Annotated in this window: 49 protein-coding genes and 1 pseudogene (1 of these 50 running past the window's edge); 18 read left to right on the forward strand and 32 right to left on the reverse strand. The window is 64.5% G+C overall.

The annotated features are described in order from the left end of the window. Positions 1–143: pseudogene (locus P3C50_RS22625) on the forward strand (C4-dicarboxylate ABC transporter permease); the annotation flags it as partial. A 206-nt stretch (positions 144–349) separates the two neighbouring features. After that, positions 350–1021, forward strand: coding sequence for a DUF502 domain-containing protein (locus tag P3C50_RS22630; protein WP_275547684.1), 672 nt, complete (start codon positions 350–352; stop codon positions 1019–1021). On the opposite strand, the gene P3C50_RS22635 is transcribed toward P3C50_RS22630, so the two are convergent. Then, positions 1018–1485 carry an Lrp/AsnC family transcriptional regulator gene (locus tag P3C50_RS22635; RefSeq protein WP_197858659.1) on the reverse strand — a complete coding sequence of 156 codons (468 nt, stop codon included), beginning with the start codon at positions 1483–1485 and terminating at the stop codon, positions 1018–1020. The two genes, P3C50_RS22630 and P3C50_RS22635, sit on opposite strands and share 4 nt — an antisense overlap. Positions 1486–1612: 127 nt before the next feature. On the opposite strand from P3C50_RS22635, the gene P3C50_RS22640 reads away from it, so the two are divergent. The 4 genes from P3C50_RS22640 (at position 1613) to P3C50_RS22655 (ending at position 4763) form a co-directional block, all read left to right on the forward strand. Continuing rightward, a complete protein-coding gene (locus tag P3C50_RS22640) occupies positions 1613–1939 on the forward strand; it encodes a hypothetical protein (RefSeq protein WP_275547685.1) in 327 nt (108 codons plus the stop codon). A gap of 123 nt (positions 1940–2062) precedes the next feature. Continuing rightward, entirely contained in the window at positions 2063–3847 is a 1785-nt protein-coding gene (locus P3C50_RS22645; protein ID WP_275547686.1) for a GspE/PulE family protein, read from the forward strand. 234 nt (positions 3848–4081) lie between these two features. After that, positions 4082–4336, forward strand: coding sequence for an NfeD family protein (locus P3C50_RS22650; protein ID WP_275547687.1), 255 nt, complete (start codon positions 4082–4084; stop codon positions 4334–4336). Positions 4337–4424: 88 nt separating this feature from the next. Continuing rightward, entirely contained in the window at positions 4425–4763 is a 339-nt protein-coding gene (locus P3C50_RS22655; RefSeq protein ID WP_275547688.1) for a DUF2388 domain-containing protein, read from the forward strand. A gap of 71 nt (positions 4764–4834) precedes the next feature. Here the strand turns inward: P3C50_RS22655 and P3C50_RS22660 are convergent, their stop codons facing one another. From P3C50_RS22660 to desA, 3 genes are all read right to left on the reverse strand, one after another. Further along, a complete protein-coding gene (locus P3C50_RS22660; RefSeq protein ID WP_275547689.1) occupies positions 4835–6145 on the reverse strand; it encodes an OprD family porin in 1311 nt (436 codons plus the stop codon). Between the two features lie 420 nt (positions 6146–6565). Further along, a complete protein-coding gene (locus P3C50_RS22665) occupies positions 6566–7537 on the reverse strand; it encodes a sensor domain-containing diguanylate cyclase (protein WP_197858654.1) in 972 nt (323 codons plus the stop codon). A gap of 109 nt (positions 7538–7646) precedes the next feature. After that, a complete protein-coding gene (gene desA / locus P3C50_RS22670) occupies positions 7647–8837 on the reverse strand; it encodes a delta-9 fatty acid desaturase DesA (RefSeq protein WP_275547690.1) in 1191 nt (396 codons plus the stop codon). 167 nt (positions 8838–9004) lie between these two features. On the opposite strand from desA, the gene dibA reads away from it, so the two are divergent. From dibA to P3C50_RS22705, 7 genes are read left to right on the forward strand one after another with little or no spacing between them, the layout of a single operon-like run. Continuing rightward, positions 9005–11305, forward strand: coding sequence for a phosphodiesterase DibA (dibA, locus tag P3C50_RS22675; RefSeq protein ID WP_275547691.1), 2301 nt, complete (start codon positions 9005–9007; stop codon positions 11303–11305). 2 nt (positions 11306–11307) lie between these two features. Beyond that, complete coding sequence (locus tag P3C50_RS22680) at positions 11308–12429, forward strand: HDOD domain-containing protein (protein ID WP_275547692.1); 1122 nt, start codon at positions 11308–11310, stop codon at positions 12427–12429. Between the two features lie 10 nt (positions 12430–12439). Next, positions 12440–16357 (forward strand): PAS domain S-box protein, encoded by a 3918-nt coding sequence (locus tag P3C50_RS22685; RefSeq protein ID WP_275547693.1) that lies wholly within the window; start codon positions 12440–12442, stop codon positions 16355–16357. Next, complete coding sequence (locus P3C50_RS22690; protein WP_275547694.1) at positions 16332–18254, forward strand: ATP-binding protein; 1923 nt, start codon at positions 16332–16334, stop codon at positions 18252–18254. Before P3C50_RS22685 ends, P3C50_RS22690 begins: the two co-directional genes overlap by 26 nt. Beyond that, complete coding sequence (locus tag P3C50_RS22695; RefSeq protein WP_275547695.1) at positions 18251–21139, forward strand: CHASE domain-containing protein; 2889 nt, start codon at positions 18251–18253, stop codon at positions 21137–21139. Before P3C50_RS22690 ends, P3C50_RS22695 begins: the two co-directional genes overlap by 4 nt. After that, a complete protein-coding gene (locus P3C50_RS22700; RefSeq protein WP_197858647.1) occupies positions 21132–21518 on the forward strand; it encodes a response regulator in 387 nt (128 codons plus the stop codon). Before P3C50_RS22695 ends, P3C50_RS22700 begins: the two co-directional genes overlap by 8 nt. Next, positions 21511–23187, forward strand: a complete 1677-nt coding sequence (locus tag P3C50_RS22705) for a diguanylate cyclase (protein ID WP_275547696.1) — start codon at positions 21511–21513, stop codon at positions 23185–23187. The genes P3C50_RS22700 and P3C50_RS22705 overlap by 8 nt, the downstream gene beginning before the upstream one ends. 105 nt (positions 23188–23292) lie before the next feature. Here P3C50_RS22705 and cysW read toward each other — a convergent pair whose 3' ends face one another. The 10 genes from cysW to P3C50_RS22755 form a co-directional block, all read right to left on the reverse strand. Further along, positions 23293–24120 (reverse strand): sulfate ABC transporter permease subunit CysW, encoded by an 828-nt coding sequence (cysW, locus tag P3C50_RS22710; protein WP_197858645.1) that lies wholly within the window; start codon positions 24118–24120, stop codon positions 23293–23295. Beyond that, positions 24117–24956 carry a sulfate ABC transporter permease subunit CysT gene (gene cysT, locus P3C50_RS22715; protein WP_275547697.1) on the reverse strand — a complete coding sequence of 280 codons (840 nt, stop codon included), beginning with the start codon at positions 24954–24956 and terminating at the stop codon, positions 24117–24119. The genes cysW and cysT overlap by 4 nt, the downstream gene beginning before the upstream one ends. Before the next feature lie 115 nt (positions 24957–25071). After that, positions 25072–26088 (reverse strand): thiosulfate ABC transporter substrate-binding protein CysP, encoded by a 1017-nt coding sequence (gene cysP / locus P3C50_RS22720; protein WP_275547698.1) that lies wholly within the window; start codon positions 26086–26088, stop codon positions 25072–25074. A 379-nt stretch (positions 26089–26467) separates the two neighbouring features. After that, positions 26468–26683: a TOBE domain-containing protein gene (locus P3C50_RS22725; RefSeq protein ID WP_197858642.1), complete on the reverse strand. Its 216-nt coding sequence runs from the start codon at positions 26681–26683 to the stop codon at positions 26468–26470. A 108-nt stretch (positions 26684–26791) separates the two neighbouring features. Next, complete coding sequence (gene ssuB / locus P3C50_RS22730) at positions 26792–27607, reverse strand: aliphatic sulfonates ABC transporter ATP-binding protein (protein WP_275547699.1); 816 nt, start codon at positions 27605–27607, stop codon at positions 26792–26794. Continuing rightward, complete coding sequence (ssuC, locus tag P3C50_RS22735) at positions 27604–28398, reverse strand: aliphatic sulfonate ABC transporter permease SsuC (RefSeq protein ID WP_275547700.1); 795 nt, start codon at positions 28396–28398, stop codon at positions 27604–27606. The genes ssuB and ssuC overlap by 4 nt, the downstream gene beginning before the upstream one ends. A 431-nt stretch (positions 28399–28829) precedes the next feature. Next, a complete protein-coding gene (ssuD, locus tag P3C50_RS22740; protein WP_275547701.1) occupies positions 28830–29978 on the reverse strand; it encodes an FMNH2-dependent alkanesulfonate monooxygenase in 1149 nt (382 codons plus the stop codon). 179 nt (positions 29979–30157) lie between these two features. After that, on the reverse strand, positions 30158–31123 hold the full coding sequence (locus P3C50_RS22745) for a sulfonate ABC transporter substrate-binding protein (protein ID WP_275547702.1): 966 nt from the start codon (positions 31121–31123) through the stop codon (positions 30158–30160). Positions 31124–31284: 161 nt separating this feature from the next. Further along, positions 31285–31878: an NADPH-dependent FMN reductase gene (gene ssuE, locus P3C50_RS22750; RefSeq protein ID WP_275547703.1), complete on the reverse strand. Its 594-nt coding sequence runs from the start codon at positions 31876–31878 to the stop codon at positions 31285–31287. A gap of 9 nt (positions 31879–31887) precedes the next feature. After that, positions 31888–32526: a peroxiredoxin gene (locus tag P3C50_RS22755; RefSeq protein ID WP_275547704.1), complete on the reverse strand. Its 639-nt coding sequence runs from the start codon at positions 32524–32526 to the stop codon at positions 31888–31890. Positions 32527–32642: 116 nt separating this feature from the next. On the opposite strand from P3C50_RS22755, the gene P3C50_RS22760 reads away from it, so the two are divergent. Then, positions 32643–33098 carry a GNAT family N-acetyltransferase gene (locus tag P3C50_RS22760; RefSeq protein WP_275547705.1) on the forward strand — a complete coding sequence of 152 codons (456 nt, stop codon included), beginning with the start codon at positions 32643–32645 and terminating at the stop codon, positions 33096–33098. Here P3C50_RS22760 and P3C50_RS22765 read toward each other — a convergent pair. The 12 genes from P3C50_RS22765 to P3C50_RS22820 form a co-directional block, all read right to left on the reverse strand. Then, positions 33095–33787: a response regulator gene (locus P3C50_RS22765; protein WP_275547706.1), complete on the reverse strand. Its 693-nt coding sequence runs from the start codon at positions 33785–33787 to the stop codon at positions 33095–33097. The genes P3C50_RS22760 and P3C50_RS22765 overlap by 4 nt on opposite strands. After that, positions 33787–36435 carry a sensor histidine kinase gene (locus P3C50_RS22770; RefSeq protein ID WP_275547707.1) on the reverse strand — a complete coding sequence of 883 codons (2649 nt, stop codon included), beginning with the start codon at positions 36433–36435 and terminating at the stop codon, positions 33787–33789. The genes P3C50_RS22765 and P3C50_RS22770 overlap by 1 nt, the downstream gene beginning before the upstream one ends. 10 nt (positions 36436–36445) lie before the next feature. Continuing rightward, positions 36446–37003, reverse strand: coding sequence for a potassium-transporting ATPase subunit KdpC (gene kdpC, locus P3C50_RS22775; RefSeq protein WP_197858633.1), 558 nt, complete (start codon positions 37001–37003; stop codon positions 36446–36448). A gap of 149 nt (positions 37004–37152) precedes the next feature. Beyond that, positions 37153–39210, reverse strand: a complete 2058-nt coding sequence (gene kdpB / locus P3C50_RS22780) for a potassium-transporting ATPase subunit KdpB (protein ID WP_275547708.1) — start codon at positions 39208–39210, stop codon at positions 37153–37155. A 13-nt stretch (positions 39211–39223) separates the two neighbouring features. After that, positions 39224–40912 carry a potassium-transporting ATPase subunit KdpA gene (kdpA, locus tag P3C50_RS22785; RefSeq protein WP_275547709.1) on the reverse strand — a complete coding sequence of 563 codons (1689 nt, stop codon included), beginning with the start codon at positions 40910–40912 and terminating at the stop codon, positions 39224–39226. Between the two features lie 10 nt (positions 40913–40922). After that, on the reverse strand, positions 40923–41012 hold the full coding sequence (locus tag P3C50_RS22790) for a K(+)-transporting ATPase subunit F (protein ID WP_275547710.1): 90 nt from the start codon (positions 41010–41012) through the stop codon (positions 40923–40925). A 149-nt stretch (positions 41013–41161) separates the two neighbouring features. Further along, the gene (locus tag P3C50_RS22795; RefSeq protein WP_275547711.1) at positions 41162–42112 is read right to left on the reverse strand and encodes a bile acid:sodium symporter; all 951 of its coding nucleotides are present in this window, start codon (positions 42110–42112) and stop codon (positions 41162–41164) included. A gap of 18 nt (positions 42113–42130) precedes the next feature. Next, positions 42131–43465 carry a chromate efflux transporter gene (chrA, locus tag P3C50_RS22800; protein ID WP_275547712.1) on the reverse strand — a complete coding sequence of 445 codons (1335 nt, stop codon included), beginning with the start codon at positions 43463–43465 and terminating at the stop codon, positions 42131–42133. A 643-nt stretch (positions 43466–44108) separates the two neighbouring features. Next, positions 44109–44840 carry an ABC transporter ATP-binding protein gene (locus P3C50_RS22805; RefSeq protein ID WP_275547713.1) on the reverse strand — a complete coding sequence of 244 codons (732 nt, stop codon included), beginning with the start codon at positions 44838–44840 and terminating at the stop codon, positions 44109–44111. After that, complete coding sequence (locus tag P3C50_RS22810) at positions 44840–45661, reverse strand: ABC transporter permease (protein WP_275547714.1); 822 nt, start codon at positions 45659–45661, stop codon at positions 44840–44842. Before P3C50_RS22810 ends, P3C50_RS22805 begins: the two co-directional genes overlap by 1 nt. Further along, positions 45648–46631: an aliphatic sulfonate ABC transporter substrate-binding protein gene (locus P3C50_RS22815; protein WP_275547715.1), complete on the reverse strand. Its 984-nt coding sequence runs from the start codon at positions 46629–46631 to the stop codon at positions 45648–45650. The genes P3C50_RS22810 and P3C50_RS22815 overlap by 14 nt, the downstream gene beginning before the upstream one ends. Before the next feature lie 168 nt (positions 46632–46799). Next, positions 46800–48119, reverse strand: a complete 1320-nt coding sequence (locus P3C50_RS22820; RefSeq protein WP_275547716.1) for an OprD family porin — start codon at positions 48117–48119, stop codon at positions 46800–46802. 524 nt (positions 48120–48643) lie between these two features. Here P3C50_RS22820 and P3C50_RS22825 point away from each other — a divergent pair. Then, a complete protein-coding gene (locus tag P3C50_RS22825) occupies positions 48644–49603 on the forward strand; it encodes an aliphatic sulfonate ABC transporter substrate-binding protein (protein WP_275547717.1) in 960 nt (319 codons plus the stop codon). Continuing rightward, a complete protein-coding gene (locus tag P3C50_RS22830) occupies positions 49600–50829 on the forward strand; it encodes an acyl-CoA dehydrogenase family protein (protein WP_275547718.1) in 1230 nt (409 codons plus the stop codon). The genes P3C50_RS22825 and P3C50_RS22830 overlap by 4 nt, the downstream gene beginning before the upstream one ends. A gap of 64 nt (positions 50830–50893) precedes the next feature. Here P3C50_RS22830 and P3C50_RS22835 read toward each other — a convergent pair whose 3' ends face one another. Next, positions 50894–52138: an MFS transporter gene (locus tag P3C50_RS22835; protein ID WP_275547719.1), complete on the reverse strand. Its 1245-nt coding sequence runs from the start codon at positions 52136–52138 to the stop codon at positions 50894–50896. A gap of 279 nt (positions 52139–52417) precedes the next feature. Beyond that, positions 52418–52702 (reverse strand): hypothetical protein, encoded by a 285-nt coding sequence (locus P3C50_RS22840; RefSeq protein WP_197858621.1) that lies wholly within the window; start codon positions 52700–52702, stop codon positions 52418–52420. Positions 52703–52877: 175 nt separating this feature from the next. On the opposite strand from P3C50_RS22840, the gene P3C50_RS22845 reads away from it, so the two are divergent. Continuing rightward, on the forward strand, positions 52878–53507 hold the full coding sequence (locus P3C50_RS22845) for a class I SAM-dependent methyltransferase (protein ID WP_275547720.1): 630 nt from the start codon (positions 52878–52880) through the stop codon (positions 53505–53507). A 30-nt stretch (positions 53508–53537) separates the two neighbouring features. Here P3C50_RS22845 and P3C50_RS22850 read toward each other — a convergent pair whose 3' ends face one another. From P3C50_RS22850 to P3C50_RS22860, 3 genes are all read right to left on the reverse strand, one after another. Beyond that, positions 53538–53843 (reverse strand): NIPSNAP family protein, encoded by a 306-nt coding sequence (locus P3C50_RS22850; protein ID WP_275547721.1) that lies wholly within the window; start codon positions 53841–53843, stop codon positions 53538–53540. Positions 53844–53972: 129 nt separating this feature from the next. Next, the gene (locus P3C50_RS22855) at positions 53973–54620 is read right to left on the reverse strand and encodes a DUF998 domain-containing protein (protein WP_275547722.1); all 648 of its coding nucleotides are present in this window, start codon (positions 54618–54620) and stop codon (positions 53973–53975) included. A 29-nt stretch (positions 54621–54649) separates the two neighbouring features. Further along, positions 54650–55867, reverse strand: a complete 1218-nt coding sequence (locus tag P3C50_RS22860) for an MFS transporter (protein ID WP_197858617.1) — start codon at positions 55865–55867, stop codon at positions 54650–54652. A gap of 104 nt (positions 55868–55971) precedes the next feature. Here P3C50_RS22860 and P3C50_RS22865 point away from each other — a divergent pair, with 104 nt between their 5' ends. Then, positions 55972–56745, forward strand: coding sequence for an AraC family transcriptional regulator (locus tag P3C50_RS22865; protein ID WP_275547723.1), 774 nt, complete (start codon positions 55972–55974; stop codon positions 56743–56745). Positions 56746–57031: 286 nt separating this feature from the next. Here the strand turns inward: P3C50_RS22865 and P3C50_RS22870 are convergent, their stop codons facing one another. Beyond that, positions 57032–57425, reverse strand: partial view of a LysR family transcriptional regulator gene (locus P3C50_RS22870; protein ID WP_275547724.1) — the 3' portion only. 518 nt of this gene lie beyond the right edge of the window; the window shows 394 of its 912 coding nt (coding positions 519–912); the start codon falls outside the window, past its right edge; its stop codon occupies positions 57032–57034.

The raw sequence follows: 57425 nt of genomic DNA on the forward strand, positions 1-57425 counted from the left end.
TCACCTCGGCGGTGACCGGCATGCCGCTGACCTCGGTGATCAAAGCCGCCTTGCCGTGGCTGATGATGCTGATCAGCTTCCTGATGGTGATCACCTACATCCCGGCCGTGTCCATGGCCCTGCCGAATATGCTCGGCCTGTAGCCGTTCAGACCAACGCTGCTAATTCGGTACCCTGTGTACCCACTCCGCCCGGCCTCTGTGCCGGGCTTTTTTTTGCACGCCAGCAAAGCGAAACGGTCGTAGGAAAGATGTTGTCGCCATTTCCCGGCTCGCGGGACAGACATGACTGCACGGTGCAGGACATCCTGGCGTAAAGTCGCCGGCATCTTCATCAAGGAAACCGAGGCATGATCAGACGCAGCCTGAAATCCGTCGTCGCTACCTGGCTGACGGGCCTGCTGGCGCTACTCCCGTTGGTGCTGACTCTGGCACTGCTCGCCTGGATATTCAGCCTGTTCAATCGCCTGGTAGGCCCGTCGACGCTGATCGGTCAGTTGTTCGCCGCCCTCGGCCAGCCCTTTTCCAGCAACGGCTACATGGCCTATCTACTCGGCAGCCTGGTGCTGCTGGCCAGCCTCTACCCGCTGGGCCTGGCCGTGCAACTGGGCCTGCGCCGCCCGTTGTCCTGGCTGCTCGACCGCACGCTACGGCGCACCCCACTGATCGGTAACTTCTACAACCTGGCCGACCGCTTCGTGGGCCTGCTGGACAAGAGCAAGAATCCGGACATCACCACCATGGCGCCAGTGTGGTGCTTCTTCGGCGGTGATGGTGCCGCCGTGCTCGCCCTGCGCCCGAGTTCGGAAAGCGTGGAGCTGGACGGCCGCGCCTACTGCGCCATTCTCATTCCCACCGCGCCGATCCCCGTCGGCGGTGGCCTGCTCTACGTACCGGAGCAATGGGTGCGGCCCGCCGACATGGGCGTGGATCAGTTGACCAGCATCTACGTGTCCATGGGGCTTACACCTCCTGGCAAGCGCAACGCCGAGCAGTCGCCTCCGGTGGTGATCAAGTCTTAAGCCAGCGGCAAACTGGTGGTGGACTTGATCTCCGACAGCGCGACGATGGAGTTCACCTCCTGGATACCAGGCACCAGTGACAGCTTCTCGAAGAAGAAGCGCTCATAAGCCTCGATATCGCGGGTGACGATGCGCAGCATGAAGTCCACCGCGCCCATCAGCACATGGCATTCGAGCACCTCGGGAAACTCGCGCATGGCTTCGGCGAACTCGGTCAGGTTGGAGCGGCCATGGGCGTTGAGTTTGACCTGGGCAAAGACCTGCGTGTGCAAGCCGATGCGCTTGCGATCGAGCAGCGTCACCTGCTTGCGGATCACCCCCTCCTCCTTGAGCCGCTGAATGCGGCGCCAGCAGGGCGATTGCGACAGGCCGATGCGCTCGGCGATCTCGGCGGTGGCCAGGCCGGCGTCCTCCTGCAACAGGGCAAGAATGCGTTGATCATAGGCATCCAGCGCGATGGACATAAAAATTCCTCCTAATCAGAACAATAAGGCAATTCTATCCAGTAAAACCGCATTAACACAGAGAACCAGGCAGAACTTTTGCCGGAAGAAGGCGGACACTTAGGCAAAACCTGCCCGAGCTTCCGCCATGCCTGATACCACTCCGTTTCCGCCTACCTACAACCGTCGCGATCCCTGGCAGGATCGCCCCAATGCCTGTGTCGAATACCAATTGCGCACCGACGCCGAAGCCGACGTGATGTGCCGCCTGCTGGGCCTGTTCGCGCAATTGCAGCTGTTACCCGAAGCCTTGCACATGGAGCGCCTGCAGGATGATCTGCACATCAGCCTGCGCCTGCCCGGTATCTCGCTGCATCGCGCCGGCGTGCTGGCGCAGAAGCTGCGCGGCCTGGTGTGCGTGTGGGAGGTGAGCTGGCAGCATCTGGATCACAGCCTGGTGACGGAGGTGGCCTGAAGCGGGCATTCGGTCACGCCAGACACTTCGCCCTCACGCAGCTTTTCGGGCATCCTAGCTCGGCTGAAAGGTCGTTGAAGAACGACCTGCTACCCTTGTTCAGGCCGACCACGAGGAGCCCGCATGTCCGCCTTCACCGCTACCGCACCTGATCGTGTACTGGATCTTGGTGACCTGCTGCGCGAGCTGGTGGCTCAGGGCCGGGTCGATCAGGACGTGGCCGAGCAGTGCCTGGCGATTCGCCGCAGTTCGCTGAACCACACCCAGCACCCGCTGGAGTTCCTCGCGGCGCAACAGGTCGATGACCTGACGCGACCGGGCAAGAAGCTAGACCTGGAAAGCCTGACCGTCTGGCTGGCCAACTTCGCCGGCCAGCCCTACCTGCGCATCGACCCGCTGAAGATCGACGTACCGGCGATCACCCCGCTGATGTCCTACGCCTTCGCCCAGCGCCATAAGATTCTCGCCGTGGCAGTGGACAGCGAGTGCGTCACCATTGCCAGCAGCCAGCCGCTGGTGCACAGCTGGGAAGCCAACCTGGTTCATGTGCTCAAGCGCCCGATCAAGCGCGTAGTGGCCAACCCCGCCGACATCCAGCGCTTCACCACCGAGTTCTATCGCCTGGCGCGCTCGGTCAGTGGCGCAAGCGCCACCGATCAGAAGGTCAGCGGCGTCGGCAACTTCGAGCAACTGCTGAGCCTGGGCGCCCAGGATCAGGAGCCGGATGCCAACGACGCGCATATCGTCAATATCGTCGACTGGCTGTTCCAGTACGCCTTCCAGCAGCGCGCCAGCGATATCCATATCGAGCCACGCCGTGAGCAGGGCTCCGTACGCTTTCGCATCGATGGCGTATTGCACACCGTCTATCAGTTCCCCGCCCAGGTCACCATGGCGGTGGTCAGCCGCCTGAAGAACCTCGGTCGCATGAACATCGCCGAAAAACGCAAACCGCAGGACGGCCGGGTCAAGACCAAGACCCCGGATGGCGGCGAGGTGGAGCTGCGCCTGTCGACCCTGCCCACCGCCTTCGGCGAGAAGATGGTGATGCGCATCTTCGACCCCGAAGTGCTGCTGAAAAGCCCGGACCAGCTTGGTTTCTCCCCCGAAGATCTGCGCCGCTGGGCCAGCATGACCAGCCAACCCAACGGCATCATTCTGGTCACCGGCCCCACCGGCTCGGGCAAGACCACTACGCTGTACACCACGCTCAAGCAACTGGCTACGCCGGAAGTGAACGTGTGTACCATCGAAGACCCCATCGAGATGATCGAGGGCGCCTTCAACCAGATGCAGGTGCAGCACAACATCGATCTGAACTTCGCCAGCGGCGTGCGTGCGCTGATGCGCCAGGACCCGGACATCATCATGGTCGGCGAGATTCGCGACCTGGAAACCGCGGAAATGGCGATCCAGGCGGCGCTCACCGGTCACCTGGTGCTCTCCACCCTGCACACCAACGACGCCCCCAGCGCCATCACCCGTCTGCTCGAACTGGGCGTGCCGCATTACCTGCTCAAGGCGACCATCCTCGGCGTCATGGCCCAGCGCCTGGTGCGTACCCTGTGCCCGCACTGCAAGGCGCCGGTGCAACTGGACGAGGACACCTGGAACGGCCTGACCCGGCCTTGGAGCTCGCCGCTGCCGACTCAGGCGCACCACGCCGTCGGCTGCCTGGAATGCCGCGAAACCGGCTACCGCGGCCGTGCCGGGGTCTACGAGATCATGCTGCTCAACGACGCGATCAAGCCGCTGATCAATGCCGACACCGACCTTACCGCCCTGCGCCGCGCCGCCTTCAAGGACGGCATGCGCAGCCTGCGTCTGTCCGGCGCACAGAAGGTAGCGGCCGGGCTGACCACCATCGAGGAAGTGCTGCGCGTCACGCCGCAGAGCGAGCAGCGCTGACAATCCGCAGCGGCGGGCCAGCGATCATCGCTCAGTTGCGAATTAGCCGTCGACCTCCAGCGCGATTGGCAACCAGTTCTCATGGATCACCAGGCACGCGCCCACCTTGCGAAGGGGTCGGCGGCAGAGCACGGATGGCTATGCTTAGATGGAAGAATCTGGCAATGGAGTCCAAACGATGCACACCGAAAGGCGACCGGCGAACCCTCTGGCTACAGGTAGCCGCGTCTTCTCATGATCACCTACCTGCAACAACTGTCGTTCTGGGACTGGCTGGCTCTGGCTACCCTGCTGTTGATTCTCGAGGTGTTCGGCGCCGGTGGCTATCTGCTGTGGATAGGTCTGGTGGCTGTCGGCATCGGCGCGCTGTCCTATCTTTTCCCGGATCTGCCCTGGGCCTGGCAGTTTCTATTGTTCGGTGCGCTGGCAGTCGTTTCGGCACTACTCTGGTGGCATCATCAACATCGCGCGCACAGGCTGCGGAACTGACCGGCGTGGCAACCGGCCATCGCCTGCGAGGAACCACAAGCGGCCAAAAAGACTCCTAGGAGAGGAACCACCCTACAGGAGCTTCATCATGCGTGTAACGAGCCGTGCCGCGCTGGCGTTCAGCGCCTGCCTGATCGCCCAGACCACAGCTGCCGATGGCCTGCTGCGCGATATTCTGTCCTCGGGCGCCACCACCGCCTCGACCTACCTCACATTCAAGGATCGCAAGCTGGTCGCGGCGACTGAAGAAGACGCCAGCAGCTTCGTCGCCAGCAACGGCGAAATCCGCGGCCCGCATCTGGAAGCTGCAATGCAGCAGTTGCGCAGCGCCAACCCGCAATTGCAGGACGCCGACGATATGGCCCTGGCCAGTGCCATTCTCGCTGCATCGGCAAATGCGAGCGAGAACGTAGCGAACGCAAAATGAAAAAGCCCGCATCTTTCGATGCGGGCTTTTCGTTAGAGCGCAGGCAGAGACAGCGCCCTGCCAATAACGCCTTAGAGCAGCGGCAGGGTGTAGCTGACGATCAGACGGTTCTGGTCGGCATCAGTAGCGGCGTTGCCACGCAGCATACCGTTACGCCAGCCCAGGCCCAGACCTTTCAGAGCACCGTCCTGGAAGACGTAATCCAGAGCGATATCGCGTTCCCATTCTTTGGCATCGCTGCCAGTGGTCTTGATATTGGTGCCCTTCAGATAGGCTACCGAAGCCTTCAGGCCCGGCACGCCGACGCTGGCGAAGTCATAGCTGTACTGACCGAAGGTGGTGCGCTCACCGGCGCGGGTGAAGCTGTTAACCAGACGGTCAGTCAGCAAATACACGCTGGCGCCCGCGGAACCTTCGATGCCGCCCTGGTTCAGCTGGACGAAGTTGCTGTCTTCGGAAACACGCTGATGGCCGAGCATTACGGCATGGCTACCCAGGCTGTAAGTGAAGGCAGCGCTCCAGGTGTTGTTGTCGATCTCGCCGTCACCGTTGCGGGTGTAACCACCGACGGAGTAACCCGCTTCCTTGCCGTTCTTACCGTCGGAAGTGGTATGGAAATAACGCAGGTCGGTCTTCAGGCTGCCTTCGCCCAGGGCCAGATTGTGGCCCAGACCAGCGAAATGCTGCTTGTAATAGTCTTCCAGATTCGCGTAGTAGTACTGCGCAGTCAGGTCGCTATTGACCTTCCAGTCACCGCCAGCGAAGTAGAACTTGTTGGAGGCTTCGCTACCGCCAGCGACCGACAAGCCGGTGCTGTTGCTCGAAGCACGGCTGGTGGCGCGCTCGATCTGACCTGCTGTCAGGGTCAGGTTGTCGATTTCGTTGGAGGTGATCATGCCACCTTCGAACATCTGCGGCAGCAGGCGGCCGTCGTTGGAAACCAGGATCGGCAGCTTCGGCATCAGAGTGCCGATACGGCCTTCGGTCTTGGAGATGCGAACCTTGGCAGTCGCGCCAGCCTTGCTGAAGTCATCCACAGCGCTGCCATCGCTTTCCAGCGGGAACAGCTGGCCCGGAGTACGGTCACGATCGGCTTTAGTAGCACGACCACCGCCATCCAGACGCACGCCCAGCATGCCCACGGCATCAACACCGAAACCCACGGTACCCTCGGTGAAACCGGACTGGTAGTTGAGGATGAAACCCTGACCCCACTCGCTGGCCTCACCATTATTGTTAGTGGTGTTCTTGGTGTTCTGGTCGAAGTAGAAGTTGCGCATGGTCAAGCTGGCCTTGCTGTCACCGATGAAATCGGCGAAGGCGACTTGGCTCAGGCCCAGGGTGCTGGCGGCTACGGCCAGTGCCAGGGAGGTCTTTCTCATTATGTTTCTCTCCAGTGTGTTTAAGGTGACGCATCGTCCGGCGCAGGCTTCGGCACGAAGAGGCAGGCCGGAACGAATGGGGCATACGCACCCGCGAGCCAGGACACGGCTAAAGCCGGGCTCGAATGGGCGCGTGAAAACTCAGGAAGAACGCAACAACGGCGAACGCAACGAAGCGACCGGAATGAGGGCAGAGTGGTGCATGAGGAGAACTCTCTCGTCGTTGTTATTTTACGCCGACATCCTGCCGGCATCTGGCGGGGCTATGCAGATAGCGCGCCAGCTCCTGCCAGCGTGAGTGTAAGGCTTCCAGAACAACAGGTTACAGTTTTTCTGCAGACGAATGACCAGTCAATGACAATTCAGTGTCGGCAATTTTCCGCCCATGAGAACCAGCTCTCAGGCGGAAAATCGCCAGCCTCATCCCAGCACGATCTGGTTCTTGCCTTGCCGCTTGGCCAGATACATCGCTGCATCGGCGCGTGCGTAAAGCGCATCGAGGCTGACATCGGTCGCCAGCAGACTGGTCAGACCCTGGCTGACGGTAATGCTGAAGCTGGTGCCTTCATGCTGAAAGCTGAGGCGTTGCACCTCACGCTGCAGTCGTTCAGCCACCTGCAAGGCCACATCCTGCTCGCAGCCGGGGAACAGCGCCGCGAACTCCTCGCCGCCGATACGCCCGAACAGATCGCCGCGTCGCAGGGCATTGCTGCCGCAATGAGCCAGGCGCCGCAACACCTCGTCACCGATCTGATGACCGTACTGGTCGTTGATCTTCTTGAAGTCATCGAGATCGAGCAGCAGGAAGGCCAATGGGCTACCAAACTTGCGCGCATGTTCGAACTCGCGGCGGGCACACTCGAAGAAGTGTCTGCGATTGCTGCTCTGGGTCAGCACGTCGGTGGTGGCCAGGCGATGCAGCTCCCCCTCCAGACGCTTTTTCTCGGTGATGTCTTCGGCGATGCCGACGATGACATTGCCTTGTACCGAGCCCAGCCTCGGGCTGACGAAACACTTGTCGCTGAGCCAGCGCAGTTGGCCATCGGCGCGAATGATGCGGTACTCGCGCGACTCCACAGCGCCGGTTTCCAGCACTTTGGCCAGGCTTTCGGCGGCGTAATCGAGGTCATCCGGGTAAATGCTGTTGCGCCATTCGCCGTAGTCAGCCAACAGTAACGCGGCAGAGCGGCCAAAAATGCGCTCATAGGCAGGGCTTACATAAATCATCCGCTGCTCGTTCCAGTCGAAGGCCCAGAGCACCGCGTTGACGCTGCCAAGCAGACTGCTGAACAGCTGCTCGCGTTCACCCAGACGTTCCACTTCGGCCCGGCTGTGCAGCAGAGCCAGGGTGAGTTCTTCCAACTCGGAAACAGCGTTGCCTTGATCGTCCATTACAGCGGCCATCCCGCCTTGCCTCGCATAGAATTGAGCATAGTGCGAGCTGTTGGACAAACACAAAGGCCCGCCAGTTCGGCGGGCCTTCGCTTGTAACGAATGACGATCAGGCAGTGGCGCCGGAAGGTCGCAGCGAATAGGTCTTGAGCTGCTCGGCGAACTCTCGCAGCGACTGGATGCCACTGGCCTCGGCCTCATGCACCCACTGCTTCATGGCCTCGAGCATGTCATGGCCGTTGCTGCTGGTCTTGACCCAGATCTGCTGCAGCGCCAGGCGCTTCTCGTAGATCACCTTGAGCGCCTGGCTTTGCGCCAGCATGTCGGCGATGCGCGCATGGTGCTGCTCTTCCAGCAGGCTCGGTTCGCGCGACAGCAACCGCTTGGCACGACGGAAGAGGTGACGAACGGACTCGTCGGCCTTGGCCACTTCCTGCTTGACCAGCGGCGCGATCACCAGCTTGCGGTACTGCGCCATGATCTGGAAACGGTTGTTGAGAATGGCCATGGCAGTGTCCATGTCCAGATGCCCCTTGCCTTCCACGCGATGGGCGATGGGCGCGACGCGCTGCACCTTGGCCAGGCCGAGGAAGCTGAACAGCTTGATCCAGGCCCAGCCCATGTCGAATTCCCATTTCTTCACCGACAACTTGGCGCTGTTGGGGTAGGTATGGTGGTTGTTGTGCAGCTCTTCGCCACCGATGATGATGCCCCATGGCACCAGGTTGGTAGCAGCGTCGCGGCATTCGAAGTTGCGATAGCCGATCGCGTGGCCCAGGCCGTTGATTACGCCGGCGGCCCAGAACGGAATCCACATCATCTGGATCGCCCAGACGGTCATGCCGAGCACGCCGAACAGAGCCAGGTCGATGATCGCCATCAAGACCACGCCGCCAATCGGATAGCGGCTGTAGACATTGCGCTCGATCCAGTCATCCGGGCAGTTCTTGCCATAGATGCGCAGGGTTTCCTGATTCTTCGCCTCTTCCTGATAGAGTTCGGCACCTTTGCGCAGCACAGTGCTCAGGCCCTTGATGACCGGACTGTGCGGATCATCGACGGTTTCGCACTTGGCGTGATGCTTACGGTGAATCGCGGTCCACTCGCGGGTGTTCTGGCCGGTGGTCAGCCACAGCCAAAAACGGAAGAAATGCTTGAGCGCCGGGTGCAGTTCCAATGCCCGATGCGCAGAGTAGCGGTGCAGATAGATGGTGACGCTGACGATGGTCACATGCGTCATCAGCAAGGTCGCAGCCACCAGCTGCCAGACCGACAGGTCGAGTAAACCGTTGTACCACATGGGCGCTGTTGCCTCTTGATAGGGAAACGCGGTTGTCCTACAAGGACGAACCAGATCACATTATCCCTGACCCATGCCAGAAAACCAGTTGGTCTTTTAGATAAGAATGTTTCAGAGCCACCGCCTCTATACTGCCCAACATTTCCAGGGAGCGTAGCCGCCCACCCATGCGTATCGACACCGCCGCCTTGCGTCTGACCCTGGGCTACCTGCTCCTGGCCGGTCTATGGATTCTTCTCAGTGATCAGCTACTCGCGGCTCTGGGGCTTTCCGTGGCGCAGCAGGATCGCCTGCAATCGCTCAAGGGCCTGTTCTTCGTCGTACTCACCAGTTCGCTGCTTTACCTCGTGCTGCAGCGTCATGCCCGGCAACATCGCAGCGCACGCCTGCAACTGACGGGCAACGAGGAACGCCTGCGCCTGGCGCTGGACGCCACACGCGACGGCCTGTGGGATTGGGACGTATCCAGCCGCCGCGTATTCTTTTCCGAAGGCTATGCCAGGCTGCTCGGGCTGACCCCGCAGACGCTCGGCGACACCCGCGAAGACTGGGCTGCACGCCTGCATCCGGATGATCGGGAGCGCGCGCTGCATGCGCTCAATGCCGAATTGAGCGAACAACCCTACGAGAATATCTACCGCCTGCGTCATGCCGATGGCAGCTACCGCTGGATTCACTCCCGCGGTCGTCTGCTGCGCGACGAAAACGGTCAGCCACAACGCTTCATCGGTATCGCCAGCGACATCACCCGGCAACGTGCCATCGACGATAGTCTGCGCCAGGCCGCAGCCGTGTTCGATGCCACCCAGGAAGGCGTACTGGTCACCGATGCCGAGCAATGCATCGTTCACGTCAATCCGGCCTTCAGCCGCATCACCGGCTACAGCAGCGAGGAAATTCTCGGCCAGCACCCCACGCTGCTCAAATCCGGCCGCCACGACGCCGCCTTCTACCAAAGCCTTTGGCACGCTCTGGAGAATCGCGGCGCCTGGAGTGGCGAAGTGTGGAACCGGCGCAAGAGCGGCGAAATCTACCCGCAGTGGCAATGCATACGCGCGATCTACGACGAGCAGGGGCGCGTCAGCCATTACGTGGCGGTGTTCTCCGATATCACCGCGCTCAAGCGCTCGCAACGTGAGCTGGATTACCTGGCCCACCACGACCCGCTGAGCAACCTGCCCAACCGCCTGCTGTTCACCGAGCGCGTCGCCCATGCGCTGGAACGCAGCAGGATCGAGGAATTGCGCGGCGCAGTGCTGCTGATCGATCTGGATCACTTCAAGCACATCAATGAGAGCCTTGGCCACAACGTCGGCGACCTGCTGCTCAAGAGCGTCGGTGAGCGCCTACAGCAAGACCTGCCCAACGGCGTCACCCTGGCCCGACTGGGCGGTGACGAGTTCGGCCTGCTCAGTGAGAATTGCAGCGAAGCTGCGCAGGCAGCCGAGCTGGCGCAGCTCCTGTTGCAAAGCCTGGAAACGCCTTTTCGCCTCGACGGTCACGAGCTTTACATCGGCGCCAGCATTGGCATCAGCCTGTTTCCCGAGGATGCCGACAGCGTCGAGCAGATCCTGCGCAATGCCGACTCGGCGCTGTTCAAAGCCAAGAGCAGCGGCCGCGAAGGCTATGCCTTCTATGTGCAGGAACTGACCGACTACGCCCGCCAGCGCGTGGAGCTGGCCAGCAGCCTGCGCCACGCCCTGGATAACCAGGAGCTGCGCGTCTACTACCAACCGCTGCACGATCTACGCGATGGTCGCCAGGTGGGCATGGAGGCGCTGGTGCGCTGGCAGCATCCGCAACGCGGGCTGATCCCACCCGGCGAATTCATCCCGATTGCCGAAGACAACGGCATGATCGGCGTCATCGACGCCTGGGTGCTGGAACAGGCCTGCCGCCAGATGGTGCGCTGGAATACCGAAGAGCACGCGTTGAGCTTCGTCGCGGTGAACGTCTCCAGCCGTCTGTTCAGCCGCGGCGAGCTCGACCAGAAGGTCGCCAGCGTGCTCGCCGAAACCGGCCTGCCTCCCGCGCAACTGGAGCTGGAAGTGACCGAAAGCGCGATCATGGAAGACCCCGACGCCGCTCTGAAACTGCTGACCAGCCTGCGCGCGCTGGGCGTGCGCCTGGCGATCGACGACTTCGGCACCGGCTACAGTTCGCTGGCGCGCCTCAAGCGCCTGCCGGTGGACAAGCTCAAGCTCGACCAGAGCTTCGTCCGCGGCTTGCCCGACGACCCCGAGGATGCCGCCATCGCCCGTGCGGTGATCGCGCTGGGCAAGAGCCTGGGCCTCAAGGTCCTTGCAGAGGGCATCGAGCAACCGGACCAGGCCGATTTCCTGCGTGAGCTAGGCTGCAACTATGGCCAGGGTTATCACTTCGGCCCCCCACAACCGGTAGCGGCCGAGACCATCGACACCACGTCACGCAACGACGCGAAAAGTAGCCAGTCCAGCACCAGGAGCTGAACATGCGCGTGCTGATTCTCGAAGACGATCCCTGGATCGCCGATCTGCTCAAACAGATCGTACTGAGCCTGCGCCCTGGCGCTCGGGTCGATTGCCAGACGCGCGTGGCCGAGGCCATCGCCGCCTGGCACCGCGAACCGGCGCAGTTGGTGATCGCTGACTGGAACCTGCCGGACGGCAGCGGCACCTTGCTGCTGCAGGCCGTGCGCCGCCAGGATCGCGAGGTCGCCCTGGTGATGATCACGGCCCGCGCAGACCGCAACAGCGTGCTCGAGGTACGCCCCCTGGGCATCAATGCCTTTATCAGCAAGCCGTTCCAGGTACCCAAGGTTCTGGAATGCCTGCAGCGACTGCTGCCCGAGGCAGCCTCGCCGACCGCTACGCCCGCTGGCGAAGAGGACTTCCTTCAGCACCTCGCGACGTTGCCTGACGACGAGCTCGACCTGCCCCTGCGCGATGATCTTCGCCAGCAGCTGCTCGCCATCACCGAAGCATCCGCCAGTCTGCAGCAGCTTGGCGATCTCTGGCAGCAGGACCCGGCCGTGCAGGCGCGACTGGTCGCTGCGGCCAACAATCCGCTCTACAACAGCGCAGGCCAGCCATGCAGCAGCCTGGCCGACGCCGTACGCCGCCTGGGTGCGGCCACTGCGCTGAATCTTGTCCAGGGCCTGGCGCTGCGCCCGGTAGCCAGCCTGCAGGACACTGACCTGAAGACCCAGGGCGAAAGCCTGCTGCAAGCGCAGTTGAACCTGCGCCAGAGGGTCGCGGAGCTGGCCAGGGCCTGCCAACTGGACCCGGCGCCGCTGCAATGCGCGGCCATGCTGCAGCGCATGGGCGAGTTGGCCGTGCTGCAGCAGGCGCAGATCTGGCGCAAGCGCGGCCTGGAGCTGCACGAAGCGCAGCTGCAACAAGCCCTGCGCCAGCACAGCAGCGAGCTGGCCAACCGACTCAAGGCTTACTGGCGCCTGCCCATCGGCTTGCGAGAGCTGATCGGCGCCTGTTATGCCCTGGCGCCGGGCAACGCACGCCGCGAGCCCATCGTCATGCGCCTGGCCAGTGCCGAAATGCACAGTGCCGAAAGCCAGGAAGTACAACGCCTGCGCCGCCTGGCCGGGCTGACCTGAGGCACGACTGATGAACAGGCCGAAGCCGGGTAAGCGCTGGTTCGATCGCTGGAGCGCCAGCCAAAGGGATGCCGGCCACCGGGATGCCGGCCACCGGGATGCCGGCCACCGAATAGTCATAGGTGGGAGTTTGTGCCTCGCGCTGCTTTTCGCCTTTCTCGGCAGCCGGGCGCTAAGCGAGCGCGAAGCCCTCTGGCAGTTGCAGATCGGCAAACAGGCAGACATCCAGCGCATGGCCCTGAACAGCACTCAGCACGGGCTGCAGGAGCGCACACAACTGCTGGCCGAAACCATCGCCGCTGATGCCTGGGTAACGGAGCTGGTGCGCCAGGCCCATGCGCTGCCGGCAGGCGACCTGGAAAGCCTGGCCAGCATTCGCAACCAGCTCTACACCCGCCTGGCGCCGCGCTGGCGCAACCTGCAAGCGCATCAACCGTTTCGCCTGTACGTGCATCTTGCGCCGGATGTCAGGGTATTGCTGCGTGTGCACGATCCCGCGCGCTTCGGCGATCTGCAGATCGGCTGGCGCCCCATGGTGCTGGAGGCGCTGCGCAGCGCCAGAAGCCAGGCCGGCCTGGGCCTGACCCGGGGCAGCATCGGCATGCGTGCGATCGCTCCGCTGTTGGCTGACGGGGCGGACGGCCCCATACAGGTCGGCGCTATCGAAGTGGCCATGGGCGTGCTCGAAGACCTTGCCCAACTGGATCGGGAATTCGACAGCGGCGTCGCCCTGCTGCTGCGCGAGGATCTGCTGCGGAGTTCCGACGGTGACGAGGCGCCCCGCAGTCCGACCGATGGCTCCCAGCACTGGCAGATGATGGGCCATTCGCGGCCACAGATACTGACCTGGCGACGACAACGCAGCCTGCCTGCGCCGGCAGAGGGCGATAGCGTGCGCCTGCTGGACGACGGCGAGCGCCATTACCTGGTCAACCAGGTCGCGCTGAGCAGCTACCAGCAAAACCACCGGCCCAGCCAGGGGCCACTGGCGGTCGCGCTGATCTGGCATGACATCAGCGATCAGTACACTGTGCATCGACGCGACAAACGCTGGCTGGTGATCAAGTGGCTGCTCGCCTGGTGCGGAGCCGAAGCTCTCTTGCTGGGCCTGCTGCGCAGCACCCGGCGCAGTACCCAGCGCCTGATGCAGCGCCAGCAGGCGGCGCTGCGCGCGCTCAACGAAATCGCCGCGCTGCCCAGCCTGAGTCGCACCGAACAATTGCGTCAGGCGCTGCGCCTGGGCGCCGATCACTTTCGCATGCCGCTGGGCATCATCAGTCGCATCGAAGACGAGCACTACCAGGTGCTGGTGCAAGTGTCACCCGAGGGCGAATTGCGCGATGGCCAGCAATTCGAGCTGGGCGACACTTACTGCAGCCTGGCACTGCAGCAGGACGAGGCGCTGGCCATCACCCACATGGCTGATTCGCCGCATCGGCACCATCCTTGCTACGGCCAATTCGCCCTGGAAAGCTACATCGGTATCGTGGTGCGTGTCGGCGGAAAGCCCTTCGGTACGCTGGCATTCGCCAATCCCGAACGCCGCGAGCGGCCGTTCGATGCCGCCGACCGCGACTTCCTCGGCCTGTTCGCCCGTTGGGTCGGCGCCATGCTGGAACGTCAGCAGCAGGAGCACGCCGTACGTTCGGCCCGCGCTTATCTGCAGACGTTGCTGGACTCGGCCACCGGGGTATCGATCATCGCCTCCGACAGCGCCGGCACCATCACCCTGTTCAACTCCGGCGCCGAACGCCTGCTGGGCTACAGCGCCGAAGAGATGGTCGGACTTCAGACCCCGGCCGTGTTTCACCTCGCGGAAGAAGTCCAGGCCAGAGCCAGCGAGTTGAGCGAGGTTGTCGGCCAGCCAGTGAGGGGCCTCGAAGTCTTCGTGCACAACGCACGTGGCGGCGAGCCGGAAACCCGCCAGTGGACTTATCGCCACAAGGACGGCAGCCTGCGCCAGGTCAACCTCACCGTCAACGCCATGTTCGACGAGGGCGGCCAGATCACCGGCTTCCTCGGCATCGCCAGCGATATCAGCGAGCTGCTGCAGGCCACCCGCGCCCTGCAGAAGAGCGAGAGTCGCTTCCGTGGTCTGGTGGCCAACCTGCCCGGCGTGGTGTATCGCTGCGCCCATGATGCCAACTGGACCATGCGCTACATCAGCGACGAGATCGCCAAGCTCTGCGGCTACCCGGCCAGCGACATCATCGATAATCGCGTGCGCAGCTATTCCAGCATCGTGCATCCCGATGATCTGCCCATCACCTTCCGTATCGGTGAAGCGCTCGAACAGCATAAACCCTTCGAACTGACCTACCGCCTGCGTCATGCCGATGGCCATGACGTCTGGGTCCGGGGCAAGGGCCGCGGCGAGTACGACAGTAATGGCCAGCTGTTGTGGGTCGATGGCTTCATCTGGGACGTCAGCGAACGTCATGCCATGGAAGACGAGCTGCGCCTGAGTCAACAACGCTTTCTAAGTGCCTTCGACACCGCACCGCAGGGCATGGCGCTGGTTGGCCCGGACGGTCGCTGGCTGGAAGTCAACGCCGAACTGTGCCGCATGCTCGGCTACAGCCGCGAGGAGCTGCTGGCCTGTACCTACCAGCAGGTCACCCATCCGGACGACCTGAATGCCGACCAGGAGAACGTGGCGAACCTGCTGGCCGGGCGGATCAATGCCTACCAGATGGAAAAACGCTACCTGGACAAGCAGGGCCGTGTTCTCTGGGTATTGCTCAGCGTATCGCTGGTACGTGACAGTGCCGGGCAGCCGGTGCACTTCGTTTCGCAGATCCAGGACTTCAGCGACCGCGTCGCCGCCGAACGCGCTGTGCGCGAGCGCGAGCACTATCTCAGCACCCTGCTCGACAACGTGGTCGACGCCATCGTCACCATCGACGAACACGGTCGTATCGAGACCTTCAACCACGCGGCCGAAGAAATATTCGGCTACCGACAGGATGAAGTGGCCGGGCGCAACGTCAGCCTGCTGATGCCCGAGCCTGACAGCGGTGCACACGACAGCTACCTCCAGCGCTACCTGCGCACCGGCGAGGCCTGGGTGGTGGGCCAGGTTCGCGAGCTGGAAGGCATGCGTCAGAACGGCGAGCGCTTCGCCATGGAACTGGCCGTTTCGCAGATCAGCCACCAGGGGCAGCGTCGCTTCATTGCGGTGATTCGCGACATCACCGAGCGCAAACGCATCGAGCAGATGAAAAACGAGTTCGTCTCCACCGTCAGCCACGAACTGCGCACCCCGTTGACCGCTATCGCCGGCTCGCTCGGACTGATCAACGGCGGCGCTCTCGGCGAGGTGCCGCAGACCATGCGCCAGATGCTGACGATTGCCCACAGCAACAGCCAGCGCCTCAGCGCGCTGATCAACGATTTGCTGGATATGGACAAACTGGTCGCCGGCAAGATGCAGTTCGACCTGCAGGCGAAGCTGATGCAGCCGCTGCTGGAGCAGGCACTGCTGCACAACCAGCCTTATGCCGAACAGCATCAGGTCACGCTGCGCCTGCAGGTCGACGACGACGCTTTGGTCCACGTCGACGCTCAGCGCCTGGCCCAGGTAATGGCCAATCTGCTGTCCAATGCCGCCAAGTTCTCGCCTTCCGGCGGCAGTGTTCTGGTGCGCCTGCAGACGATTGGCGAGAGACTGCGCGTCAGCGTGTCGGACAACGGCCCCGGTATCCCCGAGACCTTCAAGTCCCGCATTTTCAGCAAGTTCTCCCAGGCCGACTCCGGTGACACGCGGCAACAGGGCGGTACCGGCCTGGGGCTGGCCATCTGCAAGGAAATCATCGAGCGCATGGGCGGACAGATCGGCTTCGACTCGCCGCCCCGCCATGGTGCTACCTTCTGGTTCGAACTACCGATACAGGGAGTGCGTCATGAACCCAGCCCCGATCCCCGGTAACGAGCAGCAGCGCCTGGCTGCATTGCACTCTCTTGAGCTGCTCGACAGCCCGCCCGAAGCGATGTTCGATCACATCACGGCGCTGGCTGCGCAAATCTGCGATACGCCCATCGCCCTGATTTCGCTGGTCGATGCCCAGCGCCAGTGGTTCAAGAGTCGGGTCGGCCTGGATGCCGAACAGACCGCGCGCGAACTCGCCTTCTGCGCCCATGCAGTACATGCCGACGCGCTGCTGGAGGTGGATAACGCCCTGGAGGATGCGCGCTTTCGCGACAACCCGCTGGTCACCTCGGCGCCGGATATCCGCTTCTACGCCGGCGTGCCGCTACACGACGGCAAAGGCCTGGCCCTCGGCACCCTGTGCGTGATCGACCGCCAGCCGCGTCACCTCGACAATCACCAGCGCAGCCAGCTGCAGCACCTGGCGCAGCTGACCGGAGAGCTGTTCGAGCTGCGCCTGCAGGCGCGCCGCCAGGCCGAACAGAGCGCCATGCACCAGGCCATGCTCGACAACGCCGGCAGCGCGGTGCTGGTACTCGACCCGCAGGGCCGGGTGCTGCGCAGCAATCCCGAAGCGCAGCAACTGCTGGACTACTCGGCCGATGAGCTGGGCAAGCAATTCCTGCCGCGGCTGTTGACCGATCCAGGCCAGTTCGAGCGTCTGTGTGCCGCCTGTATCCGCGAGCCGCAGAGCACCGAAGGGCAACTGCGCGCGCGCAGCGGGCAGAGCCTGCCGGTACGCCTGAATCTTTCACCGATTCGTGCCGAAGGTCAGCCGCTGCAGGGCTACCTGCTGGTGGCCAACGACCTCAGTCAACGTGATGAGGCCCGTCAGCGCTTGCAGCGTATAGCCGCACAACTGCCCGGCATGGTCTATCAATATCTGCTGCGCGCCGATGGCAGCAGCTGCTTTCCCTACGCCAGCGCAGGTATCGGCGATATCTATGGCTGCACTCCCGAGGAAGTCGGCCAGGACGCCGCCCCGGTACTCGCGCGCTTGCATACCGAAGATGCATCGCCAGTGCGCGAAGCGATCGCCGCTTCGGCCCGGAGCCTGACTACCTGGCACCAGGAGTACCGCGTGCTGCATCCCGAACGCGGCCTGATATGGGTAGAAGGCCGCGCTGCCCCCCAGCGGTTGCCCGGCGGCGACACCCTTTGGCACGGTTTCATCAGCGATATCAGCGAACGTAAACGCGGCGAACAGTTGCAGAACGAGTTCGTCTCAACCGTCAGCCACGAGTTGCGCACGCCGTTGACCGCCATCGCCGGCTCGCTCGGCCTGATCAACGGCGGCGCACTCGGCGAAGTGCCACAGGCCATGCGCCAGATGCTGGAGATTGCGCAAAGCAACAGCCAGCGCCTGCGCCACCTGATTGATGACCTGCTGGACATGGACAAGCTGGTCGCCGGCAAGATGCACTTCGACCTGCAGCCGCTGGCGCTACGCCCGCTGCTGCAACAGGCACTGCACAACAACCAGCCCTATGCCGAGCACCACCAGGTGCAGCTGCAGCTATTGGCAGGCGCTGATTGCCAGGTCATGGCCGATGCCCAGCGCCTGGAACAGGTGCTGGCCAACCTGTTGGCCAACGCCGCCAAGTTTTCCGCCGCTGAGCAACAGGTGGAGCTGGCCGCCATACCCGAAGACGGCTGGGTACGCATCAGCGTGCGTGACCAAGGCCAGGGCATCGCAGACGACTTCAAACCCCGCATCTTCAGCAAATTCGCCCAGGCCGACGCCGGCGACACGCGCCGCCAGGGCGGCACAGGCCTCGGTCTGGCAATCAGCAAGGAAATCATCGAACACATGGGCGGACACATCGGCTTCGACTCAACCCTGGGTCAGGGCAGCACCTTCTGGCTGAGACTGCCCCTGGCTGGAGCGCAATCATGAGAACCACCCGCGCCCTGCTCGCGTCTCTGTTCAGTCGCGTCAACCTGCTGGCCTGGGCCGTACTGGCGCTGGCCCTGGGGGCGACGTTGCTGGCCTGGTACAACCTGCGCCAGAGCCAGACCGAGTCTGCCACCCGCCAGTTCGAACTGCTCACCGAAGAGCTGAGCCGGGCCATCGTCAAACGCATGGAGGAACAGGAAAGCATCCTGCTCGGTGCCGCCGGCCTGCTCGACGCCAGCGAAGACGTCAGCCGTGCGGATTGGCGCGCCTATACCGAACGCCTGCGACTGGACGAACGCTACCCGGGCATCCAGGGGCTGGGTTTTGTCCAGATGCTGGAGGCGCAGCAACTGTCGGCATTCGAGAGCGAGATACGCGCCGAGGGCTTTGCCGATTTTCACATGCAGCCACCCGGCCAGCGCGAACGTTACGGCGTGATCCGCTTCATTGAGCCTTTTACCGGACGCAACCTGGCCGCCTTCGGTTTCGACATGTATTCCGAGCCGATACGCCGCGCGGCCATGTTAGCCGCCGCGCGCAGCGGTCAGAGCCGCCTGTCCGGCCGTGTCACCCTGCGTCAGGAAACCCACGGCAAGGTCCAGCCAGGGCTGCTGCTGTACGTCCCGCTTTACTGGCCACAACGCCCGCTGGACAGCCCGGAGCAACGCCTGGCCGCGCTGCGCGGCTTCGCCTACAGCCCGTTCCGCGTTCACGATCTGATGCATGGAATCTTCGGCGAGCGCAAGCGCGAGCTGGACTTCGAGCTGTACGCCGGCGCCATCAGCAAGGATGCCGAACTGCTTTACAGCAGTCACGGTAAAGCATCGACCAGCCAACCGGCCGACAGACAGCATCAGCTCGAATTGTTCGGCCAGACCTGGCACCTGAACTTCCACTACGCACCGGGCTACCTCGCCCACGAACATCGTGGCGAGGTGGCACTGCTGGTGCTCGGTGCCTGCATCAGTCTGCTGCTGTTCTTTCTGGTCAGCAGCCTCAGCCTGCGTCGCGCTCAGGTACAGGAGCTGGCCGCACGCATCACCGAGCAGTTGCACCGCAGCGAGGAACGTCTGGCACTGGCGCTCAAGGGCAGCAACGATGGCTGGTGGGATATCGACGTCAAGGCCGGCAGCTTCTTCGCCTCGGCGCACGGCTGGCAAATGCTCGGCTATCCAGAACAAGGGCCACCAGGCTTCACCGACGACCCCCTGGCCTGGGAAAATCTGGTGCACCCGGACGACCTGCCAGTGGCACGCGCCCGTCTGAATCAGGCCTTTCATGAGGGCGCCAGCAACTTCACCATCGATTGTCGCCTGCTGCGTGTCGATGGCAGCGAGCTGCCGGCGCTCCTGCGCGGCTACATCCAGCGCGACGCCAGTGGCTACCCGCTGCGCATCACCGGCACCACCATGGATCAAAGCGAGGCCAAACGCATCGAGCGCCTCAAGAGCGAGTTCGTCTCCACCGTCAGCCACGAGCTGCGCACCCCGCTCACCGCCATCGCCGGCTCGCTCGGCCTGATCAACGGCGGAGCCCTCGGCGCGGTACCGGAGGGTATGCGCACCATGCTGAGCATCGCCCAGGCCAACAGCCAGCGCCTCAGCCACCTGATCAACGATCTGCTGGACATGGACAAGCTCGAAGCCGGCAAGATGCAGTTCGACCTGCAACCATGCGCCCTTGCTGACCAGCTCGAGGAGGCGCTGGCCAGCAACCAGGCCTATGCCGACCGACACCAGGTCCAGTTACGTCTGCTCGATTGCCTGCCGACGCGCGTGCGGGTCGACGCCATGCGCCTGCAACAGGTGCTGGCCAACTTCATTTCCAACGCCGTGAAGTACTCGCCGCCCGGCGCCGAGGTACAGCTGCGCGCCGAACATCGAGGCCCCCGCGTGCGCGTCGAAGTGATCGACCAGGGACCGGGCATCGCCGCCGAATTTCGCCAGCGCATTTTCAGCAAGTTCTCCCAGGCCGATGCCAGCGACAGCCGCAGCAAGGGCGGTACCGGGCTCGGCCTGGCCATCAGCAAGGAGCTGATCGAGCGTATGGGCGGCCAGATCGGCTTCGACTCGGTCGTGGGCCAGGGCGCCTGCTTCTGGTTCGAGTTGCCGATGCTGAGCGAAGCCACCCGGCCTGCCGCTGGCGACGGCCGACGCAGCCTGCTGGTGGTCGAGGACGAACCGGACATCGCCAATCTGCTGCGCCAATTGCTGGAAAACGCCGGTTACCGTGTGCGTCTGGCCCATAGCCTGGACGAAGCACGCGCCTGCCTGCGCGAGGAAATACCCGCTGCCATGAGTCTCGACCTACGCCTGCCGGACGGCGACGGCCTGCAACTGGTGCAGGAGCTGCGCGCCGATGAGCGCTACCGCGAGCTGCCGATCCTGGTGGTCTCCGCAGCCTGCGAGCAAGGCCGCCTGGCGCTCGAGGGCGCGCCCGCGCTGGACTGGCTGAGCAAGCCGATCGACCCACAGCGCCTGCTCGGCAGCCTTGCCCAGGCCCTGCAGGATCTGCCGCACAGACCACGCGTACTGCATGTCGAGGACGATCACGACCTGCGCCTGGTGGTCGCCGAACAGGGTCGCGAACTGGCCGAGTTCGTCCCCGCCGACAGCCTCGCCGAAGCGCGTCGCCTGCTCGCCGAACAGCCTTTCGATCTGGTCCTGCTAGACCTCGGCCTGCCCGACGGCAACGGCCTGGAGCTGGTCGACGAACTCCAGCGCCAGCGCCCAGGTCTACCGGTAGCCGTGCTCTCGGCCAGCGAGATGGACGGCCGCGAGCTGGCCGGAGTGAGTGCGACGCTGGCCAAATCGCGCAATGATGGACAACACTTTCTGCACCTGCTCGACCGTCTATTACCCGCCAAGGAGACCGGCCATGAGTGAGCTCAAGCGCATCCTTCACGTCGAGGACGACCCCTCGATCCAGGCCGTGGCCAAAGTGGCCCTGGAAGCCGTTGGCGGCTTTCAGGTACTGAGCTGCTCCAGCGGCCAGGAGGCGCTCGATCAGGTGCAGGGCTTCGCCCCCGACTTCATCCTGCTCGATGTGATGATGCCCGGCATGGACGGTCCGCAGACCCTGGAGAAGCTGCGTGAGCTGGTGGACATCGGCAGCGTGCCGGTGGCCTTCATGACCGCCAAGGTGCAGCCCGGCGAAGTGACCCATTACCGCAGCCTGGGTGCACTCGACGTGATCGTGAAGCCCTTCGACCCCATGCAACTCGCCGCACAGATACGACAGATATGGAGCCAGCGCCATGGATAAGCAGGGCAATGCCATCCCGCAGACCCTGCAGCAGCATCTGCAACAGCTCGGCCAGCAGTTCGCCGAACGCCTGCGCCAGGAGCTTCCGCAACTGATGCAGCAGGGCGAGCAACTGCTCGAGGCCAGCGACGAGCAGCGCGGGCAGCTGCTGCGAGCGCTACGCGACCAGCTTCATCGCCTCGCCGGCAGCGCCGGCACCTTCGGTTTCGACCTGCTCGGCCAGCAAGCGCGAGAACTGGAACAACAGGCCGAACGCTGGCTGGAACAGCAGCAGCGCCAACAACAGGACCTCGACATCTTCGTGGCCGCGCTGCTGCAGCTCGGCGAGCAATCGGATGCCGACAGCAGCCAGGACGAACAACAGAAAACGGCCAAGCCGTTGGCACGCACCGAGAACGATACGCGGCTCATCTACATTCTCGAAGATGAAATGACCGTCGGCGAAAACATGCGCCTGACGCTGAGCAACTTTGGTTATCGTGCCGAACATTTCCAGACTACAACCGATCTCGATACCGCTCTGCTGCAGCAACTGCCGGATGCATTGATCGTCGACGTCAACCTGGCCAACGAGGACAGCAGCGGCCTGGATTACGCCGCACGCCTGCAGCAACGCCTGGAAGTGCCCCTGCCGCTGCTGGTGCTGACCCACCAGCATGACTTCGCCACTCAGCTGCAGGCGGTGCGCGCCGGCGCGCAGGGTTTCTTCGCCAAGCCGGTGGACATCCCGCAGCTGGAAAGCCGCCTGGAGCGCTGCTTCGCCCAGCAGAGCGGCGAACCCTACCGGGTGCTGATCGTCGATGACGACCGCGACCTGGCCAGCCGTTACAGCCTGGTGCTGCGCGACGCGGGCATGCTGGTGGAAATCCTTCAGGACCCGGCGCAGATCTTCGAGCATCTGCGCGATTTCAATCCGGAGGTGGTGCTGCTCGACGTCAACATGCCGGACTGCACCGGCCCCGAGCTGGCGCAGATCATCCGCTGCAACGACGACTGGCTGCGCATACCGATCATCTACCTGTCGGCGGAGACCGACATCGCCAAGCAGATGAATGCGCTGATCAAGGCCGGCGACGATTTCGTCACCAAGCCGATTTCCGACAACGCCCTGGTCGCCGCCGTGTTCTCCCGCGCGCAGCGCGCTCGCCTGCTGTCAGATGCGCTGTCGCGCGACAGCCTGACCGGCCTGCTCAAGCATGGCGACATCAAGGAACAGGTGGCCACCGAGCTGGAGCGCGCGCTACGCACCGGCAACCGCGCCAGCGTGGTGATGCTGGACATCGATCACTTCAAACGGGTCAACGACGAGCATGGCCACGCGGCCGGCGACAGTGTCATCCGCGCGCTGGCCAACCTGCTGCGCCAGCGCCTGCGCCGGATCGACAGCCTGGGGCGCTATGGCGGCGAGGAGTTTCTCGCGGTGCTGCCGGACTGCACACCGCAGCAGGCCAAACAGATCGTCGACGAGATCCGCGAACGCTTCGCCGAGCTGCGCTTCATCGCCGACGGCGGCGAATTTTCCTGCACCCTCAGCGCCGGTATAGCCGGCACCGACGCACACAGCCAGGCCGAACAATTGCGCGAGCGCGCCGACAAGGCGCTCTATGCAGCCAAGCATGGTGGCCGCAACCAGGTGCAGGTGGCTGCTTCGGAAGAGCATCGCGGCTGAAGCTCCACGCTCCGTAGGAGCGGCTTCAGCCGCGATAGGTCATAAGGCTACAGGCCGTAGGGTGGATGCCGCTCTTCACATCCACCACAACGCTGGCACCCCAAATCACGCCTCGGCGCGCTGCATCAGGCGGCGTTGGCGCCACTCCATGAAGGTCTTGAGGAACAGCGTGAGCAGCGCCATGCACGCCAGCAGCCCGGCCGCGGTGAAGGCGGCCGCCGGCTTGTAGTCGTTGTTGAGCTGATCGACCAGCAGCGGCAACGTCAGCGTCTGGTTGATGATGGTGCCGGACACCACCGACACCGCGCCGAACTCACCCACCGCGCGGGCATTGGTGACGACGACGCCATACAGCAGCGCCCATTTGATCTTCGGCAGGCTGATGCGGCGGAAGATTTGCCAGCCGCTGGCGCCCAGGCACATCGCAGCGGTTTCCTCGTCCTGACCTTGCGTCTGCATCACCGGAATCAGAATGCGCGCCACGTAGGGCGCGGTGACGAACACGGTGACCATGACGATGCCCGGCCAGGCGAACATCAGTTGTAGGCCCTGATCGTAGAACCAGCGGCCGATGAAGCTCTCCAGTCCGTACACCACCAGGTAGCAGAGACCGGCGACCACCGGCGACACCGCGTAGGGAATGTCGATCAGGGTGGTCAGCAACTTGCGCCCGCGAAAATCATAGTGGGTCACGCACCAGGCCAGGCAGATGCCGAAGCACAAGTTCAGCGGCACGGTGATCGCTGCCACCAGCAGGGTCAGGCCGATGGCGTGGAGCATGTAGTCCTCGCCGAGGTTGCTCCACAGCAGGTCGAGCCCGCCGGCCAGCGCCTTGGTGAAGATCAGTGCCAGCGGCACCAACAGGATCAGCGCCACCACCATCAGACCGAGGATTACCAGCGCCCACTGGCGCCAATCTTGGGGCTTTTTCATCGACCTTGCCGTTGCCATGCGAACAGACGCCCCTGCACGACCTGCAGGAGGAACAGAAGAGTCAGCGACGCGAGCAGGATCACCGAAGCGATGGCTGCTGCCGCCGGGTAATTGAATTCCTGCAGACGGACGAAAATCATCAGCGAGCTGACTTCCGTCTGGTAGGGAATGTTGCCGGCGATCATGATCACCGCGCCGAACTCACCGAGGCTGCGGATGAACGCCTGCGAGCCACCGGTGACCAGTGCCGGCGCCAGGGTCGGCAGGATCACCTTGCGGAAGGTCTGCACACGGCTGGCGCCGAGGGTGCGCGCGGCCTCTTCGTATTCCGAGCCGAGATCCTGCAGCACCGGCTGCACCGTGCGCACCACGAAGGGAATGCTGGTGAACACCATCGCCACCACGATACCGGCGTAGGCGTAGGCCACCTTGAAGCCCAGCCACTGGCCGATCCAGCCGTTGGGTACCAGCAGCGCGGCGAGGGTCAGGCCGGCTACCGAAGTCGGCAGGGCAAAGGGCAGATCGACCAACGCATCGACGATGCGCCGGCCGGGAAAGTCGTAGCGGGTGATGATCCAGGCCAGCAGCAGGCCCAGCACCAGCACCGCCAGGGTCGAATAGAGCGCGGCCGAGATGGTCACCTTGTAGGTCTGCACCACGCGCGGATCGCTGATGGCGAACCAGTACTGGGCCCAGGTCATGTCGCTGACGTACAAAAGCAGCGCCGACAGCGGCAGCAGGATCACCAGGGAGAGATACAGCACGCTGACGCCGAAGCTCAGGCCGAAGCCAGGCAGCAGCGGAGTCTGCAGGAAGAACAGCGTCGGTTTACTCACGAAAAAGCTCGGCTCTACAAATGCAGTTGGCCGCCAAAAAGGCGGCCAACTGACCATTACGATGCTCGCACTCCCGGCTGGCGGGTTGCACCCGCCCTACGCCAGACCGTCGCTATCAGCGACCCTCGGCGAGAAGCTGGTCGAGGATACCACCGTTGTCGAAGTGCTTGGCGGTGATCTCGTCCCAGCTGCCCAGCACCTCGGTCGGGTTGATCAGGCGCACCGGAGCGAACTGCGCCTTGGTCGCCTCGACCACTTCCGGGTTGTGCACGCGGTAGTTGTAGCGAGTCAGCAGTTGCTGAATGTCCTTGCTGTATTGGAAGTCGAGGAAGGCCTTGGCCTGCTCGCGGGTACCGCGCTCGTCGGCCACCTTGTCGACGATGGCCACCGGGAATTCAGCCAGTACGCTGACTTCCGGTACCACGATTTCCAGGTTGGCGGACTTGAACTCGTCACCCTTGGCGATGTTGATCACTTCCGATTCGAAAGTCAGCAGCACGTCGCCCTGCCCGTTCTGGGCGAAGGCCACGGTGGCACCTCGGCCGCCGGTGGGGAAGTTCTCGACGTTCTTCAGCACCTTGCCGACGAAGGCCTTGACCTTCTCCTGGTCGCCATTGAATTTCTCGTTGGCGAACAGCCAGGCGCCCAGGTAGCTGTAGCGGGCGTTACCGGAGGTTTTCGGGTTGGGGAATACCAGCTTCACGTCATCGCGAATCAGGTCGTCCCAGCTCTTGATGTTCTTCGGGTTGCCTTCGCGTACCAGGAAGGCGGTGGTGCTGTAGTACGGCGAGCTGTTGTTGGGGAACTGCTGGGCCCAGTCCTCGCGCAGCAGCTTGCGCTTGGCCAGGATGTCCACGTCGGTTACCTGGTTGAAGGTGACCACGTCGACCTTCTTGCCCTGGATGATGTCCTGCGCCTGACGCGAGGTACCGGCGAACGACTGGATGATCTTCACTTCCTTGCCGCTCTGCTGTTTCCAGTGCTCGACGAACAGTGGGTTGATCTCGCCGAACAGTTCGCGAGCGATGTCGTAGGAGGCGTTGTGGAATGGCGTATCGGCCGCTGCATGGCTCAGCGAGCCGGTCAACAGGGTGGCGCTGGCCACGGTGGCCAGAACGATCTTCTTCAGCATCTAAGGCGTCCTTATCGCAAGAGAAGCCTGCAGGCAGGCTATTTGATGGCGCGATTCTGCAGAAAAAACATATAGCTGAAAAATATCTTTTTCTTTGCGTCTTATAACCAGCCTCTCTTTGCCTTCGAAAACGCCATGCTGCCCTCGTATCCGAAGGCTGCTCAGGCAGCCACTTTTAGGACCTGTTCACGATCTTTATGTGCCTGAAAACTACAAGGCAAAAGCGTCCGGTGAGCATGCAGGAGGGGCTTCAGCCCCGAGCTTTATTGGGGCGCAAAGAGCTCGCGGCTAAAGCCGCTCCTACAAGATCGCAAGCGGCTTATTCCGCCAATTGGCTGCCAAAAACGACGAAATGGGCTGAAGAACTATGCGAAGGTTCTTACAGCTTGGCGATGGACACCTCGGTGGATTTGACGAAGGCGATCACCTCGCTACCCACCTGCAGCTCCAGCTCACGCACGGAACGGGTGGTGATCACCGAGGTGACGATGCCTGCAGCGGTCTGCACGTCGATTTCCGACAGCACGTCGCCGACGACGATTTCCTTGATGCTGCCCTTGAACTGGTTACGCACGTTGATGGCTTTGATGGTCATGGGTTTTTCTCCTGGGGTCGAAAATCAGCGGCAAGCTTCAAGTTGCAAGCCACAAGTAAAAGCGCTCGGCCCTTACTTGAAGCTTGTGGCTTGGAGCTTTTAGCTGCGTTAAAGCGCCCAACGCAGTTGCGTGGGCAGGGGTGATACAGGTTCCGGTGGTGTAGGCAGCTCCGGCTGCGCCAGCACGCGGTCCAGCACGCGCGCTTCCAGGGCCGCCAGCAGCGGCGAGCCATGGGGGCGTGGGCGTACCAGTTGCACATCGAGATCGAGGCCGATCTGGCCGTCCTCGATCAGGATCACCCGGTCCGCCACGGCCACGGCTTCGGCCACGTCGTGGGTCACCAGCAGCACGGTGAACCCATGCTGCTGCCACAGGCGCTCGATCAGTTGCTGCATTTCGATACGGGTCAAGGCATCCAGCGCGCCCAGCGGCTCGTCGAGCAGCAGCAGGCGCGGGCGATGGATCAGCGCACGGGCCAGAGCCACGCGCTGCTTCTGCCCACCGGACAGCGCTGCCGGCCATTCACCTGCGCGATCCGCCAGGCCGACCGCCGCCAACGCTTCCTCGGCCTGCTTGCGCCAGTTGCCGGAAAGCCCCAGACCGACGTTGTCGATTACGCGCTTCCAGGGCAGCAGACGCGAGTCCTGAAACATCAGGCGGATGTCTTCACGCACCGCGTTGAGCGAGCCGCTACCGGCCAGCAACTGGCCGCCGCTGGGCTGATCCAGCCCGGCCAGCAGGCGCAGCAGCGTGCTCTTGCCGCAGCCACTGCGACCGACCACAGCAACGAACTGCCCGGCCGGGATATGCAGGTCGATGCCCTTGAGCACCTGGCGCTCGCCGAAGAATTTCTCGATGTTCTCGATTGCCAGCGGAACGCCGCCCGACGGAGTGCCTTGGGGAATGTTGTGCAGTGCAGTCATTGCCCACCTGCCTTGGCCTGATAGGCCGGATGCCAGCGCAGCCAGACGCGCTCAAGACCACGGGCGGCGACGTCGGCCAGCTTGCCGAGCACCGCATAGAGCAGGATCGCCAGCACCACCACGTCAGTCTGCAGGAACTCGCGGGCGTTCATCGCCAGGTAACCGATGCCGCTGCTGGCCGAGATGGTTTCCGCGACGATCAAGGTCAGCCACATAAAGCCGAGGGCGAAACGCACGCCCACCAGGATCGACGGCAGCGCGCCGGGCAGTATCACCTGGCGGAACAGCGCTCCGCCTGCCAGGCCATAACTGCGCGCCATCTCTACCAGCGCCGGGTCGACGTTGCGGATGCCGTGGTAGGTGTTGAGGTAGATCGGGAACAGCGTGCCGAGCGCGACCAGGAACACCTTGGCCGCCTCGTCGATGCCGAACCAGAGGATCACCAGCGGGATCAGCGCCAGGTGCGGCACGTTGCGGATCATCTGCACCGAGCTGTCGAGAAAGCGCTCGCCCCATTTCGACAGGCCGGTGATAAAGCCTAGCAGCAGGCCGATACCGCCGCCGATGGCGAAGCCGATCCCGGCGCGCTGGCCACTGATCGCCAGGTGCTGCCAGATTTCACCGGAGGCCAGCAACTGCCAGCCGGCGGCGAGCACGGCGCTAGGCGCCGGCAGGATGCGGCTGGACAGCCAGCCACTGGCTACCGCCAGTTGCCAGACGGCCAGCAGCCCCAGCGGCAAGGCCCAGGGAGCAGCGCGCAGGGCCAATTTGTGAAGAGTCGTGTTGCTCATGGTTGCCTCGAAGAATTCCATTTAGCCGTCCACGTGTCCCCGGATTTCATCCGGGCTACATCAACCCTCTCCCCCAGCCCCTCTCCCGCAAGCGGGAGAGGGGAGCCAAACCGTGCCATCGAGCAAACCAGCGGCGCCGATCAGCCCCCTCGCTCCTCCGGGGAGAGGGTTGGGGAGAGGGGGCATGTGCCCAACCATCCCGGATTGCATCCGGGCTACATCGGCCCTCTCCCCCCGCCCCTCTCCCGCAAGCGTGAGAGGGGAGCCGAACCGTTCCACCGGGCAAACCAACGGCGCCGATCAGCTCGCTCGCCCTCCGGGGAGAGGGTTAGGGAGAGGGGGCATGTGCCCAGCCATCCCGGATTGCATCCGGGCTACATCTGCCCCCGTAGCCCGGATGCAATCCGGGAAAACCTATGCCTGCGCCATCCTCAACTCGCCGAAGCCGCTTTCGGCAAAATGTCGCTGGAGATCATTTCGCCGAACGGGCTGACATAACCGCGACTCTCCGGACGCTGCGGCTGAGCCACGTCCAGGTGCGGGAACAGCAGCTCGGCGACCCGGTACGACTCCTCCAGATGCGGGTAGCCGGAGAAGATGAAGGTATCGATGCCGAGGTCGGCGTACTCCCTGACCCGCGCCGCCACGGTCGGGCCATCGCCGACCAGCGCGGTGCCAGCGCCGCCGCGCACCAGGCCGACACCGGCCCAGAGGTTCGGCGACACTTCCAGGTTGTCGGTCTTGCCGCCGTGCAGGGCGGCCATGCGCTGTTGGCCGACCGAATCGAAGCGCGCCAGCGACGCCTGGGCACGGTCGATGGTGTCCTGGTCCAAATGGCTGATCAGACGATCCGCCGCCGCCCAGGCTTCCTCGTTGGTCTCGCGCACGATCACGTGCAGACGAATGCCAAAGCGCACTTCGCGCCCCTGCTTGGCCGCCTTCTCGCGCACCTGGGCGATCTTTTCGGCCACGGCAGCCGGCGGCTCGCCCCAGGTCAGGTACAGCTCGACCTGCTCGGCGGCCAGATCCTGCGCCGCGTCGGAGGAACCACCAAAATACAGCGGCGGACGCGGCTGCTGGATCGGCGGGTAAAGCAACTTGGCGCCCTTCACCTGGATGTGCTTGCCGTCGTAGTCAACGGTTTCGCCTTCCAGCACACGGCGCCAGATACGGGTGAATTCGACGGACGCTTCATAGCGTTCGGCATGGGACAGATGCAGGCCATCACCAGCCAGCTCGTCCGGGTCGCCACCGGTCACCAGGTTGAACAGCGCACGGCCGTTCGACAGGCGATCCAGGGTCGCCGCCTGGCGCGCGGCCACGGTCGGCGAAATGATCCCAGGGCGCAGGGCGACGAGGAACTTCAGGCTCTGCGTGACCGGGATCAGCGAGGCCGCCACCAGCCAGGAGTCCTCGCAGGAACGTCCTGTCGGGATCAGCACGCCGCCGAAACCGAGGCGATCAGCCGCCTGGGCAATCTGCGCCAGGTAGCCGTGGTCGACTGCACGCGCGCCTTCGGCGGTGCCCAGGTATTTGCCATCGCCATGGGTAGGCAGGAACCAGAAGATATTAAGGCTCATGGAGTTGTCTCCTTTCCGGAAATCGTCATAGTCCGGATCAATCCGGGAAATTCGGCCCCGCCCCGATCCTCGACCTGAAAGGCTGAGGGAGCTGGCCGGCGGCGCCGAAACGTCCGCCGACCTTGATCGGCTCCCCTCTCCCGTTCACGGCAAGGGGTTTGGGGGAGAGGGCTATGGTCTTACTGGGCCTGCGCGACCTTGGCCGGCGGATTCCAGATCACATCCTTGATGGTCAGCTGCCTGGGGATCAGCTTCAGCTCGGTGAAGGTGTCGGCGATCTTCTGCTGCGCCTCGACCACATCCGCGGTGATGAACTGCGCGCCGTAACCCTGACGCTCAACAGCCTGACGAGTGATCTCCGGGGACAGGCCGATCAGCGGCGCGACCTGGCTGGTGGCCTCGTCGAGGTTGCCCTTGACCCACTCGCCGACACCGCGAATTTCCTCGACCAGCACACCAATCACCTGCGGGTGCTGCTCGGCATAGCTGCGGGTGGCCAGGTAGAACTGGTGGTTGTCGACCAGGCCAGTGCCATCACGCAGGCTGCGGGCCTGCAACTGCTGCTCGGCGGCGGACTGGAACGGGTCCCAGATCACCCAGGCATCGACGCTGCCACGCTCGAAGGCGGCGCGGGCATCGGCCGGCGGCAGGTAGACCGGGGTGATATCGCCGTACTTTAGGCCGGCATCTTCCAGCGCGCGCACCAGCAGGTAATGCACGTTGGAACCCTTGTTCAGGACGACCTTCTTGCCCTTGAGCTCGGCCACCGATTTGATCGGCGAGCCCTTGGGTACGAGGATCGCCTCACCACTCGGTGCCGGCGGCTCATGGGCGACATAGAGCAAGTCGGCGCCAGCGGCCTGCGCGAATACCGGCGGGGTTTCACCGGTAACGCCGAAGTCCACGGAGCCGACGTTGAGGCCTTCGAGCAGCTGCGGGCCGCCCGGGAACTCCGTCCACTTGACCTCCACGCCATGCTCGGCCAGGCGCTTTTCCAGGGTGCCCTTGGCCTTTAGCAGTACCAGGGTGCCGTATTTCTGATAGCCGATACGCAACGTCTCGGCTTGAGCTTGAGTGATGGCGCCGAAGGAAATGGCCGCGGCAAACAGGGCGACCAGACTCCGACGCAAAGTGTTGGCGCCCATGGCGACCTCCTTTGCAGATTGAGTGTGGGCCTGCTTGCCCGTTGGCGGGCGAGTAAGGCGGGAAAGCAGCCGCAAGCTTCAAGCCTCAAGTCGCAAGCGGGCGTGCCCGCTGCTGCTGGCTTCTACTTGCAGCTTGTAGCTTGCAGCTCATCGCTGCTCTTTCAAATACTCCAGCGGGCGTTCACCAGCCGGTCATTCAATACGTTCGGATCGATCGGCTTCGGCCGTCGCGCCAGGGCTGCGCCCAGTTGTTCCAGTGACTCGTCGAGGCGCTCGCGCAACTCGTCGTCGATCTGCGCGGGCCTGTCCCCTTCCGGGTAGGCGATCTGTTTGTCCACGGCGAACACGCCGGAGAGCATTTCCTGCGCCTTCAGCGCGGCCAGCACCGGCTTGAGCGCGTAGTCCACCGCCAACAGATGCGCCGGGCTGCCGCCACTGGCCAGGGGCAGCACCACCTTGTGGGCCAGGGCGCGCTCGGGCAGCAGATCCAGCAGCACCTTCAGCGCGCCGGTGAACGACGCCTTGTACACCGGCGTGCCGACCACCAGGCCATCGGCGCTGGCCACCACGGCCTGCAGTTGGCGCACGGCCGGGCTGTCGAAGCGGGCATGCAGCAGGTCCTCGGCGGGAAAATCGCGTACCCGCAGCAGGCTCACTTCCACGTGCTGCGCCTCGAGGCGCTGGCGGACGTAATCCAGCAGCACCTCGGTGCGCGAACGCGCCGCAGGGCTACCGGAGAGCAACACGACGTGCATGCTGGTTCCTTATTTATTCGGCTGCGGGGTCAGGCGCAGATAGGGTTTGACCGCGCGATAGCCTTTCGGAAAGCGCTCGGCAATCTCGGCCTCGTCCTTCAATGACGGCACGATCACCACCTCTTCACCGTCCTGCCAGTTGGCCGGAGTGGCGACCTTGTAGTTGTCGGTCAGTTGCAGCGAATCGATGACGCGCAGGATTTCGTTAAAGTTGCGCCCGGTACTGGCCGGATAGGTGATGGTCAGGCGCACCTTCTTGTTCGGGTCGATGATGAACAGCGAACGCACGGTCAGGGTGTCGTTGGCGTTGGGGTGGATAAGGTCGTAGAGGTCGGACACCTTGCGGTCGGCATCGGCGATGATCGGGAAATTGACCGCGGTGTTCTGCGTCTCGTTGATGTCGTCGATCCACTTGATGTGCGAATCCACCGGGTCGACAGACAGGGCGATGGCCTTGACGCCGCGTTTGGCGAATTCGTCCTTGAGCTTGGCGGTGAAGCCCAGCTCGGTGGTGCACACCGGGGTGAAGTCGGCTGGATGGGAGAAGAGAATGCCCCAGCTGTCACCGAGCCACTCGTGAAAACGAATGCGGCCTTCGCTGGAATCCTGTTCAAAGTCGGGGGCGATGTCGCCCAGGCGGATGGTCATGATCGTGCTCCTTGGCAGCGGCTTGCGTGGTGCTCACTATGCTCAGGAACGAAACGAAACAAAAAGAATAAATAATGATTTATTTATAACCAAAACAACTTTAAAGAAAGACCGTCATGACCACCTCAACCCTGCACGAGATTCCCCGCGAACAGGCGCCCATGGCGCTGTTGCTGGAAGCCGATCCCAACATCTCCCTCATCGCCCGTTATCTACAGGACAGTCATTGCGTGGTCGCGCGCCTGGACAACGCGATCGTCGGCGCCTACGTGATCAAGGCCCTCACCGTCGATACCTGGGAACTGATGAACATCGCCGTGGCGCCCGAACACCAGGGTCAGGGTATCGGCGCCCTGCTGCTGCACCACGCCATCGACCAGGCCCGGCAATTGGGGGCGAAGCGCCTGGAACTGGGCACCGGCAGCTTTGGCCACCAACTGACCTTCTACCAGCGCGCCGGCTTTCGCGTGGTCGCGGTGGAACCGGACTACTTCCTGCAGCACTGCCCCGAGCCATTGTTCGAGAATGGCCTGCGGCATCGGGATCGTTTGCGCCTGGCGCTGGAGCTTTAGGCAGAGTCGCGCAGACGATAGCCGACACCAGCCTCGGTGATCAGATAGCGCGGCGCGGCCGGGTCGTCGCCGAGTTTCTGCCGCAGGTGGCCGACCACCACGCGCAGGTAATGACTGTCGCCGACGTGACTGGGGCCCCAGATATCACGCAGCAACTGTTGCTGGGTCACCACCCGCCCGAGGTGCTGGGCGAGCAGCGCCAGCACCGCGTATTCCTTGGGCGTCAGGGCGATTTCGGTGCCGTCGAGGCTGACCCGGCGATAGGCCAGGTCGATATTCAGCGCGCCACAGGCGATGCTCGCCGGCAACGCTTCGCGGCCCAGGCCCTGGCGCAGCAGCACGCGCACCCGGGCGAGAAATTCCTGAATGCCGAAGGGTTTGGTCACGTAGTCGTTGGCGCCGCCGTCCAGCGCCAGCACCTTCTCCCCCTCGCTGGCGCGCACCGAGAGCACCAGCACCGGTATCTGGCTCCATTCGCGCAGGCCGCGCAGTACCTGCTGGCCGTCGAGGTCGGGCAGGCCGAGGTCGAGCACGACGAGATCGGGACTGTGCAGCGCCGCCTGGGCCAGGCCGTCTTCGCCGTTGGCCGCCTCCAGCACCCGATAGCCCTGGGCGCTGAGGGCGATGCGCAGGAACTTGCGGATCTGCGCTTCGTCGTCGATCAGCAGAATGCTCGGCCCCTGACTCATCAGTCGTCCTCGGCTTGTGGTTGCGTGGTCAGCGGCAGGTGCAGGGTCAGGCTGGCACCACGGCCATCGAGGCCTCCGCCGACCGTGACGCGACCACCATGGGCGCCGACCATGCCCTGGCAGATCGCCAGGCCCAGACCGGTGCCCTGGCCGCCGCGATCGCCCCGCGCTGCGGTGTAGAACATGTCGAAGATCTTCGCCCGTTCCGCCTCGGGAATGCCAGGGCCCTGATCAGCGACCACGAAGCGCAGCTCCTGCTCATCGTATTCCAGCGCCACGCGCAGGCGCCCGGCCGGCGGCGAGAAGCGCGCGGCGTTCTCCAGCACGTTGACCAGCGCCTGCTCGATCAGCGCCGCATGCACATGCAGCAATGGCGGCTGTGGCGGCAGCAGGCATTCGACCTGCAACGGCGCAAGAACCGCGCGCAGGCGCTGCAGGGCGCTGGCGACGATATCGCTGGGCGCCACCCAGTCGCGCGCCAGCTTTAGCCCGCCATGGCCGAGGCGGGTCATGTCGAGCAGGTTCTGGATATAGCGGTCGAGGCGCTCGGCCTCGTCGCGGGTGCTTTCCAGCAATTCACGGCGATCCGCCTCGGGGATCGCCTCGCCCAGCGCCAGCAGGCTGTCGATGGAACCGCGCATGGCCGTCAGCGGCGTGCGCAGGTCGTGCGACACCGAAGCCAGCAGCGCGCTGCGCAGCTCCTCGGTCTGCCCGTGCAGGCGCGCCGCCTCCAGCTCCTCGGCCAGTTGCGCGCGGGCCAGGGCTTGCGCCAGCGGCTGGCCCAGGGCGGCGGCCAGGCGTCGCCGCGTATCGGCCAACGGCGCGCCCTGCGCACTCTGCAAACCGATCAGCAGCAGCGGCCCCTCCTCCCCGCACAGCGGCCACCACCACCAGCGGCTGCTGGGCAGGGTATCGGTACCCAGGCCCGCCGCTTGCTCGTGCTGCCAGGCCCAATCGGCAGCGGCGCGCTCGGCATCAAGCAATTCGGCGTGTAGGCCACCCTCGTGGCACCACTGCCCGTCAGCGCTGCGCGACAGCAGTGTCAGCTGCACGTCCGGCCAGCCACCGAGTTGCTGCTCGGCCACCGCCAGCACGGCCTGGCGATCGGCGGCGACGGTAAGCTTGCGCGACAGCTCCAACAGGGCCGTGGTCTCGCTCTGCGCCTGGCGCAACGCCTGCACCTGGCGCCGCTGGCGGCTGGCCAGGTTGCCGGTCAGCCCGGCCATGAGCAGGAAAAACAGCAGGGTCAGCACGTCCTCGTGGCGATGAATCTGAAGCGTCCAAGTTGGCGCGATGAACAAAAAGTCGTAACTGAGAAATGACAGCCCAGCACAGAGCAGCGCCGGGCCCAGGCTGCTGCGCACCGCCACCAGCAGCACGGCGGCAAGGAACACCAGGGAGATGTTCGGCAGCTCCAGCACCCGCGCCAGGCCGAGGGAGATCAGCGTGGCGCAGGCGGCGACCAGCGCGGCCAGTAAGTAGTCGCGCCAGCGCGGTGCGACGCGTGCGCGTCGGCCTGCCGCGGGCTGATCACCTGCCGCATCCAGCACGCTCACTTCCAGCCCGGCACCGGCGGCCAGCAGGCGCTCGCCAAGACCGCGACCGAGCCAGCGCCGACGCAGGCGCCGTGTGCTGCTGCCGACCAGGATCAGGCTGGCGCGGCGTTCGCGGGCGTGGTCGAGCAGCGTGCTCGCCACCGAGTCGCCGTGCAGCGTCACCACCTCGCCACCGAGGCGCTCGGCCAGGCGCAGCGCGGCTTGCAGGCGCCCACGCTGCTCCTCGTCCATGGTCCGACGGCTGTCCACGTGCACCACCGACCAGGGCAGATGGCGCCGCTCGGCGACCCGACAGGCGTGGCGCACCAGACGCTCGGCCTCGCCGTCGCCGTCCACCCCCACCAGCAGGCGCCCGAGCACGCTGGGTGCGGCCTGGCCGAGCTGACGATAGCGCTGGTCGAGATCGGCATCGACCCGCGCGGCGGCGGTCTGCATGGCCAGCTCGCGCAGCGCCGTGAGGTTGGTCGGCGAGAAGAAGGCGTCGATGGCCGCCCGCGCCTGCTCGGGCATGTACACCTTGCCGTCGCGCAGGCGTTCGAGCAGCTCGCGCGGCGGCAGGTCGACCAGCTGGATCTCGTCGGCTTCCTGCAGCACCCAATCCGGCACCGTCTCGCGCACCTGCACGCCGGTGATATCGCGGACGCGGTCGTTGAGGCTTTCCAGATGCTGGACGTTGACCGTGGTGTAGACGTCGATGCCGGCGGCGAGCAGCTCCTGCACGTCCTGCCAGCGCTTGGCGTGGCGGCTGCCGGGGGCGTTGCTGTGCGCCAGCTCGTCCACCAGCGCCAGCTTGGGCGGGTCGGCGAGCAGGCTGTCGAGATCCATCTCGCTCAGCTCCAGGCCGCGATAGGGCAGGCGCAATGGCGGCTGCTGCGGCAGGCCCAGCAGCAGCGCCTCGGTATCGCTGCGGCCGTGGCTTTCCACCACCCCGGCGCGCAACGCCACGCCCTGGCGCAGTTGCGCATGGGCGGCCTGCAGCATGGCGTAGGTCTTGCCCACGCCCGGCGCCGCGCCGAGAAACACCTTGAGCCGGCCACGGCCTTCGCGGGGCAGGTCGGCGAGCAGCGCTTCGGCGCGCAGGCTGTCGTTCATCGAGCACTCGTCACTGGGAAGAAGTAGGCGGATTGTCGATCAGCGCCAGGTTCAGAGCCAGTACATTGACCACCGCCGGGCCGAACAGCGGGCGCTCGGTGTGCGCTTCGATCAGGCGCAGCAGCTCCACCTCTGCCAGGCCACGGGCCTGGGCGATGCGCGGCACCTGCCAGGCAGCGGCTTCGGGTGACAGGTGCGGGTCAAGGCCGCTGCCCGAGGTGGTTGCCAGTTGCATCGGGAGCGGCGCCTGGCCGCTCAGGCCGACGCCGGCCTGCTCGATGCGCTCACGGAGCTGCGGGTTGCTCGGCGCCAGGTTGCTGGTGGCGCTGGCCACGGTGGCGTAATCGCCGGCCGAAGGGCGCGGCTGGAACCACTGATCGCCGTCGAAGGCCTGGGCGATCAGGCGGCTGCCGCGCACCTGGCCGGCGTCGTCACGCACCAGGCTGCCGGCGGCCTGATCGGGGAAGGACAGGTGCGCCACGCCGGTGACGCTCAAGGGATAGGCGACTCCGACCAACAGGGTCATGAAAGCCAAGGTGGTGATGGCGGGGCGAATATGGTCGAGCATGATGAATCTCCGAATAGGCGAATCGCTTGTCTCCCCTCTCCCGCTTGCGGGAGAGGGGCGGGGGAGAGGGGCTATCCAGTAATACCGAGTGGCCTACCCTCTCCCCAGCCCTCTCCCATAAATGGGAGAGGGAGCAGGCCGTGCGTGAACTACACCCAGCCCAACCCCACCAGCAGCAGGTCGAGCAGCTTGATGCCGACGAAGGGCGCGAGCAGCCCACCGAGGCCGTAGATCAGCAGGTTGCGCCGCAGCAACTGGCCGGCGTCCAGCGCCTGGATGCGCACGCCGCGCAGCGCCAGCGGGATCAGCGCGACGATGATCAGGGCGTTGAACACGATGGCCGAGAGGATCGCGCTCTGCGGGCCGTGCAGCTGCATCAGGTTGAGCGCGCCAAGCTGTGGGTAGATGCCGGCGAACAGCGCCGGGAGGATTGCGAAGTACTTGGCCACGTCGTTGGCCACCGAGAAGGTGGTCAGCGCGCCACGGGTCACCAGCAGTTCCTTGCCCACCTGCACCACGTCGATCAGCTTGGTCGGGTCGCTGTCCAGATCCACCAGGTTGGCAGCCTCGCGGGCGGCCTGGGTGCCGTCGTTCATGGCCAGCCCGACGTCGGCCTGGGCCAGCGCCGGGGCGTCGTTGGCGCCATCGCCGCACATGGCCACCAGCTTGCCTTCGGCCTGCTCGGCACGGATGCGTGAGAGCTTCTTCTCCGGCGTGGCTTCGGCGATCACGTCGTCGACACCGGCCTCGGCGGCGATAGCGGCTGCGGTCAGCGGGTTGTCACCGGTCACCATCACGGTGCGGATGCCCATGGCACGTAATTCGGCGAAGCGCTCGCGGATGCCCGGCTTGACCACGTCCTTGAGGTGGATGGCGCCGAGCAGGCGCCCGTCCCCGGCCACCAGCAGCGGCGTGCCGCCGCTCTGGGCGATCTTCTCCACCTCGCGCGCCAGAGGCGCCGGCAGCTCATCACGGCCCAGGCCGAGGTAGGCCAGCACCGCATCCACCGCGCCCTTGCGGTAGGCCACACCACCAACATCAGCGCCGGACAGGCGCGTCTCGGCGCTGAAGGCGATCAGGGTCATGCCGCTGCGCTCGGGCACCTCCATCGGGTGCAGCGCCGCCAGGTATTCGACGATGGACTTGCCCTCCGGCGTGTCGTCACCCTGCGAGGCCAGCAGCGCAGCCTCGGCCAGCTCCAGCGTGATGACGCCCGGCGCCTTGACCATGGCGCTGCAGCGACGGTTGCCGAAGGTGATGGTGCCGGTCTTGTCCAGCAGCAGGGTGTGCACGTCGCCGGCGGCCTCAACGGCGCGGCCGGACTTGGCGATGACGTTGAGGCGCACCAGGCGATCCATGCCGGCGATGCCGATGGCCGAGAGCAGGCCGCCGATGGTGGTGGGGATCAGCGTCACCAGCAGCGCCGCCAGGTAGATCAACGGCAGGTCGCCACCGGCAAAACGGGCGAACGGTTGCAGCGTGGCCACCACCAGCAGGAAGATCAGGGTCAGGCCGATCAGCAGGATATCCAGCGCTACCTCGTTGGGCGTCTTCTGCCGGCGCGCGCCTTCGACCAGGGCGATCATGCGGTCGAGGGTGGAGTCGCCGGGGTTGGCGCTGATGCGCACCAGCAGCCAGTCCGACACCAGCCGGGTATTGCCGGTGACCGCCGAGCGGTCGCCGCCGGACTCGCGGATCACCGGCGCGGACTCGCCGGTAATCGCCGCCTCGTTGACCGCCGCCACCCCTTCGATCACCTCGCCGTCGCCGGGGATCAGCTCGCCGGCCTCGACCCGCACCACATCGCCCTTGCGCAGGCTGCTGGCCGGTACGGACTGGAACTGCGCGCCGACCTGCTTGCGCGCCATCAGGCCCTGGCTGCCGGACTTGAGGCTGTCGGCGCGGGCCTTGCCACGGCCCTCGGCCAGGGCCTCGGCGAAGTTGGCGAAGAGCACGGTGAACCACAGCCACAGGGCGATCTGCACGCCTAAGGCATTGCTTACTGCAGGGTTGGGGACAAAGCACAGCACGCTGGTGACCAGCGCTGTCAGCTCCACCACCAGCATCACTGGCGAGCGCAACAGTTGGCGCGGGTCGAGCTTGACGAAGGTCTGCTTGAGGGCCGGGCGCCACAGCGCGCCGAGGCCGGTCTGCGGCTGGCTGCTGGACGATTGGGCGCTGCGTTGCGCCGTTACGGGGGCATTCATCACGGTCTCTCCTTCAGAACGCCAGGTGTTCGGCCAGCGGGCCCAGGGCCAGCGCCGGCATGAAGGTCAGGCCACCCGCCAGGAGGATGGTCAAGGTCAGCAGCACGACGAACAGCGGCCCATGGGTGGGGAAGCTGTTCTGCCCCTGCGGCGCGGCCCGCTTGGCCGCCAGGCTGCCGGCGATCGCCAGCACCGGCAAGATGTAGCCGAAGCGCCCGAGCAGCATGGCCAGGCCGAGCATCAGGTCGTGGTAGGGCGTGTCGGCGCCGAAGCCGGCGAAGGCCGAGCCGTTGTTTCCGGTGGCCGAACCGTAGGCGTACAGCGCCTGGCTGAAGCCGTGCGGACCGGGATTGCCGATGGACGCCGCCGGCCCGGCGAAACTCACCGCCAGGGCGCCGAATATCAGCACGCCGACCGGCATCACCAGCAGCGTGGCGACCATCAGGCGTACCTCGCGGGCTTCCAGTTTCTTGCCCAGGTAGGCCGGGGTGCGGCCGATCATCAGCCCGGCGAGGAAAACCGCGATCAGCACGAACAGCAGCATGCCGTAGAGGCCGGCGCCGACGCCGCCGAAGACGATCTCGCCGAGCAGCATGTTCACCAGCGGCACCAGCCCACCCAAGGCACTGAAGCTGTCGTGCATTGAGTTGACCGAGCCGTTGGACGCCGCCGTGGTGGTGGTCGCCCAGAGCGCCGAAGCGAAGCTGCCGAAGCGCGCCTCCTTGCCCTCCAGCGAGCCGACCTGCTCGATAGGCAGCCCGGCCAGCGCCGGGTTCGGCTGCAACTCCGCACAGGCGCAGACACCCAGGCCGATGACGAACAGCAGCAGCATGCTGGCGAGGATCGCCCGGCTCTGGCGCAGGTCACGCACGTAGTGGCCGAAGGTGAACACCAGCGCCGCCGGGATCAGCAGGATCGACGCCAGCTCCAGCAGGTTGCTAAGCGCCGTAGGGTTCTCGAACGGATGCGCCGAGTTGACGCCGAAAAAGCCGCCGCCGTTGGTGCCCAGTTGCTTGATGGCGATCTGGCTGGCCGCCGGCCCCATCGGCAGGCTCTGCTCGCTGCCCTGCAGAGTGGTGGCGGACACGTAATCGCTGAAGTTCTGCGGCACGCCCTGCCACACCAGCAGCACGGCCAGCACCAGGCACAGCGGCAACAGGCCGTAGAGCACGGCGCGAGTGATATCGACCCAGAAGTTGCCCAGGCGGTCGCTGGACTGCCGCGCCAAACCCCGGCACAGCACCACCAGCACCGCCACGCCCACCGCCGGGCTGACGAAGTTCTGCACGCCAAGGCCGAGCATCTGGCTGAAGTAGCTGAGCTGCGCCTCGCCGCTGTAGGCCTGCCAGTTGGTGTTGGTGACGAAACTCACCGCCGTATTGAACGCCAGGGGTAGGCTCATCCCGGCCACCTGCTGCGGGTTGAGCGGCAAAGCGCCCTGCAACAGCAGAATGCTCATCAGCCCCAGCAGGCAGACCAGGCTGAAGACCAGCAGCGCCAGCGCGTAGCCGCGCCAGCTTTGCTCCTGCTGCGGGTCGACGCCGGCCACGCGATAGCACAGGCGCTCCAGCGGCTGCAGCAACGGGCTGAGCCAGGTGCGCTGGCCCTCCATCACGCGATAGAAGTAGCGCCCGAGAAAGGGTGCCGGTGCCAGCACCAGCAGGGAAAAGGCCGCCAGCAGCAGCCAGTCGTAGTCGTGCATGGCCGCCTCCTCAACCACGTCCGGCGGTCAGCAGGACCGACAGCAGGTAGGCGAAGAGGCCGACCACCAGGACCAGCGACACACCATCGATTGCGTTCATTTACAAAGCTCCACGATGCGAGGAATCCGCTCGCGAGCATTGTCGAAAGGCTGGCCGTAAAAAATCGATTGGCGCCCCGTGACCGGGGCGTAAAGAAAGCGTATTGGAGCGGCTGGAGGCCGGCCGTCATGGGTGCGCGGCCTGCCGCGTCACCTGAATAGATAACGCGGCAATACCCATAGATACAGCAGCATGCCGAACAGCTCCACCAGCGACTGCAACACGATCACCAGGGCCACCAACTCCCAGCCCGCGGGCAACGCCACGGCAAAAGGCAGCATGACGAAGGAATTGCGCGTGCCCATGCTGAACGCCAGAGTACGCCCCTGCTCACGCGGCAGACCCAGCAGCACGGCCAGCGCCTTGGCCAGCAGCGCCGCCAGCATCAGGAAGCCCGCGAATAACGGCAGCAGCACGGGCAACAACTCCAGCGCCGAACGCGCCACTCCCACCTGGGCGGCGGCGATCAACAGCAGCACCAGCCCCAGCAACGGAATCGGCCACCAGGCCAGGTGATCGCGCACCCGCTCACGCTCGGCGCGCGCCTCGATCCAGCGTTGGGTTGGCGGCGCCAGCAGCAGCGGCAGCAAAACCACCAGCACAGCCGGCCAGACATCAGCCAGGCCCAGCGTCGTGGCGAACTGCGCGTCGGCCATCAGCCACAGGTACAGCGGCAGCAGGAGCAATTGCACAAGCAGGTTCAGCGGCGTGATGGCGATGGCGCGCGGCACGTTGCCACCGCCCAACTGGCTGAAAGTGATGAACCAGTCGGTGCAGGGCACCAGCAGCACCAACAGCACGCCCAGGCGCAGCGCCGAATCGTCCGGCAGCCACTGCAACAGGCCCCACACCAGCAGTGGCAACAGGACGAAATTGCCCAGCAACACCGCGAGAACGAAACGGTGGTCGCTAAACGCCTCGCGCAGATGCAGCAGCGGCACCTGCACGAAGGTGGCGAACAGCAACAGCATCAGCGCCGGCCATAACAGCCAGTCGCTGATGTGGTCGATACCTGGCCACAGGGTGCCCAGCAGCAAACCCAGGATGATGCCGGCCAGATACACCCAGACCTGCTGGCGCTCCAGCGTTAGCCGTTGCATCGGCCTCTCCAGTCGGACTCAAACCAACCATTGCACCAGCAAGCCAACCAGGGCACAAGCCAGCAGAGTCTCGATCACCCCACGCTTGAAGCCCAGCAACGCCACGCCCGCCCCGAGGGTAATCAACGCCGACAGCCAATCGAACGTACCGGCAAAACCCTGCGGCCAGAGCACGTGATAACCGAAGAACAACGCCAGGTTGAGAATCACCCCGACCACCGCCGCAGTGATGCCGGTCAGCGGCGCGGTGAACTTCAATTGACCATGAGTCGACTCCACCAGCGGCCCGCCGGCGAGAATGAACAAGAACGACGGCAGAAAGGTGAACCAGGTGACCAGGCAGGCCGCCAGCGCGCCACTGGCGAAGGCCGAATCGCCACCGAACACCGGCTGGCCATAGGCACCGACGAACGCGACGAACGCCACCACCATGATCAACGGCCCCGGCGTTGTCTCGCCCAACGCCAGGCCATCGATCATCTGCCGGGGCGTCAGCCAGCCGTAGTGGTCGATGGCGCCCTGGTACACATAGGGCAGCACCGCGTAGGCGCCGCCGAAGGTCAGCAGCGCCGCCTTGGTGAAGAACCAGCCCATCTGCGTCAGCGTGCCCTGCCAGCCAAATGCCAGGGTCAGCAGGCACATCGGCAGTAGCCAGAGCACCACGCCGACAAGCAGAATCAGCGCTAACCGGCTGGAACGAAAATGCGTGTGCGCCAGGCGCGTCTCGTCATCGATCAACGCCGGCGCATGCGCCCCACCCGCTTCACCATGCCCGGCGCCGAACGCAAAGTGCTGTGGCGCCAGCCGCCCGCCGATATAACCAATCAGCGCGGCGCCCAGCACGATCAGCGGGAACGGCAACTGCAATGCGAAAATAGCGACGAAGGCCGCCGCCGCGATGGCCCACAGCCAGGCGTTCTTCAACACCCGCCCGCCAATGCGCCAGGCCGCCTGCATCACGATGGCAGTCACCGCCGGCTTGATGCCATAGAAGATCCCCGCCACCAGCGGCACATCGCCGAATACCAGATAGATCCACGACAGCACGACCAGAATCAGCAGCGACGGCAGCACGAACAATGCCCCGGCGATCACCCCGCCCCAGGTGCGGTGCATCAGCCAGCCGATATAAGTGGCCAACTGCTGCGCCTCCGGCCCGGGCAGCATCATGCAGTAGTTCAGCGCATGCAGAAAACGCCGTTCGGACAGCCAGCGACGCTTCTCCACCAGCTCCTGATGCATGATCGAAATCTGCCCCGCCGGCCCGCCGAAACTGATCAGCCCCAGCTTCAACCAGAACCAGAAAGCCTGCAGCAAACTAACCGTGGCGGGACGTTCAAGCGAGTCGGACATAAAAGGGCTCCAGCGACTGCAATCGACCGGCCACTATAGCCACGAAAGATGACAGCAGCACGACATCGCACGAAAAATCACCAGCCAAGCGCAGCCCTTGCTCCACCTGGCCTGGAGGAGTTTTCCCGCATCTTACCCACAGCACTTTCCCCAGATTTTGTGTACGACACCCGGCAGCACGCCCTCGCCCCGCACCGCTGTTGAAAAACCAAGCCAAGTGATTGATTAGAGGCGATATTCCGTCTGGCGATAACGCCAGCAAAGCGTCATTGAGCAAAAGTTGAGCGGCCCGCCGAGGCCCGCTTGAATGCTAGGCGCGAAGGGCTTTTGCAAAGGTTATCCACAGTGGTGCTCACAGAATTTGTGGGTGGGTTTGGGAAAGTCTGGATCGGAGAACAATTGGGGACAGACCACGATTAATTAACTATTAAATTGTGGTCCGTCCCCCAATACCCTCTCAAATTGAATGCCCCCGCCTCCAGGCAAATCCCCGGATTTCATCCGGGCTACAGCGAATCGGCTCACTCGTAGCGTCCATTCGAAGCTGATCGCCAGCAAACCGGCCCCTACGAATAGCATTTCCTCCACGAACAAAAAATCGGGCCTAACGGCCCGAAAAAGTACTCCACCTTGAAGAGTTCGTTTACAGCGCGTGCGACTGGTACAGCTCGGTCAGCGCCTCGCCGCGCAGGTAGGCCAGTTCCGCCGAGCGGCGGTCGCGGGGGCGAGCCAGGGGTACGGCCAGTTCGCGTTGCAGGCGGCTTGGTGTGCCGCCAAGGATCAGCACGCGGTCGCTGAGGTAGAAGGCTTCGTCGAGGTCATGGGTGACCAGCAGCACGGCGATCTCGTAGCGGGCGGCCAGCTCCACCACAAGATCCTGCAGTTTCATGCGGGTGAAGGCGTCCACCGCGCTGAAAGGCTCATCCAGCAGCAGTACCTGCGGTTTGCCGTACAGGGCGCGGGCGATGGCCACACGCTGGGCCTGGCCGCCGGATAAGTGTTTGGGCAACGCGTCGCCACGCCCATGCAAGCCGACGTCGCGGAGCAATTGTTCAACCCACTGGTCGTCGGCCACCCAGCCATCGGCGAAGCCGACGTTCTGCGCCACGCTGAGCCAGGGCATCAGCCGGGGTTCCTGGAACACCACGCCGATGCCGCTGCCACGCCCGAAGTGGAGCAGCGGGTTGAGTTCCAGCCCGCCTTGGTAATCCTGATCCAGCCCGGCAGCGATGCGCAGCAGGGTGCTCTTGCCGCAACCGGAAGGGCCGAGCAGGCTGACCACTTCGCCAGCGGCCAGGCTCAGACTCACTTCGTCAAGCACACGCGCCGCCCCGAAGGTCTTGCTGACCCGGCGCAGCTCGATCAGAGCGCTCATCATCGATCCCCCTCATAGTTGTCCCGCCAGGCCAGCGCACGGGTTTCCAGGGTCTTGAGCAGGCTGTCGCTCAGCTTGCCCATCACCGCCAGGGTAATGATCGCCACCAGCACTAGGTCAGGGCGCGAGACTTCGCGACCATCGGTGAGCAGATAGCCGATGCCTTCGGTCGCGGCCAGCAATTCTGCCGCGACGACGCACAACCAGGCCATGGATAGCCCGGCGCGCAAGCCGGTGAACAGATAGGGCTGCGCCGCCGGCACGAAGATGCGCCGCACCGTGGTTACTCGTGGCAGCCCATGTAACTCGCCCACCTCGACCAGCTTGCGGTCGACGTTGCGGATACCCGCCACTAGGTTGAGATAGACCGGGAAGAACGAACCGATGGCGATCAGGGTGACCTTCGATGTTTCGTCGATGCCCAGCCAGATTAGCAGCAACGGCACCCAGGCCAGCCCAGGCACCGCCCGCAAGGCCTGGAAGGTGGGGTCGAGGTAAGCCTCCAAACGCCGGCTCAGGCCCACCAGCGATCCGAGCACCAGTGCCAGCGAGGCGCCGATGGCGAAGCCCGCCACTACCCGCAGAGAACTGGCGAGAATGTGCGTCCACAATGGCCCGTCCGCCAGTTCCCAAAGGGTCAGCACCAACTCGCTGGGGGCCGGCATCAGATAGGCGGGAATCCAGCCCAGGCGCACCACAGACTCCAAGACCGCCAGCAGGAGCAACGGCAGCGCCCAGCCGCGAAGGCTTGCCAGCCCCGGCAGCCATTCGCGCCAGGCTGCGCGAGACGGCGTCTGGACCAGAGATTCAGCGCGACTCATCGGCGGCCTCGATCACGCCCTGGGCTATGCGTGCGTCGATCAATGTCTGCAAGGCCGCCTCGGTATCGGCATTGCGGCGGAGTACACCATCGGCCACCAGCAGCGGAATGACCGGCTTGATGGCATCCAGATGCGCATCGCCCGGCAAGGGCCTGGTGAAGTCATAGCGGCCCAGCTGCAGGCGAATCACCTCGACTGGCAGCTGGGTTTCAACCGACACCAGCTGCGCCGCCGCTTCGGGATTGCCGATGATCCAGCGCCGCGCACGTTCGTAGGCCTTGACCACGGTGGCAACCGCTTCCGGCTGCTCGGCGAGAAAGCGCTCATGGGTGTTGAGAAACGCCCCCAGGCCGAACTCGGCGTTTTCATAGACGAAACGCGCACCGGCCAGCTGGGCACCGGCCATGTGCGGATCGAGCCCAGCCCAGGCATCGACACGACCCTGCTCGAGTGCGGTGCGACCTTCAGGGTGCTGCAGGTGAACGATCTTCACGTCCGCGGGCTTGAGGTCTTGCGCTGCCAGGGCACGCAACAAGAAAAAGTAGGGATCGGTGCCCTTGGTCGCGGCAACCTGCTTGCCACGCAGGTCATGCAGGTTCTGATAGGGCGCGGCAGCCTGCACGACGATGGCGCTGGGCACGGACCACAGATAGTTGTAGATGGCCTTGACCGGCTGGCCGTTGGTACGGCTGACGAAGGCGGAAATGCTCGACGTCAGGGCGAAGTCGGACGCGCCACTGTTGAGGAATTCCAAGGAGTTGTTACTACCGCGCGACAGCACCCAGCGCACGTCGGTGCCGGTGGCGGCGAAGTCTTTCTCCAGCCAGCCGTTGTGCTTGATCACCAGGCTTTCCGGTGAATAGAAGGCGTAGTCGAGGCGCACTTCCTTTGGGGGTGCGGCATGTACGGCAGTGGGCAGCCAGGCGGCGAACAACGCGGTCAGGCCAAAACGCAAGATGGTGCTTTTCATGATCATCTCCATAGACGGATGAGTCACCTTCCGGCCCGTTTGCGGGCCGGTCAGGAGATGGCATAGCGGGTTCGTAGCAATGGGAACAACCGTGACGAGGCGTCTGCCGCGAACTTCGCGAACAAGTCCGCTCCCACAGGTTTGTGCAATGACTAACGAAAGCGCTGATCAGAGCAGGGTCAGGGTGTAGCTCAGGATCAGGCGGTTTTCGTCGGCGTCAGTGCTGACGTTGCCGCGCTGGGTCGCGTTGCGCCAGGACACGCCGAGGCCTTTCAGCGGACCGTCCTGCAGGGTGTAGTCGAGGCGGAAGTCGCGTTCCCACTCCTTCAGATCGCCATTGGCAGAATCGACGTTGTCGCCCTTGAGGTAGGCGACGCTGGCCTTGAGGCCCGGGACGCCGAGTTTGGTGAAGTCATAGCCGTATTCGGCCAGCCAGGCGCGCTCGCCGGCGTTCTGGAACTTGCCGATCTGGCGGTCGGTGATCAGGTAGGACGAGCTGCCGCCGCCCTGGTTGAGGAAGGGGAAGGCGCTGTCGCCTTCGACCTGCTGGTAGCCCAGGCTGGCGAAGTGGCTGCCCAGGGTGTAGGTGAACAGCGCGCTCCAGGTCTGGTTGTCGACCTCGCCGGTGCTGCTGTCGCCGGCACGCCAGTAGCCGGCGCTGCGATAGCCATCGGCACGGCCGGAGGCGCTGCCGTTCTTGCCATCGGAGTTGCTGTCGAAGTAACGCAGGTCGGTCTTCAGCGAGCCCGGGCCGATGGCCCAGTTGTGCACCAGGCCGAGGAAGTGCTGTTTGTAGAAGTCTTCCAGGTTGCCGTAGTAGTACTGCAGCGTCAGGTCCTTGGTCAGCTTGTAGTCACCACCGGCGAAGTAGAACTTGTTGGTGTCGGCGTCACCGGTGGCGCCGGCGATACGCAGAGCGATGTCGTCGGTGGAGCTGCGGGTCTTGGTGCTTTCCAGCTGGCCGGCGGTCAGGGTCAGGCCGTCGATCTCGTTGGAGGTGATCTGCCCGCCTTCGAAAGTCTGCGGCAGCAAGCGGCCGTCGTTGAAGGTCACCACCGGCAGCTTCGGCAGCAGGGTACCAATACGTGCCTCGGTCTTGGACAGGCGCACCTTGGCGGTCACACCGGCCTTGCTGTAGTCGTCCACGGCGCTGCCGTCGCTATCGAGCGGGAACAGCTGGCCTGGGGTGCGATCACGGCCCGCCTTGCTTGCGGTGCCGCCGGAATCCAGCTTCACGCCAAGCAGGCCGATGGCGTCGAGGCCGAAACCGACGGTGCCCTGGGTGAAACCGGAGCTGTAGTTGAAGATGAAACCTTGCCCCCACTCTTGCGCCTCGCCGTTGTTGTTGGCGGTGTTCTTGGTGTTCAGGTCGTAATAGAAATTGCGCAGGCCGAGGCTGGCCTTGCTGTCTTCGATAAAACCGGCGGCGGTGGCCTGGTTGGCGATGGCGGCCAGCGTGACAGCCAAGGCCAGGGTGGATTTTTTCATGCTCGATGCTCCAAGTGCTTTGTGTGCTGTTCTGGGGTTGGCACTGCACAGGGGCTCGGCAGGACAGCGTACGTGGCGCTGGTCTCGGCGGATTGGCATTAGAGCCCCTGATTCGGGCCCGATGCGGTGGTCCGCTGTCGGCTAGTGGCTAATCTACGAGACGAGCGCTAATCCCTAAAAAGAATTATTTTTTACTTTGCAGTAACTAAATGGAATATAAGCGGCACGTAAGCCGTACCGCGCTGCAACCAAAACGCGAAGCAGCTTCGTAGGGCGTACTCGCGCAGCAGTACGCCGGCAGATATACGCAGTACCGCAACGCGGCGGATCGTTCGCTTCGCTAAAAGCCGCCAGCGTTCTGCACCGATATTCGCCTAAGCTAATTCCCAAAAATTATTTGTTGGCTATTTTTTAGATCGTCTAGCTTCTCTCCACCGGATCACCGGACTTCTTTCTCTAAACACTGAAGTACGCGTGATCCGCCGCAAGCCCATGGCCGGCACGTGTTCGTATCGAGAGCCGCCATGTCCCACACCCATTCCAAACGCAGCACACTGATCGCCGCCTCGCTGGCCATCGGCCTGCTCGCCGCCCCGCTCACCGAAGCCGCCGAAAAACTGCGCATCGGCTACCAGAAATCCTCCACGCTGATCAGCCTGCTGAAGAGCCAGGGCACCCTGGAGAAGGCACTGGCCGATCAGGACATCAGCGTTAGCTGGCACGAATTCCCCAACGGCCAACCGCTGCTGGAGGCGCTCAACGTTGGCAATATCGACCTCTCCGCCGATGTCGCCGACACCGTGCCGGTGTTCGCCCAGGCTGCCGGTGCCGACCTCGCCTACTTCGCCCAGGAAGCACCCTCCCCCAGCGCGCAGGCGATCATCGTGCGCGAGGATTCGCCGATCAAAACCCTGGCCGACCTCAAGGGCAAGAAGGTCGCCGTGACCAAGGCCGCTGGCGTGCACTACCTGCTGATCGCCGCGCTGAACAAGGCCGGCCTGAAATTCAGTGATATCGAGCCGGCCTACCTGACCCCTGCCGACGGCCGCGCCGCCTTCGAGAACCGCAAGGTGGACGCCTGGGTCACCTGGGAGCCCTTCCTCAGCGGCGCCCAGCAGCAGTTGCCGAGCCGCATCCTCGCCGACGGCAAGGGACTGGCCGACTACCAGCGCTACTACCTAACCAGTGCCAAGTTCGCCAAGAGCCACCCACAGGTGCTGCAGACCGTGTTCGCCGAGCTGGCGAAGACCGGCGACTGGCTGCGCGCCAACCCGCGCCAGGCCGCTGAAATCCTCGGCCCGCTCTGGGGCAACCTCGACCCGGCCATCGTCGAGAAGGCCAACGCCAAACGCAGCTATCAGGTGCGCCTGGTACAGCCGGACAGCCTCGCCGAGCAGCAGAAGATCGCCGATGCCTTCTACAGCGCTAGCCTGTTGCCGACCTCGGTGGATGCCCGCGAAGTCAGCATCTGGAGCCCGCAATGAACGCCGAAACCCGCCTGCACCCCAATCTGCGCGACAAACCGCTGTTCGCTGCGCACCTATTCCCCGTGGACTTCGGCAGCCGCTCGGCCAAGGTCGAACGCCTGGCCCGGCGCCTGGCAATCAGCGCGGTAGAACGTGATCGCGCTGGCGGCAGCGCTCAGGTCGAACGCGAGCTATTGCGTGACAGCGGCCTGCTGACCCTGGCCGTGCCCCAGCAGTACGGAGGCCAGGGCGTGGCTTGGCCGGAGATCTACCGCATCGTGCGCTATCTGGCAGCGGTGGACAGTTCGCTGGCCCACCTCTTCGCCTTCCAGCACCTGCAGGTGGCGACCATTCTGCTGTTCGGCAACCCCGATCAGCAGCGCCACTGGCTGACGCGCACGGTGCAGGAGCGTTGGTTCTGGGGCAACGCCACCAACGGTCGTGACACCGGCCTCAAACTCAGCCCACGCGAAGAGCATTACGAGCTCAATGGCAGCAAGTCGTTCTGCTCCGGTGCGCTTGGCGCCGACGCGCTGGTGGTCAGCGCACCGCGCGGCAAGAACCCGGAGGATCGCGTATTCATCGTGCTGCCCAGCCAGCGCGAGGGCTTGGCGGTGAACAGCGACTGGGACGGCTTCGGCCAGCGCCAGACCGACAGCGGCACTGTGCAGTTCGAGCAGGTATTCGTCGATGCCAGCGAGCTGCTCGGCCCGGTCGGCCCCAGCCCGCGCACCACCCTGCGCGCCTGCCTGTCGCAACTGATCCTCACCCAGCTCTACCTGGGCAACGCTCAGGGCGCGCTGGACGCAGCGCTGCGTTACACCCGCGAACAGAGCCGCGCCTGGCCAGTATCGGGCGTGGCCAGGGCCAGCGACGATCCATTTATCCAGCAGCGCTACGGTGAGCTATGGCTGCGCTACCGCAGCGCCCTGCCCCTGGCCGAACACGCCGCCCAGCGCCTGCAAGCCGCCTGGGAAAAACCGGCACTGACCGCCGCCGAACGCGCCGAAGTGGCGTTGGCCATCAGCGAAGCCAAGGTGGTGGCCGTGCGTGCCGCGCTGGAGATCACCAGCCAGATCTTCGAAGCCATGGGCGCCCGCGCCACCAGCTCGCGCTACGGTTTCGACCGCTTCTGGCGCAACGTGCGCGTGCACAGCCTGCACGACCCCATCGACTACAAGATCCGCGACCTCGGCCACTGGCTACTCAGCGGCCAGGGCCCGCAAGCGTCGCTGTATGGCTGAAAGGGAAGCGATATAGGAGAGGCTTTAGCCACGACCGCGTATCCCGGATGCAATCCGGGATACGTCAGGCCACCTTGCTCGGCGAAGCATCCTCGAAGCGATCCACCTTGCGCAGGCTTTTGAAGCCGAGCATCCAGCCGCCGGTCACCGTCAGTGTGCAGGCGCAGCCGATCAGCGCCGCCGGCACCACGCCGAACCAGGCAGCGCTGGTGCCGGCGCGGAACTCGCCGAGCTCGTTGGAAGAGCCGATGAACAGCATGTTCACCGCGTTGACCCGGCCACGCATGGCGTCCGGGGTGGAGAACTGCACCAGCGAGGAACGGATATACATGCTCACCATATCCGCGCCGCCAGCCACCATCAGCGCCGCGAATGACAGCCAGAACAGGCTGGACAACGCGAACACCAGGTTGGCCAGGCCGAACAGCGCCACGGCGCCGAACATCACCAGGCCGACATGGCGATTGAACGGCTTCATGCTCAGGTACAGGCCGACCGACACTTCGCCGATGGCCATGGCGCTGCGCAGCAGGCCGAGGCCGGTCGGGCCGACTTCCAGCACTTCCTGGGCGTAGATCGGCAGCAACGCCACCACGCCGCCGAGCAACACGGCGAACAAATCCAGCGAGATGGTGCCGAGGATGATCGGCCGCGTGCGGATGAAGTGGATACCGGCCGTAAAGCGCGCCCAGGCGGTGGATTCCAGCGCCTGCATCTTCTCGGCATACAGCACCGGCACCCGTTGCAGCAGCACGCAGCCGGCGAGGAAGCAGGCCAGGCACACCGAGTAGGTCAGCCCGCCGCCGCCGATGGCGTACAGGCCACCGCCAATCACCGGCCCGGAAATGGTCGCGCCGCGCATGATCATGCTGTTGGCAGCGATGGCCGCAGCCAGACGCTCGCGCGGCACGATCTGCGGCAGCAGGCTCGATAGCGCTGGCCCAGTGAAGGCACGGCCGCAGCCGTAGAGCACCAGCACCGCGTAGTACCAGGCGACCGGCGCCCCGCTCAGCGACAGCCACAGCAGCGCCCCGGCGCAAACGCCCTCCACCAGCCAGCTGAGCATCAGGATCAGCTTGCGGTCGTAGCGGTCGATCAGATCGCCGGCCGGCATCAACAGCAGCAGCATGGGGATGAACTGGGCCAGGCCGACATAGGCCAGCGAAAGCGGATCGCGGGTCAGGTCATAGACCTGCCAGGCCACCACGACGGCCTGAATCTGCACCGCGAAGACCACGACGATGCGGGCGATGAGAAATGGCAGGAAACCGGGAAGACGATAGACGGAAGCGGGAGCAGCAGCGGACACGACGCGAACCTCGAGGCATGACCGGCAGCTCCGGTCGCGGTGGGCCGGCCAATCTAAGGCAAAGCTCAGGTACGGGGCAAACGCGGGAACAGGCTGTTGCGCAGATTGCGCCGTCGAGGTCATGAAGCCGACGTATCAACCATTTCATCCGAATCAGAAGATCGGAGTTACACGTCCTTATCCAGCTGAAGTCGGCGTGCAGCGCCAGCCATCAGGTAGCGGAGAAGGCTTCTGTCTCGTAATGGGTGCGACTGAAGCTCTCCGTCAATTACCACCCAGCTAGACGAATGCCTGGTCGCCAAAACCGCGGGGCAGACGCTGCGGGCCGGGCAAGGCGGCCAGACGCGCCTGCCAGGAGGTGCGCCAGTCGTTCCCGGCGTTGGTCGCCTTTTCCCGGCGCGCGGCGCGTCGGGCGGCATTGCGGGCGTTACGGCGCGCTTCGGTGAATACTTCGGTCTTGCGGCAATTGCGGCATTTGACCTTGGCCAGATCGGTGGTAGAGGCCAGCTTTTCACCATGAGAGCCACAGGCGAGGTGGCCAGAGACCTTGTAGTGCGTAACCATCGCATTATCTCCTGATCGTGGGTGCCCGACTGCAGCCAGCCGGTCTACACCCCTCGGGAAATGGGACTATCAAAGCGCAGCGCTGGTTCACTGGCGGCCATGTGGCATCACCCGCCTCGCTGGTCACCGGCCCCCGCTAGCGGGTTTAATGCCTACTTTTTGCCGGAACATCGCCATGCCCCTGAGCCCCGACGAACTCGCGCAGATCAGCGCCCTCACCCTGGCCCACTACCAGAGCAGCGCCGAGGATTTTCGCGAGGGCACGCGCGACCATGACGTGAGCCAGAACATCGCCGCCCTGCTGCGTCATATCGAGGGTGAAAAGCCCTGGCGCATCCTCGACTTCGGCTGCGGCCCGGGGCGTGATCTGCGCACTTTCAGCGGCCTTGGCCACGAGGCCATCGGCGTCGATGGTTGCGCCGAATTCGTTGCCATGGCGCGTGCCGATAGTGGCTGCGAGGTGTGGCAGCAGAGCTTTCTCGAACTGGACCTACCGGCCGGGCAATTCGATGGCATCTTCGCCAACGCCAGTCTGTTCCATGTCCCCGATCAGGAGCTGCCGCGCGTACTCGGTCAGCTGCATGCGGCGCTGAAACCTGGCGGCGTGCTGTTCAGCTCCAACCCGCGCGGCGAGAACCAGGAAGGCTGGAACGGCCCGCGCTACGGCAGCTATCACGACCTCGAACGCTGGCGCGCGCGGCTCACCGCGGCCGGCTTCGTCGAGCTGGAACACTACTACCGCCCCGCCGGCCTGCCACGCGACCAACAGCCCTGGCTGGCCAGCGTGTGGCGACGAGTCGGTTAACGCGCAGAAGGCCGGCAGCGCCGTCTCGACTTACTCGAACACAGGTCGGAAGAAGCTGCGCTCGTAGCTGAGGATGCAGCGCGTTTCTTCGGCGTAGCGGAAGGCCGCCTGGCACTCGGCGTCGGTGAACGACTCCTGACGATAACGCTCGTAGTCGGCCAGGCTGGGGAAGCTGAACAGCGCCAGGGCCACGTCATTGGCGCCTTCGGACGGCAGGAAATAACCGTGGTGCGTGCCGCCGAAGCGCTCTACCAAGGAAATCCACAGCTTGGCGTAGTGCTCGAATTCCTTGAGTTTGTAAGGGTCGACGATGTAGCGCAGGTAGCAGGTGATCATGGCAGTCCTTCCTTGCGGGTTAGTTCGATAAGCGCGCGATATAAACACGACGCGGCAAGCGCGTGCATCTGGCACCGACCGGCCAGCAGCTGCAGATACCGACCACCTACCGGGCGTGGGCGAAGAGCCTCAAGCTTTAACGAATCTGAGGGACTCGGCACGACCTCGCGACAGCATCAGCGCCAGGCCTGCGACCCAGGCCACCGAGATACCATAGTTGATCCGCTGATAGAGGCCGAACCACTGCCCGGCTTCGACGGCACGGGCCATCAGCACCACGGTGGCCACGGCCAGCACGGTGCAGGCGAGGGAGAACAGGCCGAAGCCACGCGACCCCAGCAGGCGCTTGCTCAGGAATCCCCAAAGCAGGCTGGCCAGGGTCAGCGAGAGGAACATCAGCAGGCCGGCCAGGTTGTGCATCTGCTGCGAGAAGGATGGCTGTGCCGGCGCGCAACCCTGGTCGCAGGCGAAGTAGCCAGTGGCGAAGCTGGCCAGCCCATGGACGAGGATCAGTACGGCGCTGAACGACGCCAGCCGCGAGCCGCGCACCTGCCGCATGACCCCAACGGCGAAGAGCACGAAGAACACGCCCAGCGGCAGGTTGTTGACCCAGGCCGAGAAGCCGTGGGTGGGCGAACCCTGCGCGCCCAGCTGGCTCATGGCCTGGTCCAGATGGCTGTAACCGGGATAGACCAGCGCGGTCAGCAACACCCCGAAGAACAGCCAGAACGGTATCAATACGCCCAGGCCAAGCAGCATCCGATCGATGTCTTTCATTCGTCCCTGTTCCTTTTTCTTACGGATTATTAACGCGTCTTCAGCGACGGCAACAACGCGGTCAGGATGCCCAGCAGCGGCAGGAAGGAACAAAGCAAAAACACCTCCTCGATGCCGTGGATATCCGCCAGGTAGCCCAGCAGCGCGCCGCCGATGCCGCCGAAGCCGAACATCAGGCCGAAGAACAGCCCGGCGATCATGCCGACGTTGCCCGGCATCAATTCCTGGGCGAAGACCACGATGGCGGAGAACGCCGAGGCGAGGATGAAGCCGATCACCATGCTCAGCACGCCCGTCCAGAACAGGTCGACGTGCGGCAGCAGCAGGGAGAACGGCGCCACTCCAAGGATGGAGAACCAGATCACCTGTTTGCGCCCGATACGGTCACCGATTGGCCCGCCGAAGAAGGTGCCGGCGGCCACCGCGCCGAGGAACAGAAACAGATAGAGCTGCGAGCTGGCCACCGACAGGTCGAACTTCTCGATCAGGAAGAAGGTGAAGTAACTGGTGAAGCTGGCCATGTAGAAGTACTTGGAGAACACCAGCAACGCCAGGATCAGCAGGGCGAACTTCACCCGTCCGGCCGACAGACCGTGGGTAGCCACCCCGCCCTGTTTGAGCTTGAACAGCGTCAGGTGATGGCGGTACCAGCGGCTCAGGCCGTACAGCACGACGATGGCGAAGGCGGCGAACAAGCCGAACCAGGCGACGTTACCCTGGCCGTAGGGAATGATGATCGCCGCCGCCAGCAGCGGGCCGAAGGCGGTGCCGGCATTGCCGCCGACCTGGAAGGTGGACTGCGCCAGGCCATAACGCCCGCCCGAGGCCAGACGGGCGATACGCGATGCCTCGGGATGGAAGGTCGAGGAGCCGATGCCCACCAACGCCGAAGCCAGGAGGATCGCCGGAAAGCTACCGACGAAAGCCAGCATGAGGATGCCGACCAGAGTGCACAGCGAACCAGCCGGCAGCAGCCAGGGCTTGGGATGGCGGTCGGTGTGGTAGCCCACCCATGGCTGCAGCAGCGAGGCGGTGAGCTGGAAGGTCAGGGTGATCAGGCCGATCTGGGCGAAGCTCAGGCCGTAGTTGAGCTTGAGCATCGGGTAGATGGCGGGCAGCACCGCCTGGATCAGGTCGTTGATCAGGTGCGCCAGGGCGCAGGCGCCGATCACCCGCATCACCAAGGTATCGGCCTGAGTGACGGGCGAGGCGCCGGCCGGGGAGGTAGCGGCAGGACTGCTGGACATGCTTGAAGCTTCCGGGCGAGATGAGAAACGGCGCTATGCTAGGCTCCGCCCCATCGCCTGTCTCACGAAGAAAGGACAGCAACCCTCGCAAAAAAGGCATCTACATGCGTCTCCCTGATAAACGACTGGCCGAGATCGATGCTGCCCCCTGGCTGGTCAGCAGCAGCGCCACCGATTACCCGGTCGACACGCTGATCGAGGCACATTCGCATCGCAACAAGCACCAACTGATCTACGCCATTTCCGGGGTGATGGTGGTGACCTCGGCGATGAACCAGTGGACGGTGCCGCCGAGCCGCGGCATCTGGATGCCCTGCGGCCAGGTGCATGCCATCCGCTGCGTCGGCAGCGTAAAGATGCGCAGCATGTTCGTGCGCCCCGACAGCCTGCCGGATATGCCCGACGAGTGCCGCGCGGTGGCCATTTCGCCGCTGCTCGGCGAGCTGATCCGCGCTGCCGTGGACATTCCCCAGCCCTACGCCGAAGACTCGCGCGAAGCGCGGGTGATGCGCCTGATCCTCGATGAACTGCGCATCCTGCCGACCCTGCCGCTGCATCTGCCGCAGCCGGCCGACCCGCGCATCCAGCCGATCTGTTCAACGCTGCAGAACGACCCCGGCGACGCCTCCACCCTGTCCGACTGGAGCGCCCGCCTGGGCCTGGACGAGAAAACCATCCAGCGCCTGTTTCAGAAGGGCACCGGCATGACCTTCGGCCAGTGGCGCCAGCAGGCGCGCCTGCTGCTGGCCCTGGAACGCATCGCTCTGGGTGAGAAGATCATCGACATCGCCGGGGAGCTGGGCTACGACAGCCCCAGCGCCTTCACCACCATGTTCAAGAAGCAGTTCGGCCTGACGCCCAGCCAGTTTTTCAAGTGATGGCCGGAGGTTCTTGCGCGGCGATTGTCGCGGCTGAAGCCCCTCCCACACTGCACGCGTCAACACCGGGGCACAGCCGTTCAACCACGCACTGTAGGAGCCTTCAGCGGCGAGCCTTTGTCGCGGCTGCGACTGCATGGATGCAGGAGGTAGCGCGAAGCAGGATGCCAGAGCCGAAAACCCCTCTCACATCGCACACGTCAACACCGGAGCGCAGTCGGTCGAACCACGCGCTGTGGGAGGCGCTTCAGCGGCGAGCTCTTTCGCGGCTGAAGCCGCTCCTACGTCACCCACTCAGGTTGTCGCCGGATGACCGCTCGGGCGAGAGATAGCTGACCAGTTGCCGCGCATGGGACGACAGCGCCTCCCAGCTGCGCACGCACAGGCGCAGCTCGCGGGTGGCCCAGACATCCTCCAGCATCACCACCGCCACCGGCAGTTCCTGGGCGAAACGGGTCGCGGCCACCTCGGGCAGCATGGCAACCCCGACGCCCTGCGCTACCAGTTGGGCGATGGCGTCGAAGCTCGGCGCGCGCACCCGAACCTTCAATGGCAGCGCGTTGCGCACCGCCATGTACTCGATGAAGCGCTGCATCGCGCGCTCGGCCGGCAGGCAGACGAAAGGGAAGTTCAGCGCGCTGCGCAGTGACGCCGGACGTTGCCCGATCAGCGCGTGCCCC

The organism is Pseudomonas sp. Marseille-Q0931 (genome assembly GCF_940789645.1).
Classification (GTDB): Bacteria; Pseudomonadota; Gammaproteobacteria; order Pseudomonadales; family Pseudomonadaceae; genus Aquipseudomonas.

Bases quoted from the DNA above. Each gene is read 5' to 3' on its own strand.
- ssuB (WP_275547699.1), bottom strand. From the start codon at position 27,607: ATGACTGCACTGCACAACATTCCCCAAGGCACTCCGTCGGGCGGCGTT.
- cysW (WP_197858645.1), bottom strand. From the start codon at position 24,120: ATGAAAAAGCCCCAAGATTGGCGCCAGTGGGCGCTGGTAATCCTCGGT.
- cysP (WP_275547698.1), bottom strand. From the start codon at position 26,088: ATGCTGAAGAAGATCGTTCTGGCCACCGTGGCCAGCGCCACCCTGTTG.
- P3C50_RS22765 (WP_275547706.1), bottom strand. From the start codon at position 33,787: ATGAGTCAGGGGCCGAGCATTCTGCTGATCGACGACGAAGCGCAGATC.
- P3C50_RS22700 (WP_197858647.1), top strand. From the start codon at position 21,132: ATGAGTGAGCTCAAGCGCATCCTTCACGTCGAGGACGACCCCTCGATC.
- P3C50_RS22770 (WP_275547707.1), bottom strand. From the start codon at position 36,435: ATGAACGACAGCCTGCGCGCCGAAGCGCTGCTCGCCGACCTGCCCCGC.
- dibA (WP_275547691.1), top strand. From the start codon at position 9,005: ATGCGTATCGACACCGCCGCCTTGCGTCTGACCCTGGGCTACCTGCTC.
- ssuD (WP_275547701.1), bottom strand. From the start codon at position 29,978: ATGAGCCTTAATATCTTCTGGTTCCTGCCTACCCATGGCGATGGCAAA.
- P3C50_RS22830 (WP_275547718.1), top strand. From the start codon at position 49,600: ATGAACGCCGAAACCCGCCTGCACCCCAATCTGCGCGACAAACCGCTG.
- P3C50_RS22810 (WP_275547714.1), bottom strand. From the start codon at position 45,661: ATGAGTCGCGCTGAATCTCTGGTCCAGACGCCGTCTCGCGCAGCCTGG.
- P3C50_RS22860 (WP_197858617.1), bottom strand. From the start codon at position 55,867: ATGTCCAGCAGTCCTGCCGCTACCTCCCCGGCCGGCGCCTCGCCCGTC.
- P3C50_RS22655 (WP_275547688.1), top strand. From the start codon at position 4,425: ATGCGTGTAACGAGCCGTGCCGCGCTGGCGTTCAGCGCCTGCCTGATC.
- P3C50_RS22850 (WP_275547721.1), bottom strand. From the start codon at position 53,843: ATGATCACCTGCTACCTGCGCTACATCGTCGACCCTTACAAACTCAAG.
- ssuC (WP_275547700.1), bottom strand. From the start codon at position 28,398: ATGAGCAACACGACTCTTCACAAATTGGCCCTGCGCGCTGCTCCCTGG.
- P3C50_RS22760 (WP_275547705.1), top strand. From the start codon at position 32,643: ATGACCACCTCAACCCTGCACGAGATTCCCCGCGAACAGGCGCCCATG.
- P3C50_RS22705 (WP_275547696.1), top strand. From the start codon at position 21,511: ATGGATAAGCAGGGCAATGCCATCCCGCAGACCCTGCAGCAGCATCTG.
- P3C50_RS22650 (WP_275547687.1), top strand. From the start codon at position 4,082: ATGATCACCTACCTGCAACAACTGTCGTTCTGGGACTGGCTGGCTCTG.
- P3C50_RS22660 (WP_275547689.1), bottom strand. From the start codon at position 6,145: ATGAGAAAGACCTCCCTGGCACTGGCCGTAGCCGCCAGCACCCTGGGC.
- P3C50_RS22685 (WP_275547693.1), top strand. From the start codon at position 12,440: ATGAACAGGCCGAAGCCGGGTAAGCGCTGGTTCGATCGCTGGAGCGCC.
- P3C50_RS22755 (WP_275547704.1), bottom strand. From the start codon at position 32,526: ATGACCATCCGCCTGGGCGACATCGCCCCCGACTTTGAACAGGATTCC.
- P3C50_RS22745 (WP_275547702.1), bottom strand. From the start codon at position 31,123: ATGGGCGCCAACACTTTGCGTCGGAGTCTGGTCGCCCTGTTTGCCGCG.
- P3C50_RS22865 (WP_275547723.1), top strand. From the start codon at position 55,972: ATGCGTCTCCCTGATAAACGACTGGCCGAGATCGATGCTGCCCCCTGG.
- P3C50_RS22690 (WP_275547694.1), top strand. From the start codon at position 16,332: ATGAACCCAGCCCCGATCCCCGGTAACGAGCAGCAGCGCCTGGCTGCA.
- P3C50_RS22635 (WP_197858659.1), bottom strand. From the start codon at position 1,485: ATGTCCATCGCGCTGGATGCCTATGATCAACGCATTCTTGCCCTGTTG.
- kdpB (WP_275547708.1), bottom strand. From the start codon at position 39,210: ATGAATGCCCCCGTAACGGCGCAACGCAGCGCCCAATCGTCCAGCAGC.
- P3C50_RS22695 (WP_275547695.1), top strand. From the start codon at position 18,251: ATGAGAACCACCCGCGCCCTGCTCGCGTCTCTGTTCAGTCGCGTCAAC.
- P3C50_RS22665 (WP_197858654.1), bottom strand. From the start codon at position 7,537: ATGGACGATCAAGGCAACGCTGTTTCCGAGTTGGAAGAACTCACCCTG.
- P3C50_RS22795 (WP_275547711.1), bottom strand. From the start codon at position 42,112: ATGCAACGGCTAACGCTGGAGCGCCAGCAGGTCTGGGTGTATCTGGCC.
- ssuE (WP_275547703.1), bottom strand. From the start codon at position 31,878: ATGCACGTCGTGTTGCTCTCCGGTAGCCCTGCGGCGCGTTCGCGCACC.
- P3C50_RS22645 (WP_275547686.1), top strand. From the start codon at position 2,063: ATGTCCGCCTTCACCGCTACCGCACCTGATCGTGTACTGGATCTTGGT.
- P3C50_RS22640 (WP_275547685.1), top strand. From the start codon at position 1,613: ATGCCTGATACCACTCCGTTTCCGCCTACCTACAACCGTCGCGATCCC.
- P3C50_RS22825 (WP_275547717.1), top strand. From the start codon at position 48,644: ATGTCCCACACCCATTCCAAACGCAGCACACTGATCGCCGCCTCGCTG.
- P3C50_RS22630 (WP_275547684.1), top strand. From the start codon at position 350: ATGATCAGACGCAGCCTGAAATCCGTCGTCGCTACCTGGCTGACGGGC.
- P3C50_RS22845 (WP_275547720.1), top strand. From the start codon at position 52,878: ATGCCCCTGAGCCCCGACGAACTCGCGCAGATCAGCGCCCTCACCCTG.
- P3C50_RS22725 (WP_197858642.1), bottom strand. From the start codon at position 26,683: ATGACCATCAAAGCCATCAACGTGCGTAACCAGTTCAAGGGCAGCATC.
- P3C50_RS22840 (WP_197858621.1), bottom strand. From the start codon at position 52,702: ATGGTTACGCACTACAAGGTCTCTGGCCACCTCGCCTGTGGCTCTCAT.
- P3C50_RS22680 (WP_275547692.1), top strand. From the start codon at position 11,308: ATGCGCGTGCTGATTCTCGAAGACGATCCCTGGATCGCCGATCTGCTC.
- P3C50_RS22815 (WP_275547715.1), bottom strand. From the start codon at position 46,631: ATGAAAAGCACCATCTTGCGTTTTGGCCTGACCGCGTTGTTCGCCGCC.
- desA (WP_275547690.1), bottom strand. From the start codon at position 8,837: ATGTGGTACAACGGTTTACTCGACCTGTCGGTCTGGCAGCTGGTGGCT.
- kdpC (WP_197858633.1), bottom strand. From the start codon at position 37,003: ATGCTCGACCATATTCGCCCCGCCATCACCACCTTGGCTTTCATGACC.
- P3C50_RS22855 (WP_275547722.1), bottom strand. From the start codon at position 54,620: ATGAAAGACATCGATCGGATGCTGCTTGGCCTGGGCGTATTGATACCG.
- P3C50_RS22820 (WP_275547716.1), bottom strand. From the start codon at position 48,119: ATGAAAAAATCCACCCTGGCCTTGGCTGTCACGCTGGCCGCCATCGCC.
- kdpA (WP_275547709.1), bottom strand. From the start codon at position 40,912: ATGCACGACTACGACTGGCTGCTGCTGGCGGCCTTTTCCCTGCTGGTG.
- chrA (WP_275547712.1), bottom strand. From the start codon at position 43,465: ATGTCCGACTCGCTTGAACGTCCCGCCACGGTTAGTTTGCTGCAGGCT.
- P3C50_RS22805 (WP_275547713.1), bottom strand. From the start codon at position 44,840: ATGAGCGCTCTGATCGAGCTGCGCCGGGTCAGCAAGACCTTCGGGGCG.
- P3C50_RS22790 (WP_275547710.1), bottom strand. From the start codon at position 41,012: ATGAACGCAATCGATGGTGTGTCGCTGGTCCTGGTGGTCGGCCTCTTC.